The following is a 55,776-nucleotide window of genomic DNA, read 5'->3' on the forward strand; positions in this document are numbered from 1 at the left end:
ACGTCGTCGCCGCGACAGCAGCGACATCGGGGTGTAGCGCAGCTTGGCAGCGCGCTTCGTTCGGGACGAAGAGGTCGTGGGTTCAAATCCCGCCACCCCGACAGCTGAAACACCAGGTCAGGGGCCTGATCCGCAGTGCGGGTCAGGCCCCTGAGTGGTTCCGGGGGCCATTCTGGGAGCCGTTTGGGAGCCAAGCTCGACATCCGGCTCCCGGGGGAGGTGCACCGAGGGAGCCGTCGCGGCAAGCGGGCAGCCAGACGCAACGGCGGCGAAGCAATCGACGCTGGCCTTGGTTTTGCGCTCCCTGGTTGTCAGTGCTCGTCCTTAGGCTGGTCGTGCTGTACCGCGCGTCCCTTAGGAGAGCTCGTGGACCACCTGTACAAAGACCTCGGCAACCTCAAGAAGGGCTCCAGGGTCATCGTCGCCGTGCGCGACAAGGCCAACGTGCAGGTGATGACCCGCAGCGCGTACAGCAGTTACAAGGCGGGAAAGAGGTACCGGGCCATCGGTGGCAGCGTCACTCGCTCTCGCTCTCCGCTCCAGGTCACCATCCCCAATAGCGGACACTGGATCGTCACCGTCGACCTCGGCGGTCTCCCTGGCCGCATCAGCGCTTCCGTCCAGGTAGAGCCGCCCCCACGCGGGTTCCTCCCGCCGGCCCGGGGGCCGCAGCGCAATCCGGCACGGTCCGTCGCAATCCACGAGCCGGAGGAACCCCCGGGGGACGTGCTGGGTGGCCAGACCTGGGACGTGTTCATCTCACACGCTTCGGAAGACAAAGCAGCCGTTGCCCGCCCCCTCCGGGACGCGCTGACCAAGTTGGGTGTGGCGGTCTGGCTAGACGAAGCCCAGATGCGGATCGGGGACAGCCTCCGCCGCAAGATCGACGAAGGGATCAGGGCAAGCCGATTTGGCGTCGTCGTGCTCTCGACGTCTTTCATCACTAAGGGATGGCCCAACCACGAGCTTGACGGACTCGTCACTCGTAACGTGCATGGGGAGCAGTCACTCCTGCCGATCTGGCACGACCTGACCGCTGATGACGTTCGGCGCTACAGCCCCTCCCTCGCGGGCAAAGTGGCGATGAGCACCAGCGAATACTCCATTGAGGAGATCGCGCAGCAGATCGCTGACGTGGTTCAAGAAGAGGGCCCCGTTTAAGTTCGGGGGCACTGTCGCCAGCAGCTACCCACGCACCCTTCTAGAGTGGCATGACCATGTTCACCGGCGCAGAGCTCAGCCCCGGAGAGCAGGAGGTGGCCGTCGGGTCAAGACACTAAGGCCGCCAGACAAGACGAAGCGTCAGCGCAGGGGGGCCTGTGGACAGTCGGAGTGGGCGTGGAAGCAACGGCGCGGTGCGCATGGGTTTACGCACTGTGTTAGCCGGCGTTACAGGCAGCGTGATCGGTATCGCCGCATACGCGATCAGCCAGACAGGCGGACAGCGGCTGTCGATCATCGTGGGCTGCCTCGCCGGCGTCGCCGCAGTCCTCGGTTTGGAGCTGTACCGCAGGTCAGCACAGCTGACGGAGGTCCGCCTCGTCCTCTTCGGCAACGAAATGTCGTTCACCACCAAGGCGGACATGCGTCAGGCCGCCCAACGGATGTTCTTCCAAGCCGCCACCCGGGTGGCCACTCGCCCACTGGAAGACGGCAGTGGGAACTTGCGCGAGGCCCTCACCTCGCTCAAGGCGCTGTTCGATCTTTATCGCGAGCCGCTGGAGGCTTACACGACTCCTCCTCCCCCTGCCAAGGGGGACTCTGTGTACGAACTAGCTCTGGATGTTCTCAACTTCGAGCTCGCTCCGTTCCTAGCCAAGTGGCACCCCAGCCTGAAAGACTTCGAAGACCGCCACCCCGATCAGGATGAATCCGAGTGGCCACAGCACGCCGCATTCCGCGCGGAGCTCAGCCAACTGCAGGAACGGCTGAGGCCGTACGTAATCGGGCTGGGGGAAATCGCCGGTATCCGCGATCCGGAGCGGCATCTACGCCCGTCGGGCCGCTCCGTGCAGTCCCGTCCTACGGTGCCTCAGCAGGGCGATTCAAGGCCTGGGGCGCGGGGATAACGCCGGCCCCCGGCGCGGCCGTAGAGCGGACGCGGTGTCTTCGTCGTGCAGGCACCTCGTGGGTCAGCCCCAGGCGAGAAAGCAATCTGCTCACCCACATGGCTGATCGCACCGAGTCGACGCCCTCTCGCAGACATCGGGGATGCGCTTGAGCAGCGCCCGATGCGGTGGGTAGGCGATGGGGGTGCCTTGGCCCAGGAGTTCCTTGCGTGTGGCATTCCGCAACCGGCCGAGAAAGGTGGACGGCGGCCACGCCTGATTCACCAGCACCTCCGACGGTCTCACTTCCGCGGCGCGTCGCGCCGTTCGAGCCTGACCATGCTGCCGTCGAGCCGTGCTGCCGCAAACGGACGGGAAGAGATGTGTCCTGATTTCTCGCCTGCGAGCCGGAATTGACCGAACGGACGTTCCCCGGAGCGCCGGGATTCGGAATACCGGCGAGTAAGACGCCGTCTCTGAGGGTTCAGGCGAGAGCTTGAGTGGCCTGGGGAAAGCCCAACTGGTCGAGCAGCATACTGAAGAGGTCTTCTGCGAAGGTCTCGTGTGAGCGAAGCAGCTCTTCAATCCTGGCCGTCTCCGGCGTGACGGGGACACCAGCAGCTGCGGCCCAGGCAACTGCGCCCTCGGCGTCGGTGGGTATCTCGGCGTCGAGTTCGGCGTGCTTATGTCTGACGGCTTCGTCGAACTCTGGCGTGTCCAGCCACAGGAGTTGATCCTCGAGGTCTTCGGGCTCCTCGGCCAGAAGCCTGGCGGCCATGTCCAGGTTGAGCCACGCCTGCCAGCGCTGTCCGGTGGTGTCCAGCCCGGTCACGAGAGCGAGGGAACTGTCGGAGACGTCGGCGACGCAGGCCGGCGCACTGCTCCAGTCCACCAGGGCGGGCAGGTCCGCGGCGTCCCATGTCCCGGAATCGACCTGAAGCGTCTGCCAGCCGCCCGACCGTGACTCCCATGTGTGCACGGTTGCCGTCAGTTCTTCGTCGAGGCTGTCGAAGACGGGAGCTTCCAGCAGGGGGCGGTTGCTGCGAGCGAAGACCAGGTGACCCGAGAATCCCATGGCAGTTCCTCCTTCGAGATGGTGAGCGCACCTTACGGGCTGCCGGTGACAACGCGAGCCTGGTCAGCAGCTGCGCGGGAGGCCAGGCTCATCTGCTGAGACAGCGATATCCGATGAGGGCTGCGGCGATGGCAACGAACGCGAGGAAGTGCTCGGCTTTGCGTTCGTAGCGGCGGTGCAGCCTTCGGCATCCGGCCAGCCAGGAGACCGTTCTCTCGACCACCCAGCGGTATCGGCCGAGCCGCGCGGACGATTCGATGCCCTTGCGTGCGATCCGGTGGCGGATGCGACGCTCGCGAAGCCACTTCCGCAGGTGGTCGTAGTCGTAACCCTTGTCGGCGTCGGCGTGGAGCTTGGTCGGACGCCGGCGGCGCGGGCCCGCGGCGGGAGCGGATGGGCGGGATCCCGCGCACGAGCGGCTTGAGGCCGAGGCTGTCGTGCATGTCGGCGCCGGAGATACCCAGCGACAGTGGCACGCCGTTCCGGTCGGTGATGAGGTGGATTTTCGATCCCGGCTTGCCGCGGTCGGTCGGATTCGGTCCGGTCAGTGGCCCCTCTCTTGCCGCCCGGACGCTGACAGAGTCGATCACGCACCGCGACCAGTCCAGCTCGCCCCGGGCACCGAGTTCGTCGAGGATGACGCGGTGCAGCCTGGCCCAGACCCGGTCCCGGCTCCACTGGGCGGAGCGCCGGTAGACGGTGGGCCAAGCCGGCCCGAACACCGGCGGCAGCTGCCGCCAGGTGCAGCCCGAGGTGGCAACGAAGATGATCGCCGCCAGGCACTGAGGACGGGTGGTGCACCTTTTCCGGAGCCGGTGCCGGGCTAAGTCAGCGCACCGGTCAGCGTTCCCGCCAGCGTCAGGATCAGGAACAGCGTGCCCCAGGCCATGGCGTGGCGTATGTGGCGGTGTTTGGCGGTCGTCGTGCGGGTCACGAGCGGGCGCGGGGTGCCGGGGGGCGGGAGTGGCTGGTGGCGCGTGGCCAGGCTCAGCAGGACCAGGGCAGGGGCGCAGGCCGCGCAGCCTGTCCAGAGGAGGAGTTGGGGGACCGCGGCGTACTGGGTGGGGGTGAGGACGCCCGCGGTGATCGCGGTGAGGAGGGCGGTCAGGGCCGCGCCCAGGGTGGCCAGGGTCAGGCCGGCCCGGCGGTCGGCCCGCGCCAGTTCCTCGCGGACCGCCTCGGGCGGGAACGGGCGGTCGAGTTCCGCCGTGTGCTCGCCGTGGAGTGTGGTCATGCCTACTCCTCGCTGATCAGCGGTGTCCTTCGGGTACCCCGAACCGGCCCGGCCACACAGCGGTTCAGGTGTTCCACGTCTCGTCGTACGGGTCGTGGGGCGGTGGGACGGGGCGGGAGGTGATGACCTCGATGTAGGGGACGGGGCCGTTGTTGACCGGGTCCCGGGTGCGGCGGGGGGTGTAGCGGCCGGTGATCTCCAGCCAGGTGTCGGGGCTCAGGACCGGGGGGACGGCGCCGGTGAGGGCGATCTTGACCGGCTGGGCGTCCGCGGCACAGCAGTTGAGGCCCATGCGGACCAGGTAGGGGGTGCCGTCGCGGTCCAAGGTGACGAAACCCGTGATCCTCAGGTCGCGGTCGCGCAGGGAGCGGCCCTTGTCGTAGATCGCGCGGCCCGCGTAGTCGGCGACGGCCAGGCGGAGGGGACCGTCGCCCGCGGGCAGGGCCGGGAAGCCGAAGGGTTTCGTCAGGGCCGTGCCCGTGTGGGACGCGCTGTAGGAGCCGAGGGCCGGCGGGGCGACCAGGATCAGGGCGAGGACGGGCAGGGTGAGCAGCCAGGAGACGCGGGGCTCGTGGTGGCGGCCGCGGGCGGGGGCGCGCCGGTCGTAGTAGAGGGTCGCCGCCGCCGTCGCGAGCAGGACCGCGCCCGCCAGCAGCACCAGGGGGCGCAGACCCTCCTTGACGTAGCGGAGGTACAGGTCGGTGGTGCCGGCGTGCAGCAGGGTGGCGCCGAGCAGGAACAGCAGGGCCGACTGGGCGAGGCGGTTCACAGCAGGACCGTTCCGGTGAGGGCCGAGACGATCACGGCCAGGGCGAGGGTCGCGGGGGCGAAGCGCAGGGCGAAGGCGCGGCCGAAGGTGCCCGCCTGCATCGCGAACAGCTTGAGGTCGACCATCGGGCCGACCACCAGGAACGTCAGACGGGCCGTCAGGGAGAACTGGGTGAGGGACGCCGCCACGAACGCGTCCGCCTCCGAGCAGATCGACAGCAGCACGGCAAGGACGGCGAGGGCCAGGACGGAGAGGACGGGGTGGCCGGCGGCGAGGGCCAGCCAGTGCGCCGGTACGACCGCCTTGAGGGTCGCCGCCGCCATCGCGCCGATGACGAGGAAACCGCCCGCGTGCGTCACGTCGTGGCGGACCGAGCCCCAGAAGGCCGCGCCGCGTCCCTGACCGTCGTACGCGGTCCGGGCCGGGGTGCGCAGCCAGTCGGTGCGGCCGACGCGGTGCCAGAGCCAGCCCATCGCGCAGGCCACCAGCAGGCTCGCGACGAACCGGGCCAGGACCATCTCGGGGTTCCCCGGGAACGCCACGGCCGTCGCCGTCAGCACGATCGGGTTGATGGCCGGTGCCGAGAGGAGGAACGCCAGGGCCGCCGCCGGGGTGACGCCCCTGCGCACCAGCGCCCCGGCCACCGGCACCGACGCGCACTCGCAGCCGGGCAGCACCGCGCCCGCCGCGCCCGCGACCGGCACCGCCAGGGCCGGGCGCCGCGGCAGGGCCCGGGCGAAGAACGACGGCGGCACGAACACCGCGATGGCCGCCGAGAGCAGGACGCCCAGCACCAGGAACGGCAGCGCCTGGACCATCACCGCGACGAACACGGTCATCCAGCTCTGCATCACCGGTGCGGACAGGGCGCCGCGGATCGGGTCCTGGAACATCACCGCCGTGAGCAGCAGGAGGGTCAGCGCGAGGGGGGAGTTGAGGTGGCCCGCCTCCTTCTCGTCCCCGGCCGGGTCCGTGTGCTCGGGGTCGGCCGGGGTGGTCGGGGTGGTCGGGGTGGTCGGGGTGGTCTTCGTGGTGGCCACGGGCCCGGTACCTCCGGTGGTGCGCGAGGGCATGTCCCTCCCCTCCCCTGATGTACGGGTGAAGCGGCCCCGCCGTTCACGCCGCACCGTCCTCTTCTGGAACCAGCCGCCCCGGTGGGGCAGTCTTCTCCCCGTGGGGAGCGTTCCGAACCAAGGGCAGCCGGGTCATCCGGCCACGCACATGATCGTGTGCGGCGACGACGGACTCGCGCACCGGCTGGCCGCCGAACTGCGCGGTGTCTACGGCGAACAGGTCACGCTCGTCGTGCCGCCCTCGGGGCGCCGGGTGCGGCAGCCGGTGGTCGGGCGGGCCCGGGCCGCGTCGGCCGCGCTGCTCGACCGATTCGTGAACGCGGCCGCCCACCGCACCGGCACGGGCGGCCCCGAACCGGCTTCGGCCGAACAGGTCGTGGAGGCCGCCGAGGTCACCGAGACCGTGCTCGGCGAGGCGGGCGCGGACCGGGCGGCCGCGCTGGCGCTGGTGTACGACGACGACGAGACCAACATCCGCGGCGCGCTCACCGCCCGCCGGATCAACCCCCGCCTGCGGCTCGTCCTGCGCCTGTACAACCGCCGGTTGGGGCAGCACATCGAGGAACTGCTGGACCAGACGGCCGCCGTGGCCTCCGGTACGGGCCCGGGGCCCGCGGGGTTCGACGCGTCGACGACCGTGCTGTCCGACGCGGACACGGCAGCGCCCGCCCTGGCGGCCACCGCCCTGGTCGGCACCAGCAAGGTCGTCCAGACGGAAGGCCTGGTGCTGCGGGCCGTGGAACGGCAGCCGCCGCGGCCGGGCGAGGTGGCCGACCCGGGGCTGTGCACGCTGGCGTTGCTGTCCGCGACGAGCAGCGACCCGGCCGGGGCCGACGGCTCCGAGGGCAGCGGGGAGCAGGGGCCGCGGCTGCTGCCGGACGAGGCGGCGGTGGCGTCGGCGACCGGGCGCGGGACCGTGGTCCTGGAGCAGGTGTCGTACTCCGGGCCGTCGCTGCCGTCGGGACGGGGTGGGGTGCCGCCGTTCGCCTCGCTGTTCTCGCGCCGGCTGCGGTGGTCGCTGGCCGGGCTGGTGGGGTGCGTGCTGGCGCTCGCCGTCGCGCTGATGGTCGTGACCGGGGAGCACCCCCTGTACGCGACGTACGTGACGCTGCTCGATCTGTTCGGCATCAACGACCCCGCGTTCCACGCCACGACCGGACGGCAGGTCCTCCAACTGCTGTCCGGGCTGGTCGGGTTGCTGCTGCTGCCGGTGCTGCTGGCCGCGGTGCTGGAGGCGCTGGGCACCTTCCGCAGTGCGTCGGCGCTGCGCAAGCCACCCCGGGGGCTGGGCGGGCATGTGGTGCTGCTGGGGCTCGGGAAGATCGGCACGCGGGTGCTGACGCGGCTGCGGGAGCTGCACATTCCGGTGGTGTGCGTGGAGTCCGACCCGGAGGCACGGGGGCTCGCCACGGCGCGGCGGCTGCGGGTGCCGGTGGTGCTCGGGGACGTCACGCAGGAGGGTGTGCTGGAGGCGGCGAAGATCCACCGGGCGTCCGCGCTGCTGGCGCTCACCAGCGTGGACACGACGAATCTGGAGGCGTCGCTGTACGCCCGGTCCGTGCGGCCGGATCTGCGGGTGGTGCTGCGGCTGTACGACGACGACTTCGCGACGGCCGTGTACCGCACGCTGCGGGCCGCGCATCCGTCGGCGCTGACCCGGAGCCGGAGTGTGTCGCATCTGGCCGCGCCCGCGTTCGCCGGGGCGATGATGGGGCGTCAGATCCTCGGGGCGATCCCGGTGGAGCGGCGGGTGCTGTTGTTCGCGGAGCTGGAGGTGGGCGGGCATCCGCAGCTGGAGGGGCGGACGGTCGGGGAGGCGTTCCGGGCCGGGGCGTGGCGGGTGCTGGCGCTCAACACGGCGCCGTCCGGGGGGCGGCGGGACGGTGAGGCGCCGGCTGAGGAGCGGGCCGGGGCGTCGGGGCTGGTGTGGGATCTGCCTCCCACGTACGTGCTGGGGGCCGGGGACCGGGTGGTGCTGGCGGCGACGCGGCGGGGGTTGGCGGAGTTGCTGGGGCGGAGGCGGCGGGAGCGGACCGGGGCGTGACGCCGGGCGGTGCGACGCCGGGCGGTGCGACGCCGAGCGGTGTCTCTCACGGCTCGGCGTCACGAGGTGCCCGGGATTCGTGCCGGGCCGGGGCGTCGCGCGACCCGGCGCTGCGGGGTGCCGCCCGCGCCCACCCGTGCCGCCCCAGCGGCACGACTGCCCGCGGGTGACGCGGGTGGCGCACACACGACTGCCCGCGGGTGACACGCGTGGCGCACACACGACTGCCCGCGGGTGACACGCGTGGCGCACACACGACTGCCTAGCGGGTGGCGCGGGTGGCGCACCCACGACTGCCCGCGGGTGACGCGCGTGGCGCACCCACGACTGCCCGCGGGTGACGCGCGTGGCGCACCCACGACTGCCCGCGGGTGACGCGCGTGGTGAAGCGGACCCAGGGGCGCGGGGAACTGCGCGGCCGGCCACACAGCACCCGCAGCCGGCACACCACCCCGCCCCCCCCGGGAGCTCCTGGGTGCCCGGAACCCCTCCCGGCTACTGGGCGCCCGAAACCCCCTTGAGGTGCCGCTCCGCGAACTCCAGTTCCAGCCGTACCTGCTTGATCCGCTCGTCCACGACCAGCGACCCGTGCCCCGCGTCGTACCGGTACACCTCGTGGACCGCGCCCCTCGCCTCCAGGCGCTTGACGTAGTTCTCGATCTGGCGGATCGGGCAGCGCGGATCGTTGACGCCGGCCGAGATGTACACCGGTGCCGTGACCCGGTCGACGTACGTCAGCGGGGACGACGCCTCGAAACGCTCCGGCACCTCCTCCGGCGTGCCGCCGAGGAGCGTGCGGTCCATCGCCTTCAGTGCCTCCATCTCGTCGTGGTACGCCGTGACGTAGTCCGCGACCGGCACCGCCGCGATGCCCACGGCCCACGCGTCGGGCTGGACGCCGAGGCCGAGCAGGGTGAGGTAGCCGCCCCAGGAGCCGCCGGTCAGGACGAGCCGCTCGGGGTCGGCCAGGCCCGAGGAGACGGCCCACTCGCGGACCGCGGCGATGTCCTCCAGCTCGATGAGGCCCACCCGGTGCTTCAGCGCGTCCGTCCAGGCGCGGCCGTAGCCCGTGGAGCCGCGGTAGTTGACACGGATCACCGCATAGCCGTGATCGACCCAGGCCGCCGGCCCCGCCGCGAAGGAGTCGCTGTCGTGCCAGGTCGGGCCGCCGTGGATGTCGAAGACCGTGGGGAGCGGACCACTCGCGCCCTGCGGCTTCTGGACGAGGGCGTGGATGCGGCCGCCCGGCCCCTCCACCCACACGTCCTCCACCGGCACCGAGCCGGGCGACTTCAGGCCCGGCGGGTCGAGGACGACACCGCCCGCCGTGGAGCGCACCGCCGACGGCTCGGCCGCCGAGGACCACAGGTACTCCACGCTGCCGTCGGGCCGGGCCGTGGCGCCGGAGACCGTGCCCTGCGGGGTGGGGATCTCCGCCAGGGCGCGGCTCGCCAGGTCGTAGCGGAACAGCTCGCTGCGGGCTTCGAAGCTGTGCACGATGAGCAGGCCCGTGCCGTCCGGGTACCACTCGGCGCTGACGTCGCCGGGCAGCTCCAGCGCCAGGTCCGTCTGTTCGCCGGAGGCCACGTCCCAGACGAGGGGCTCCCAGCGGCCGCGGCGCTGGTGCCCGATGAGCAGGCGCGTGTCGCCGTCGACGGGAGCGAAGCCGAGGACCTCCAGGCCCAGCTCGCGGGTTCCGCCCTCGGTGTCGTCCAGATCGGCCACCGCCGTGCCGTCCGGGCGCAGGACGCGCAGCGCCGAGTGCATGGCGTCGCCGTGCTCGGTGTGCTCGATGGCGATGAGCGAACCGTCGTGGGAGAGGTCGCCGACGCCGGCCGACTCGCGGTGGCGGTAGATCTCCACCGGGGCCTCGCCGGTGCGCACGAGGTGGATCGTCGTGCCGTCCTCGTCCGTGGAGCGGCCCACGACCGCCGTGCGGCCGTCGCGGCCGAGGGCGAGACCCGCGGGGTAGGAGGCCTCCAGGCCCTCGGCGGCCGGCTCGTCCGCGCCGCCCGCGAAGGGCTGGCGGCGCCACACGCCGAACTCGTCGCCGTCCTTGTCGTCGAACCACCAGATCCAGGCGCCGTCCGGTGACAGCACCCCGTCCGTCGTGCCGTTGGGCCGGTCCGTCACCTGGCGCTGCTCGCCCGTGGACCGGTCCCAGGCGTACAACTCGTACGTCCCCGTCGCGTTCGACACGAACAGGGAGCGGTCCGGCGCGTCCTCCGCCCAGTCGGGCAGGGACACCCGGGGCGCCCGAAAGCGCTTCTCCCAGTCGGGCATCCGCTCCTGCTGTGCCGCCCCCGCCGCGTGCTCCTGCTGGTCCCGCTCATTCCGTGCGCCGGACCCGTTGCTCTCAGTCATGGCCCCATACTGCCCGCCTTCCGCGGCTTTTCGCTGGCCAGGTCCCCAGCCTGTGGACAACCTCCACCGGTCCCCCCGCCGGCCGTTGCCCACCCCCGCGGGCCGGGGCGGGCCGGCAGCCCCGTACCGTGGGGGTGTGTACCGGTTTCTGCTGACGCCCCGATGGTGGGGGATCAACGTCTTCGTGCTGCTGTCGATCCCCTTCTGCATCTTCATGGGGTCCTGGCAGCTGGGCCGGTTCGAGGACCGCGTGCAGGACCATCGCACGGCGACCGAGCAGGTCTCCGACGCCGCGCGCGAGGCGCCGCGGCCGCTGGCGGAGATGCTGCCGGTGACCAAGGCGACGTCCGGCAAGCAGGTCACCGCGACCGGGCGCTACGGAAAGCAGTTGCTGGTGCCGGGCCGGGAGCTGGACGGCCGGCAGGGCTTCTACGTGCTCACGCTGCTGCGCACCGACTCGGGCGAGGCGCTGCCGGTGGTGCGCGGGTGGCTGCCCGGGGCCGCCGACGCGTCCGAGGCGCCCGCCGCGCCGCGGGGCGAGGTCACGGTGACCGGGGCGCTGCAGGCGTCGGAGACGCCGGGCGACAACGGGGTCAGTGCGCAGGGCGGGTTGCCGTCCGGGCAGACCGGGGCGATCAGCGCGGCGTCGCTGGTGAACCTGGTGCCGTACGACGTGTACGACGCGTGGGTCACGCTGGCCCGGGCCGACTCGGGGATGAAGGCCGTGCCGGCCGCGGCGCCGCCGGACACGGGGCTGGACCTGAAGGCGTTCCAGAACCTCGGTTACACCGCCGAGTGGTTCGCCTTCGTCGGGTTCGTGATCTTCATGTGGTTCCGGTTGCTGCGGCGCGAGGTGGAGTTCGCGCGGGACGCGGCCCTGGGCCTGGTGCCGGACGAGGAGCCGGTCACCGCGGAGGCCGCCGCGAAGTAGCGGCGGTCCGGACCGAGGCCGGGGAGAACCGGCCCGGCACAGTGTCGCTCAGGCGAGGGGGAACCGAACCGCCGTGCCCCGGAACCCGGAGCGAACCCGACCGGCGGCGTCGCCGAGGCCGGGACGAACCGCCCCGCAGGATCGCCGCGGCCGGGCGGGTCCGCAGTTCGCCGGAGCGAGGGCGCCGTCGCCGGGCTCTTGGAGCAGGGCGACACCCCTCGCGGCAGCCGCCCGCAGCACCCGCCCGCGGCGTCGGACGTAGCGGCTACGCCCCCGCCAGGATCCCCGTCCAGTACACCGTCCCCGCGCACGCGTTCGGGACGACGACCGAGGACCCGCCGGAGCCCGTGGCGGGCGTGTACGTCACGGCGACGCTGCCGTCGACCGTGCCGTCCTCCCGGGCCAGTTGCGGGGCCGTGCCCGTGTCGCCGCCGGTGGACGTGCCGGCCGTGGTCGCCGGGTCCTCCGAGGGCGTCGGGTCGGGGCTGGGGTCGGGGCCGCCGACGCTGCCACCGGCCGGCGGGCAGGTCTCCGAGGGCACCCAGGCGAACCTCACGTCGTAGCCGAGGCCCGGCTGGAGGACCACCTCGGCGGCCTCCAGGGACGGGTCGGGCAGCAGCCCCGCCGCCGCGTCCCCGGCCGCGTGCCGGGCCGAGCCCACCTTGCTGATGTCGGCCGCGCCCTGCGCCAGCGCGCTCACGGAGCCCGGGCCGGTGACCGTGCAGGCGGCGCCGGAGACGTTCGTGACACGGAAGGAGCCCGAGACGGCGCCGGTCGAGTCGGGGGCGTTGCTGCTCCCGGACGCCGGGCCGAGCTGGGCCGCGGTGCAGGCGGGGATGCCGGCGGCGGTGGTGGAGGAGGGGCCGGTGCCCTGGGACGAGCCGCTGCCCGTGCCGGAGCCGCCCTTGCCCTTCTCCTTCTCCTTCTTGTCGTCCTTCTCCTTGCCCTCGGTCTTGCCCGAGGAGCCGCCCGCGGTGCTCTGACCGCCGTCGGGGCCCTTGCCCTCGCTCGCGCCGCCCTGGGTCTCGGAGGCGTGGCCGATGGCGGACGGGTTGGCGTCGGAGCCGGTGGCGTTGGAGACGTGGACGAGGGCGGGGATGGCCGTGCCGATGAAGAGCGCGGCGGCGGCCATGCCCACGACGGCCTGCCGCTTGCGGGTGCGCCGCTGGGGCACCGCCTTGCGCAGGTACTCCAGCGTGCCGTCGCGCGGCTCCACCTCCTGCACCGCCTGGTGCAGCATCGTGCGCAGGTCCAGCTCGTCCGAGTCGAGCCCCTGGGGGCCCTGGTCGTCGGGGCCGTGGTTCACAGTTCCGTTCCCAGCGTGCGATTGCTTCGGATCTTGCCCGTGCAGCCTGGTCGGCTCGTGCCACTCGAAGGGCTCGTGCCGGTCGCGCCCGTCACGGGGCGCGCCGTCCGGTGCGCTCATACCGGGGCCTCCATGGCCAGCCTGAGCGCCGCGATCCCGCGCGAGCCGTACGCCTTGACCGAGCCGAGGGATATGCCGAGCGTCTCGGCGACCTGCGCCTCGGTCATGTCCGCGAAGTAGCGCAGCACCAGCACCTCGCGCTGGCGGCGCTGCAGGCCCTTCATCGCCTTGATGAGGGAGTCGCGCTCCAGCTGGTCGTAGGCCCCTTCCTCGGCGCTGGCCATGTCGGGCATGGGCTTCGACAGCAGCTTCAGGCCGAGGATGCGGCGGCGCAGCGCCGAGCGCGAGAGGTTGACGACCGTCTGGCGCAGGTACGCCAGGGTCTTCTCGGGGTCGCGGACCCGCTTGCGGGCGGAGTGGACACGGATGAAGGCCTCCTGGACCACGTCCTCGCAGGAGGCCGTGTCGTCGAGGAGGAGGGCGGCGAGACCCAGCAGCGAGCGGTAGTGCGCCCGGTAGGTCTCGGTGAGGTGGTCGACGGTCGTGCCGGCCGCGACACCGTCCTCGGCGCCGTCACGCTGGTTCGGGATGCGGGCCGGCCGCGCTGCGGGCACGGGCGCGATCACCGGCATGCCACCGGGCGTACCGGCCATGCGGGGTCGGAGAGCCGCCGGACGGGGCGGTCGAAGGACCGTGCCGCGTGCCGCGCTGAAGTCGAGTACCTCTGCCACGCCTGTTGGACACGCTGACCCCCGTGAGGGTTGTACGTGCCGGGCATCACTTTCACGCCGACCGTCGCCGTCGGCGGTCTACCCGCGTCAGGCAGCACAACCGATGGTGCATTAAATGCCCTCATGCGTCCCGCTCTTCCCCTATGTCCAGATGTGAACGGACGTCCCCACGTCCGGTTCCAGGCGTCCCCACGCCTGATGAAGCGCTCCCACGGCCGAAGAGGCGACCGCAAAGACGCTCCCCGCCCTTCGCGCGGTTGCGGAGAGCGGGGAGATAAATCCTCTGCTGCCGACGGCCTCGGGACAAGTGGTCCGGATCATCGACCAGCTCACATGTCGTTCACAGATCCTACAAACCGCCTCTGACATCGGCCCGGGGTTTTGCCGCGGGGCCGAGCGCCGCGGTCCGGCCCGGCCGTCAGCGCAGTTCGGCCGCCACCAGCTCGGCGATCTGGGCGGTGTTGAGCGCGGAGCCCTTGCGCAGGTTGTCCCCGCACACGAAGAGTTCGAGCGCGGTCGGGTCGTCCAGGGCCCGCCGCACCCGCCCGACCCAGGTCGGATCGGTGCCGACGACGTCGGCGGGGGTCGGGAACTCCCCGGCGGCCGGGTTGTCGAACAGCACGACACCGGGGGCCGTGGCGAGGATCTCACGGGCCTTGTCGACGGTGACCTCGCCCTCGAAGCGGGCGTGCACGGTCAGGGAGTGCGTGGTGATCACCGGGACGCGCACGCACGTGACGGCGACGGGCAGCTCGGGCAGTCCGAGGATCTTGCGGGACTCGCCCCGCACCTTCAGCTCCTCCGAGGACCAGCCGTCGTCCCGGGGCTCGCCTGCCCACGGCACGACGTTCAGCGCGACCGGCTCCGGGAACGGCCCGGTGCGGTCGCCGACGGCCCGCCGTACGTCACCCGGGCTGGTGCCCAGCTCGGTCCCGGCGACCAGGGACAGCTGCTGCCGCAGGGTCGCCACGCCGTCGCGCCCGGCGCCGCTGACGGCCTGGTACGTGGAGGCGACCAGCTCGCGCAGCCCGAACTCGGCGTGCAGCGCGCCCAGGGCCACGATCATGGAGAGCGTCGTGCAGCTGGGGTTGGCGATGATGCCGCGCGGGCGCATCCGCACGGCGTGCGGATTGACCTCGGGCACGACGAGCGGCACGTCCGGATCCATCCGGAACGTGCCCGAGTTGTCGACGACCACCGCGCCCTTGGCGGCGGCCAGGGGCGCCCACCGCCCGGCGACCTCGTCGGGGACGTCGAACAGGGCGACGTCGACTCCGTCGAAGACCTCCTCGGTGAGCGCCACGACCTCGGTCTCCTCACCGCGCACGGCCAGCTTGCGGCCGGCCGAGCGCGGGGAGGCGACGAGTCGGATCTCGCCCCAGACGTCCGCCCGCTGGGAGAGGATCTGGAGGAGGACCGTGCCGACGGCTCCGGTCGCTCCCACCACGGCGAGCGTGGGCCGGCCCGAGCGGTCGGTCCGGCCGCCCCGTCGAAGGTCGGCCATCAGCGGCCGGTGCCTCCGTAGACGACGGCCTCGTCGCTGTCGGAGTCGAGCCCGAAGGCGGAGTGCACGGCGCGGACGGCCTCGGGCACGTCGTCGGCGCGCGTGACGACCGAGATGCGGATCTCGGAGGTCGAGATCAGCTCGATGTTCACGCCCGCGTCGGACAGGGCCGTGAAGAAGTCGGCCGTGACGCCCGGGTTGGTCTTCATGCCGGCGCCGACGAGGGAGATCTTGCCGATCTGGTCGTCGTAGCGCAGGGAGTCGAAGCCGATGCCCGCCTTGTTCTTCTCCAGCGCGTCGATGGCCTTGCGGCCCTCGGTCTTCGGCAGCGTGAAGGAGATGTCCGTCAGGCCCGTGGAGGCGGCGGACACGTTCTGCACGACCATGTCGATGTTGATCTCGGCGTCGGCGATCGTGCGGAAGATCGAGGCCGCCTCGCCCGGCTTGTCCGGCACGCCGACGACCGTGACCTTGGCCTCGGAGGTGTCGTGCGCGACACCGGAGATGAGAGCCTGCTCCACCTGCTTGTCCCCTTGATCGATCGGCTCGCTGCTGACCCACGTGCCCTGCAGTCCGCTGAAGCTGGACCGGACGTGGATCGGGATGTTGTACCGGCGGGCGTACTCCACGCAGCGGTGAAGCAGCACCTTGGACCCGGACGCCGCCAGTTCGAGCATGTCCTCGAAGGAGATCCAGTCGATCTTCCGGGCCTTCTTCACCACACGCGGGTCGGCGGTGAACACGCCGTCCACGTCGGTGTAGATCTCGCACACGTCGGCGTCGAGCGCGGCGGCGAGGGCCACCGCCGTGGTGTCGGAGCCGCCGCGGCCGAGCGTGGTGATGTCCTTGGTGTCCTGGCTGACGCCCTGGAAACCGGCGACGATCGCGATGTTGCCCTCGTCCACCGACGTCTTGATGCGCCCCGGCGTGACGTCGATGATCCGGGCTTTGTTGTGGACCGAGTCGGTGATGACACCTGCCTGGCTTCCGGTGAACGACTGGGCCTCGTGACCCAGCTTTTTGATCGCCATGGCCAGCAGGGCCATGGAGATCCGCTCTCCGGCGGTCAGCAGCATGTCGAGCTCGCGCCCGGCAGGCATCGGGGAAACCTGCTCGGCGAGATCGATCAGCTCGTCCGTCGTGTCGCCCATCGCGGAAACGACGGCAACCACCTGGTTGCCGCTCTGCTTCGCTTCCACGATCCGCTTGGCGACGCGCTTGATGCCCTCGGCATCGGCTACGGAGGAGCCTCCGTACTTCTGCACGACAAGGCCCACGTGCGCTCCTCGCTCAATCCGTCTCTATCCGCTCATACGCATTCGTACCGCGGTCGGCTCAGTCTAACGAGCGCCCGAAAAACCCCTCCGCGATATCGCATGGTGAGATCCGGCGCCCGTCCAGAGGGGCTCATGCCCATCTGGGCACGGGCCACGCGAGAAAGTGCCCGGCGTCACAGGCACCCCGCGGCGCGGGGCGCCGGCTCACTCAGGGTGAGGTCCCGTTGGCGCCGGTGCCGGGACCGTCGCCGGTGGAGGCGGAGCCGATGTCACCGCCCGCGGCGATCGCACGCTCACCGGAGGCGGTCACGGTCCGCGGGGCCGCCGGGCCGGGCGAGGGCGGGACCGCCGGGCCGGGCGAGGGCGGGGACGGCGGGGTCGCCGGGGGCGCGGGAGGCGGGGTGGCCGGGCCGTCGCCCGTCGAGACCGTGCCGATGCTCCCGCCGGCGGCGACCGACCGGGTGCCGCCCGCGGTGACCGAGGTACCGCCGGGCGCGCCCTGGAGCAACCCGTACAGCACCAGCGCCAGCCCGATCAGGGCGGCGGCACCGCCGGCCACACTCGCCCAGGGGTCGGCCGCCTCGACGTCCAGCACCGCGCCCACGAGCAACCCGAGGGCCCCGGCCGCGCACAGCCCGATCCCCGTCCACGTCAACGCCTTCGCCCGCCCCGTCGTCATGCGGACATCATCGCGCCCCGGCGGCCTGGGCGCGGGAAAACCGGACGCGTCCGCCACGTGCGCCCGTTACCTTCGGCGCCATGGAGATACTGCGCTACGTGGCGTTCAGCACGGACCCCGAGGGCGGCAACCCCGCGGGGGTGGTGCTCGACGCGGACGGTGCCGACGACGCGGCGATGCTGGCGGCGGCGGCCGAAGTGGGCTACTCGGAGACGGCGTTCGTCACGCGGGCCTGCGACGGCTCCCTGGCGGTCAGGTACTTCAGCCCGCTGGCGGAGGTGCCGTTCTGCGGCCACGCGACGGTCGCGACGGCCGTGGCCCACGCGGAGCGGCACGGCCCCGGGCGCCTGCTGCTGCGCACGGCGGCGGGCCTGGTCCCCGTCACGACCGAACGGGCGGCCGACGGCACGCTCGTGGCGACCCTGGTGAGCGTCGCGCCGCGCACGGCGCCGATCGGCGAGGCGGAGCTGGCCGAACTGCTGGCGATCCTGGGCTGGTCCACGGCGGACCTGGACCCGGGCCTGCCGCCGCGCGCGGCCTTCGGCGGGGCCTGGCACCCGATCCTCGCCACCACGAGCCCGGACCGGCTGGCCGCCCTGGACTACGACATGCCCGCACTGGCCGCCCTGATGGCCCGCGCCGGCTGGACCACCGTCGACCTGGTCCGGCGGGAGTCCCCCACCGTCTTCCACGCCCGCAACCCGTTCCCGCCCGGCGGTGTGGTCGAGGACCCGGCGACGGGAGCGGCGGCCGCCGCGCTCGGCGGCTACCTCAGGGAGCTCGGACTCGTCACGCCTCCGGCGACCCTGACGATCCATCAGGGGGTCGACATGGGACGGCCGAGCGTCATCACGGTGTCCGTGCCGGAGGGCACGGACACCGGAATCGCCGTCACCGGTACGGCCGTTCCGATCCGACCGGCTACTTCGCCGGGCGCAGCCCCAGCGGTCCGGCGATCTCCTCGGCCATGACCCGGCCCGCCTCGATCTCCAGCGTGTCGTCGCCCATGCCCTGATCCGTGTCCAGCCCGTCGAGTTCGGCGAGGGGCTGGTTCAGGCGGACGTGGGCGAGGACCGACTGCAGGGCCCGCAGGGTGGCCGAGGCGGTGGAGCCCCAGTTGGAGAAGTACGAGAACTGCCACCACCACAGGGCCTCGGTGGTACGGCCCGCGCGGTAGTGGGCCATGCCGTGGCGCAGGTCCGTGATGACGTCCGTGAGGTCGTCGGAGATCCGGGCCGGCACCGGGGCCTTGCGGGGCTCGTAGGGGTCGAAGACCTCGGAGTAGACGTCGATCGGGTCCAGCAGCCGGGCGAGGTTCTCGCGGAGTTCGTCGACGTCCGCGTCCGGGCCCGTGTCGGGCTCGTAGCGCTCGTCCGGCACGATGTCCTCGTGCGCGCCGAGCCGGCCGCCGGCCAGGAGCAGCTGTGAGACCTCCAGGAGCAGGAAGGGCACGGCGGATTCCGGCTCGTCGCCCTTGGCTACCTCTGTGACGGCGACCAGGAAGCTCTCGACCTGGTCCGCGATCTGGACCGCGAAGTCGTCCGGGTTCCGACCGGTCGCGTGCAGCGTGGCGTCAGACATCTAGGAGTCGTCTCCCCTCGAAGGCGCGGCCGAGCGTGACCTCGTCCGCGTATTCCAGGTCGCCGCCCACCGGGAGGCCGCTGGCCAGGCGGGTGACCTTCAGGCCCATGGGTTTGATCATGCGCGCGAGGTACGTCGCCGTCGCCTCGCCCTCCAGGTTCGGGTCCGTGGCGAGGATGAGCTCCGTGACGGTGCCGTCGGCGAGACGGGCCAGCAGCTCCCTGATGCGCAGGTCGTCGGGGCCCACGCCGTCGATCGGGCTGATCGCGCCGCCCAGGACGTGGTACCGCCCCCGGAACTCACGCGTGCGTTCGATCGCCACGACGTCCTTGGGCTCCTCGACCACGCAGATGACGGCCGGGTCGCGGCGGGTGTCGCGGCAGATGTTGCACAGCTCCTCCTGCGCGACGTTGCCGCAGGTCGCGCAGAAGCGGACCTTCGCCTTGACCTCCATCAGGGCCTGCGCGAGACGCCGTACGTCCGTCGGCTCGGCCTGGAGGATGTGGAAGGCGATCCGCTGGGCGCTCTTGGGACCGACGCCGGGCAGCCGCCCCAGCTCGTCGATCAGGTCCTGGACCACGCCTTCGTACAACGGACTGCCCTTCCTGGGTCTGCGAGGCCGGTACGCGGCCTCCCGTACGTACCGTAGTTGTCAGCCGCCTGTCCGAGGAAGGCGGTACGCGGGGTCAGAACGGCAGGCCGGGGATGCCGCCGCCGCCCAGGCCCTGCGCGAGCGGGCCCAGCTTCTGCTGCTGGAGCGCCTGCGCGTTCTCGTTGGCCGCCTGCACGGCCGCCACCACGAGGTCGGCGAGGGTCTCGGTGTCCTCCGGGTCCACCGCCTTCGGGTCGATCTTCAGGGCGCGCAGCTCGCCGGCGCCGGTGACGGTGGCCTTCACCAGGCCGCCGCCCGCCTGCCCGTCGACCTCCGTCTGCGCCAGTTCCTCCTGCGCCCGCGCCAGGTCCTGTTGCATCTTCTGGGCCTGCTGAAGCAACTGCTGCATGTTGGGCTGGCCACCACCGGGGATCACGATCAGCTCCTTGCTCGGTACGGGTTTTCCCGCTCGGCACGAGCCTACGTGGTCGGGCCTGCCGTCGCCCCGGCACTCTTTCGAGTGAGTCCCCCTCGCGCCCCATAACCGATCAAGGAATACTTCCGGGCGGAAAAGCGGCGAAAGCCACGCCTTCGCCACCCATAGGGGGGTAGGAAGGGTCCGGCGCGTTCCGGATGCGGACCTCACGTGTCGTGCGTGTCGGGTGTGTCACGTGGGTCGGTCGTCGTGTCGGTGGGTCGCGCAGCGTGATCGGTGAGCGCACCGTGCGTGGTCGTTCGTGGTCAGTAGGGAGTGCCGGGTGGGTCAGCCGGAGATGCAGCCCGAGGGGCCGCCTCAGGACGGGCGGGGCGAGCAGGCGGCCCGGCCGCGGCCGGGCGATCTGACCGGGCGGCCCCTTCCGCTCGGGGACTGGGGGGAGCCGGCGGCCCGGCTGGACGAGCTGTACCGGTGGGTGGAGCGCGGGGCGCTGCACACGGCGGCCTGGTACCTGGCGGACCGGGTGTGGAAGCGGCGGTGCGCGCGGGGGCTGCGCTGCGGGGCCGCGACGGGGGCGGTGACCGGGGTCGCGCTGCCCCTGCTGGACCTGACCGGGGTGGCGGGCGGGATCGCGCCCTGGGGGTGTCTGGCGCTGCTGCTGGCGGTGGCGTGTGTGGCGGTCGACCGGTGTTTCGGGCTGACGTCCGGATGGATGCGGGACGTGGCGACCGCGCAGGCCGTGCAGCGGCGGTTGCAGGCGCTGCAGTTCGACTGGGCGGCCGAGAGCGTGCGGGAGGTGCTGGGGCCGACGGAGGGCACGGCCGGGGAGGCGGCCGAGCGGTGCCTGGGGGTGCTGCGGAGGTTCTCCGAGGACGTCACCGAGCTGGTGCGCGTGGAGACGGCCGACTGGATGGGGGAGTTCCGCGGCGGGTGCGCGCCGGTGGGCGTGCAGGCGGTGGTGTTCCCGGGCTCGGGCCGGCCGGCGGACGCGGGCGGCGTGAACGGCAGGTTCACCGTGCCGCCGCACGGCGGGGCCCGGCCGAACATGCCCCGGCAGCGGCCGCCGGAGCCCCGGTGAGGGCCCGGGCGGCCGGGCCGACCTGGTGACCCCGGCAGGTGGCGTGCCCCGGCGTCACGCCGGGTCGGGGAACGCGACCGGGCTGCGCAGGCCCGATCCGCCGACCGCCCGCACCCCGAAGAAGACGTTGTCCTTCGACAGGTCCACCTCGTGGGCCGTCACGTCGCCCACCGGGATGACATGGGTCCACTCCGGCGCCGTCGGCTCCCGCCAGACCACCTCGTAGCCCGCGAGGTCGGGTTCCGGACCCCGGGTCCACACCAGTTCCGTCGCGTTCGTGAGGGTGGACGTGAGGATCTTCGCGCCGCGCGGTGTGCCCGGCGCCTGGGCGAGGGTCCACAGCGTCGCCGCGTTGACCCGGGCCACCCGGGCCGTGAAGTCCGGGTCGCAGAACTCCGGCAGGTCGCCGTACTGCTTGCCCGTCCCGTCCACGCGCACGTCCTGGTGCTGGTGGGCGAAGTCCTCGGCGGGCTCGGTGAAGCGGGCCGCCGGGTAGCCGCGTTCGAGGAACGGGATGTGGTCGCCGCCCCTGCGGTAGCGGTCGCGGCGGTGGATCACGCGCACGCGCATGCCGGTCGCGTCGTTGTCGGCCACGTCGCGGACGAACCGGGCCAGTTGACGGGTCGCGGAGTCGTTCTCGCCGCCCACCGAGCGGCGCACCGCGGCCTGTTCGGGGGTCTCCGAGGACGGCACGCCCTCGGCGAAGAGACGGATCGTGTACGGGTCCCGTGTGCCGTCGTCCGCCGTGGAACTGCCGACGATGTCGTTGGTGAACATGCCCTGGACGTCCGTCCCGGCCTCCTTCAGCCGCTGCGCCAGGTGGCCCGAGCCGTACAGGCCCTGCTCCTCCCCCGCCACCGCCGCGAACACGATCGTCGAGGCCGGGCGGCGCCGGGCCAGCACCCGGGCCAGTTCCAGGACGACGGCCACGCCCGAGGCGTCGTCGTCCGCGCCGGGCGCGTCGGACGTGGCGTCCATGACGTCGGTGACGCGGGAGTCGTAGTGGCCGGCGACGACGTAGACCCGGTCGGGCGTGACCGAGCCGCGCAGTGTGGCGACGACGTTGGTGATGCGGGTGGCGGTGGGGATGCGCGGGGCCGGTTCCTGGACGTACGACTGGAGTTCGACGGTCATCCGGCCGCCCGACGCGGCGGCGTACGAGCGGAGCTCGGACAGCAGCCAGTCGCGGGCCGCGCCGATGCCGCGCACCGGGTCGTCCTGCGAGGACAGGGTGTGCCGGGTGCCGAAGGAGACCAGCTTGTGGATGGTCGCCTCGATGCGGCGCGGGTCGATCTCCCGTAACAGGGCGCGCAGTGCGCGGCCCGGGCGCTGGGCCGTCGCCGGAGGGCGGCCGGTGCCGGGGTGCGGTGCGGCCTCGGCCGGGCCGGTCACCGCCGCTCCCGCCGCCGCGGTGGCCGCCGTGGCGGTCAGGACCGTTCTTCTGCTGGGGCGCATGTGTCCTCCCGGGGCTGGGGTGCCGGCCCTCAAGCATGCGCCGCCGTACGGGAGTTCGTCACTGCCTCGTGTACGTCAGCCGTTCCCCGCTGCTGGTGTTGGTGCGCTGGAGCGTGCCGTCCGGGAGGACGGTGATCTCGGTGGCCGCGCCCGGGGTGCAGGCGGTGCGCGGCTGCCCGACGGTCACGGTGGACGGGCCGATCCTCAGCGGGCCGTCGGCACCGGGGGTGGTGGTCAGTTCGCCCTCGAAGACGCAGTGGTAGGTGCCGCCGTCCTTGGTCGGGCCGTCCGCCACGAGGGACAGGACCGTGTCGCCCGGCTCGCCCTGCTGGAGGGTGAGCCGGCGGCTGTGCTGTCCGTCGGCGTTGTCGATGGTGGTGGTCCAGGTGCCGAGGTACGCGGTCGGGACCGCGCCGTCCGTCGGGGAGGGGGAGGGCGCGGGTGACGGGTCCTGGGTGGTCGTCGGGGAGGCGTCGGTGCTCACGGTGGGTGTGGGAGCGGGCGTGGCGTCGCCGTCGGTCCGGCCGCCGCCGCCCTGCATCAGCGCGTACACGGTCCCGCCCGCCGCCAGCGCGACGACCAGGGCGATCACGACGAGCAGCGCGGTGGACCGGCCGTCCCGCCGGGGCGGCTCCTGCCCGGGGCCGTAGGGCGGGGTCGGGCCGTAGGGCGGGGTGGGGCCGAGGCCGCCGTAGCCGGGGTACGGCGCCCCGCCCGAGGGGCCGGGCTGCGGGTGCTGCTGCGGGTAGCCGTAGGCCGGGTACGGGGGCGGGGGCATCGAGGCCTGCGGGGGGACGCCCGGACCTGGGGACGCGACCGGCGGCGGCGCAGGGACGGCCGGGCCCTGGCCCGCGACCATGGTGGGCAGGTGATCGAGGGGTGTCCCCGACCCCGGCGGAGACGGCGGAGGCGGACCGGGAGTGACACCGGAGCCCGACGGCACGGGCCCGGGCCCGTCGGCGACGGGAGCGTGCTCGGGCGTGGAACCAGGCCCGGAACCGGAGCCTCCGGCGGGGACGGGTCCCGGGTTTCCGGCCGGGACCCGTCCCGGCCCTCCGGCGGAGACGGGACCGGAGCCGCCGGCCGAGACAGAGCCAGGGCCTCCGGCGGAGACGGGCCCCGGGCCGGACGGCCCGGCGGGAGCGACAGGCCCGCCGGGATCGCCCTGGCCCACGGGAGAGACAGGCCCGCCGGGACCGCCATGGCCCGCAGGAGCGACAGGTCCGCCGTGACCGGCAGGAGCAGAGCCGTTGGCAGCACCGGTGCCGGCGGGAGCGACAGGTCCGCCATGGCCGGGAGGAACAGAGCCGTTGGCAGCACCGGTGCCGGCGGGAGCGACAGGTCCACCGTGACCGGGAGGAGCAGAGCCGTTGGCAGCACCGGTGCCGGCGGGAGCGACAGGTCCACCGTGGCCGACGGGAGCAGAGGCACCGACAGCGCCGGAGCCGGGTCCGCCCGCGGAGTCCGGGTCAGGGCGGGTGGCCGCATCCGGTGCGGAGCCCTGGGCAGAGACCGGCGGCGGGACGGGTCCGGTCCCGGGCCGGGCTCCCGCACCGGCGCCCGGGGTGAGGTCGCCCTCCGGGTTCTCCGCGTCGAGCAAGCGGACCGCGTGGCGGCCCAGTTGGGCCACCAGGGCGCTCGGGAGCCACGGGTCGAGGGCGCGGCCGTCGGAGACGGTGTCGTCCGCGCCCGTGCGCTGCAGGACGCGGTCGAGGCTCGGCCGGGTGGCCGGGTCCTTGCGCAGGCAGTCGCGGACCAGGTCGGCGATGCCCTCGGGCACGCCCGCCAGGTCCGGTTCCTCCTGGGCGATGCGGAACATCAGGGCGTGCACACCGCTGTTGGCGGTGCCGAACGGCAGCTTGCCGGTGGCGGCGTAGGCGAGGACCGAGCCGAGGCAGAAGACGTCGCACGCCGGGGTGATGCGGTCGCCCCGCACTTGCTCGGGCGCCATGAAGCCCGGCGATCCGACAAGCGCACCGGTACGCGTGAGCCCGCCGTCGGTCACGGTCTCCAGGGCGCGTGCGATGCCGAAGTCGATGACGCGCGGCCCGTCGATGGTGACCAGCACGTTGGACGGCTTGAGGTCGCGGTGGACGATGCCGGCGGCGTGGATGTCCTTGAGCGCGTGCGCGAGCCCGGCCGCGAGGATGCGGACCGTCCGCTCCGGCAGTGCCCCGTGGTCGTGCCCGACGACCTGCTGCAGACTCGGCCCGGCGACGTACCCGGTGGCGACCCACGGCACGGCGGCCTCGGTGTCGGCGTCCAGCACCGGCGCGGTCCAGTACCCGCCGACCCGCCGCGCGGCCCGCACCTCCTGCCGGAACCGCTCGCGGAACTCCTCCTGCGCGGCGAGTTCCTCGCGGACCAGCTTCACGGCGACGGTACGGCCCCGCTCCGAACGGGCCAGGTACACGTGCCCCATGCCGCCCGCCCCGAGCCGCGCCAGCAGCCGATAGGCACCGATGCCCTGCGGATCCCCCGGCCCCAACGTCTCCATCGCTCCGCCGCCTTCCCCCCACACGCGAGCAACGAACCGAGAATAGTGCGGGGCGGGGGCCGGGTGACCTGGGAGACGTCTACGGTTCCGTAACAGGCGGGCCCGTCGCGTCGAGCACCTTCGACAGCCGCTCCAGCAGCCGCACCGCCTCCGCCAGCTCCGCCTCCCCGAACTCCTCCGCCAGCCGGTCGGCGAAGGCCGCGTGCCCCGGGTCGATCCGGGCGATCGCCGCGCGCCCCTCCCCGGTCGGCGCGAGGAGCTTGGCCCGGCGGTGCGCCGGGTTCGGCCGGTACTCCGCGAGACCCCGCTCCACCAGCAGATCGGCGATGCGCTGCACGCTCTGCCGCGTGATCCCCATGGCGCGGGCGATGCCCGAGACGGGCAGCGGCTCCCCGAGGACCGCGCCGAGCACCTGCCACCAGGCGGCGGTGAGCCCGGCCGGCCGGGCCAGCTCCTCCGCGACGGCGAGGAACTGGCCGTTCAGCCGGAACACCCCGAGGGCGCTGCGGCTGAGCAGTTCCTGACGCTCCCGGCTCACAGCGCCCCGGCCTTCTCCAGCACCGCGTAGGCCGACGCGTCGGAGTCGTGGAACAGCCGGTACCAGGCGTCCAGCACCTCGCCCTCGTACACGCCGAGCAGCCGGAGGATCTCCCGGGCGAAGGCGACGGGCTCGGTGGGACCGGCGGTCACCAGACCCGCGTCGGTGACGGAGTCGGTCTCGACGTAGTGCTCGCCGCCCGCGTAGCCGGTCGCGGCCAGGTAGAAGGAGACCGCGCTGGTGTGGGCCCGGTCGTCGAGCAGGCCTTCCCGGGCCAGTCCGGCGGTGGCCCCGCAGATCGCGGCGACCGGGACGCCCGCCGCCAGGAACGCGCGGGCCGTGCGGGCGAAGGGCGCGAGGTCGTCCGAAGTGTCCCAGAGGTCGGCGCCCGGGAGGATCAGCAGGGAGCTGTCCTCGGGCCGGACGTCGTCCAGGGCCAGGTCGGGCCGGACGCGCAGGCCGCCGATGCTGGTGACGGGGGCGGTGGACGGGCCGGCCGTGCGGATCTCGTGGCCGGACCGGGCGAGGTGGGCCGTGGCGTGGCCGGTCTCCCAGTCGGCGAAGGTGTCGTAGACGGCGAGATGGACGGGCTTGCGGCCTGCGGTGGCGTTCATGGTTCCTCCTCGGACCCCGTGCCTTATGACAGCATCCTGACATTGCGACAGCACACTGTCAATTGGTGGGCGCCCGCATGGACAACCTGTCGCGGATTGCGTCCGACGCCAGACAGGCCGCCGATACCACCGCCCGCTCCCTCCCGCCTACGCTCGCCCGCATGACCCCTCAGCCGAACCCCGAAGCCGGCGCCGCCGTGAAGGCCGCCGACCGTGCCCACGTGTTCCACTCCTGGTCCGCCCAGGAGCTCATCGACCCGCTCGCCGTCGCCGGCGCCGAGGGGTCGTACTTCTGGGACTACGACGGCCGGCGCTACCTCGACTTCTCCAGCGGGCTCGTCTACACCAACGTCGGCTACCAGCACCCCAAGGTGGTCGCCGCGATCCAGGAGCAGGCCGGACGGCTGGCCACGTTCGCGCCCGCGTTCGCCGTCGAGGCGCGCTCCGAGGCGGCCCGGCTGATCGCCGAGCGGACCCCGGGCGACCTGGACAAGATCTTCTTCACCAACGGCGGCGCCGACGCCGTCGAGCACGCGCTCCGGATGGCCCGGCTGCACACGGGCCGCCCGAAGGTGCTCTCCGCGTACCGCTCGTACCACGGCGGCACCCAGCAGGCCGTGAACGTCACCGGCGACCCGCGCCGCTGGGCCTCCGACAGCGGCACGGCCGGGGTCGTGCACTTCTGGGCCCCCTACCTCTACCGCTCCCGCTTCTACGCACAGACCGAGGAGCAGGAGTGCGCCCGGGCGCTGGAGCACCTGGAGACGACGATCGCCTTCGAGGGCCCGTCGACCATCGCGGCGATCATCCTGGAGACCGTCCCGGGCACCGCCGGGATCATGGTCCCGCCGCCCGGCTACCTGGCCGGGGTGCGCGAGCTCTGCGACAAGCACGGGATCGTCTTCGTCCTGGACGAGGTCATGGCCGGTTTCGGGCGGACGGGCGAGTGGTTCGCCGCCGACCTGTTCGGCGTCACCCCCGACCTGCTGACCTTCGCCAAGGGCGTGAACAGCGGCTATGTGCCGCTGGGCGGCGTGGCGATCTCCGGCGCGATCGCGGAGACCTTCGGCAAGCGGCCCTACCCGGGCGGTCTGACGTACTCGGGTCACCCGCTGGCCTGCGCCGCCGCCGTGGCGACCATCGGCGTCATGGCGGAGGAGGGCGTGGTCGAGAACGCGGCCCGGCTCGGCGCGTCCGTCGTCGAACCGGAGCTGCGGGCCCTCGCCGAGCGGCACCCGAGCGTCGGCGAGGTGCGCGGCGTGGGCATGTTCTGGGCGCTGGAACTGGTGCGCGACCGGGAGACGCGCGAGCCGCTGGTGCCGTACAACGCGGCCGGGGAGGCGAACGCGCCGATGGCCGCCTTCGCCGCCGCCGCGAAGGGGGGCGGGCTCTGGCCGTTCGTGAACATGAACCGGACGCACGTGGTGCCGCCCCTGACGGTCAGCGAGGCGGAGCTGAAGGAGGGCCTGGCGGTCCTGGACTCGGCTCTGTCCGTGGCCGACGAGTACACGGCGTAAGCAGCTGTAAACCCGTCAGTAACCGACATTCTCGCCTCCCGTTCGAACGCGTAAGGTGGCGTGCTCGTAGACATGTACGCGCACGCCACCCGAACGCGACGAGGGAGACGCCCTGACCATGCCCGGCCGCACCGGCACCGGCGCCGTGATGCGCAGCACCCTGCGCCAGCAGATCGCCGACGCCCTTCGCGACGAGGTGCTCGCCGGGCGGCTCCAGCCGGGCCAGGAGTTCACGGTCAAGGAGATCGCCGAGCAGTACGGCGTCTCCGCGACGCCGGTCCGGGAGGCGCTGGTCGACCTCTCCGCGCAGGGGCTGCTGGAGGCGGACCAGCACCGCGGCTTCCGGGTCCACGAGTACTCGGTCGAGGACTTCCGCGGCATGATCGAGGCCCGCGACCTGGTCATCGAGGGCATGTTCCACGCCCTGCTCACCGGGCAGCGCGCCTCCATACGGACCGACGACCCCCGAGTGGTGGCCACCCTCGCCGGGGTGCGGCGGCGCGGCGAGGAGGCCCAGCGGGCCGCAGCGGCCGGCGACCTGACCGTGCTCATCGGCTACGACCTGCGCTTCTGGCGCGAGCTCGCCGCGGTCTTCGGCAACCCCTACCTGGGCGACTTCCTGCACCGGCTGCGCGTGCGGACCTGGGTCTGCGCGGTGCAGCACCTGCGGCGGCTCACGGACCTGCGCGGCGAGCTGTGGGCGGGCCACACCGAGCTGGTCGACGCCCTGAGTGCCCGCGACACCGACACCGCCCGGGCGATCATCTCCGGCTACAACACCCACTCGCTCGCCCTGATCGAGCGTCTTGCCTCCGGATGACCTGCGTCGCAGCTGTTCGTATGGGTATGGGACATGCACGGCAGGCGCCGCGACCGTGCCGCACCGCTACTCTTCCCTGACCACCGTGCTGACCGACCACCGTGCTACCCGACCACCGCGCTGAGCGAGGAGCCTTCTTTGGCCTGTGATCTGTGGCTGGTACCGCTCGTCGACGTGTTGTGCCACACGCCCGACAACCCCTTCGCCGAGGAACTCGCGCAATACAACAAGGTGCTCGCCGAGGCCGGGCTGCCGCCGGTGCCGGTGTACCAGTACATGCCGGGCCTGACGGGCGACGTCGCCCCGGTCGCGGGCTTCGACTACGACGCGCTGCACTTCCTGCGCCGCGCCTATCTGCTCCAGGTCTGCGGCCTGCCGGTGACGCCGGTGGACGAACTGGGCGGGGACTACGAGCAGTTGCTGGAGATGTTCGAGTCGACGGCCCAGCAGTCGCACCTGGTCTGGCACTACGACCACGCGGGCGCGTACGTGCCCGTCGACTTCCCCAGCCCGCTCGCCGACGACGAGCTCCTCGCGGGCGGCGGCCCGCTGGGCTCCTCGCACGCGCTGCTGCGCGAGCTGGAGGTGGTCGCGCCCGCGATCGGCATCGACCCGGCCAACCCGCCGGCGGCCCCCCAGCCGCCGCTCGCCCCCACGGAGCTGGAGGAGCCCGCCGTTCCGGCCCCGTACGACCCCAGCCCCTTCGCCCGCGAACGGCACGTCTGGCTCGGCCTGCACGCGGCCGTGACCCGCAGCCTGGCCCAGGGCTCGATGATCGTCTTCAGCTGAGCCGGCGAGCCGGCGCGTCAGCGGCCCAGCTGGGACAGGCCCTTCTGCACGTCCTCGACGTTCATCACCGGCGTGTAGGTGATCTCCGCGCCCAGGTGGAGGAAGAAGGGTTCGCTGAGTACCGGCATCTGCGAGCTGTCCTGCATGTCGAAGACCAGGTAGGCGGTGCGCTTGCCCTGGTCGGAGGTGAAGTAGGCCGCTTCCGGCTTGATCTGCTCCAGCGACTCCTGGAGCAGCTTGCCCATGGTGCCGTTGCGGATGGCCTCGTTGGCCTTCTCCGTGTCCATGCGGGCCTTGAGCAGTACGCGCATCGCACTCACCTTCTTCTCGTCGACGCACGTGAGGGGTGTGGATTTCAGCCTATGCCCGTTTCCGGCAACTCTCCTCGCGGACGAGCGCCGGCCGCCCCCGTGGGATCGGGGGCGGCCGGCGGACGCGTGCGCATCGGGGTGGAGCGTGGACTAGATGAAGGAGTTGATCTCGATCGTCTCGTCCCGGCCCGGGCCCACGCCGATCGCGGAGATCGGGGCGCCGGACATCTCCTCCAGCGCCTTGACGTACGCCTGGGCGTTCTTCGGCAGGTCGGCGAAGGTCTTCGCCTTGGAGATGTCCTCGTTCCAGCCCGGGAGCATCTCGTAGACCGGCTTGGCGTGGTGGAAGTCGGTCTGCGAGTAGGGCAGTTCCTCGACGCGCTTGCCGTCGATCTCGTACGCGACGCAGACCGGGATCTGCTCCCAGCCGGTGAGGACGTCGAGCTTGGTGAGGAAGAAGTCGGTCAGGCCGTTCACGCGGGTCGCGTAGCGGGCGATGACCGCGTCGAACCAGCCGCAGCGGCGGTCCCGGCCGGTGGTCACACCGCGCTCGCCGCCGATGCGCCGCAGCGCCTCGCCGTCCTCGTCGAACAGCTCGGTCGGGAAGGGACCGGCGCCGACGCGGGTGGTGTACGCCTTGAGGATGCCGATGACCCGGCTGATCTTCGTCGGGCCCACGCCCGCGCCCGTGCAGGCGCCGCCCGCGGTCGGGTTCGACGAGGTGACGAAGGGGTACGTCCCGTGGTCGATGTCGAGCAGCGTGCCCTGGCCGCCCTCGAACAGGACGACCTTGTCCTCCTCCAGCGCCTGGTTGAGGACCAGGACGGTGTCGGCGACGTACGGGGCGAGCTTGTCCGCGTAGGCCAGCAGCTCCTCGACCACCTGGCCCACGGCGATCGCGCGCCGGTTGTACAGCTTGGTGAGGATCTGGTTCTTGACGTCGAGGGCCGCCTCGACCTTCTGGGTGAGGATGGACTCGTCGTAGAGGTCCTGCACGCGGATGCCGACGCGGTTGATCTTGTCGGCGTAGGTCGGGCCGATGCCGCGCCCGGTGGTGCCGATCTTCCGCTTGCCGAGGAAGCGCTCGGTCACCTTGTCCACCGTCACGTTGTACGGGGTGATGATGTGCGCGTTTCCGCTGATGAGGAGCTTGGACGTGTCGACGCCACGCTCGTTCAGCCCGCTCAGCTCGGAGAGCAGGACCGACGGGTCGACGACGACGCCGTTACCGATGACCGGCGTGCAGCCGGGGGACAGGATTCCGGAAGGGAGCAGGTGCAGGGCGTACTTCTGGTCGCCCACGACCACCGTGTGGCCTGCGTTGTTACCGCCCTGGTAACGCACCACGTAGTCGACGGATCCGCCTAGCAGGTCCGTCGCCTTTCCCTTGCCTTCGTCACCCCACTGAGCACCGAGCAGCACAAGTGCGGGCACGCGCGTACACCCCTTCCGGGCGGGGCATGTCCATGGTCGAGGGCGAACGCGGAGCTTGAGCAGCCGCGTGCACCGCGACCGCCGTTGGCCGCCAACCGTCGGACCGGATGCCCCGGAATAGACGAAGCCCCTGGCGCAATAGCGCAAGGGGCTCTTGCACAAAGATGCTACCCGAGGAAGCGAGGCATGGCCGAGGTGGCGACTTCCGCGACGTCCGAGCAGCTGCTGGTGGTGGTCGACCCGGTCGCCCGTCGGTCCGACGGCGAGTCCGTACGGATCGCGAAAGACGTGCTCGGAGCGGGTGCCGGAATGAAGCTGTGCCTGCCGGACGGCCCGGAGGAGTTCGCGCGGGCGCTGGGCCGCCGGGGCTCGCGGCGCCCGGTGGTGGTGGGCGACGACCGGGCCCTGATCCGTGCCGTGTCGCTGCTGCACCGGCACCGGGAGCTGGCCGGATGCGCGCTGTCGGTGGTGCCCGTCGGGAGCGCCGTCTCCCTCGCCCGGTCGCTGGGGGTGCCGGCGGGGACGGTGGCGGCGGCCCGGGCCGTGCTCGACGGGGTGGAGCGGCGGATGGACCTGCTGGTCGACGACAGCGACGGGGTGGTGCTCGGCGCGTTGCGGATACCGCCGGTGACGGGCGCGCCGGGCGAGCCGGACTCCGAGACCGCCGATCCGGGCCGCCCCTGGCTGCGCACCTGCCAGTCCCTCGTCCGCACCCTGGTGCCGGCCGCCCGCCCGTCCCGGCTCGCCGCCGCGCCCGAGCCCGGGCCGTCGCGACTGCGCGTGGAGGTGGACGGGGAGACCCTGGTCGACCTGAACCAGCCGGTGGAGGCGGTGTCGGTGTCACCGGGCGCCGACGGGACGGCGTCGGTGGAGGTCAGGCCGGTGTCGGTGGGAGCGGAGGCCTCGCCCCTGCTGGCGGAGGGCCGGACGGTGACGGTCTCGGGCGCGCACTTCCGCTACCGCGCGGACGCGGTGGTGTCGGGCCCGGTGCGGACCCGCACGTGGGTGGTGAGAGAAGGGGCGTGGGGGCTGACCTTGCCGACGGGAGCCTAGGGGGCTCGGGTTCAATTCCGGTCCGGGCCGAACCTCTTCTCCCGGTGGGCGCGCCAGCGTTCCATCATCGCCACGACCTCGACCTCGACGAACTCGAAGAACGCCAGCGTCTCGGCCATCCGGCGGCCGGCCGGCGTGTCGGGGCCGAGGCTGGTGACGCCCTCGCGCAGGGCGCTCTCCCAGCGCTTGATGACGGCTTCCCGGTTGGTCAGGGCCTCGTACCACTGGTCGCCGTGCACCCGGTAGCGCTCCCGGCGCGAGCCGGGCTCCCGCTCGCGCGACACCATGTGCGTCTGGGCCAGGTAGCGCACCGCCCCGGACACCGCCGCAGGGCTGATCCGGAGCTGTTCACTCAGCTCGGCCGAGGTCAGCACGCCCTTGTCGGAGGAGAGCAGCGCGGCGAAGACGCGGGCGGGCATGCGCGCCATCCCGGCCTCGACGAGCTGCGCCGCGAAGGACTCGACGAACCTCGACACCGCCTCCTCGTCCCGGCCGCCACCGGCTGATTCCGTCATGCGGCCCACCCTATCCGCGATTCATACGCTTTCTTAACTTCACAAGTTTCTGAAATAAGCGTAACTTCCCCGGCATGACGAAGGCCATCACCGTCTCCGGACTGCACAAGTCCTTCGGACGGACGCACGCGCTCGACGGGCTGGACCTGGAGGTCTCCTCCGGCGAGGTCCACGGCTTCCTCGGTCCCAACGGCGCCGGCAAGTCCACCGCCATCCGCGTCCTGCTCGGCCTGCTGCGCGCCGACTCCGGCACGGCACGGATACTGGGCCGCGACCCGTGGTCGGACGCGGTGGAGGTGCACCGCCGCATCGCCTACGTCCCCGGCGACGTGACCCTGTGGCGCAACCTCTCCGGCGGCGAGGTCATCGACCTCTACGGCCGCCTGCGCGGGGGCCTCGACCCCCGGCGCCGCGCGGAGCTGACCGAGCGCTTCGAGCTCGATCCCACCAAGAAGGGCCGCACCTACTCCAAGGGCAACCGCCAGAAGGTCGCCCTGGTCGCCGCGTTCGCCTCGGACGTCGACCTGCTGATCCTGGACGAGCCGACCTCGGGCCTGGACCCGCTGATGGAGGAGGTCTTCCAGCGGTGCGTCGCCGAGGAGCGGGACCGGGGCCGCACCGTGCTGCTCTCCTCCCACATCCTCAGCGAGGTGGAGGAGCTGTGCGACCGGGTGAGCATCATCCGCAAGGGCCGCACGGTCGAGAGCGGGTCCCTCGCGGACCTGCGCCATCTGACCCGCACCAGCGTCGTCGCCGAACTCGCGGGCCCGCCGAACGGGCTGGCGGACCTGCCCGGCGTGCACGACCTCGACGTGCGGGGGCGCCGCGTCCGGCTCCAGGTCGACACCGACCGGCTGGACGGCGTCCTGCGCTCGCTGACCGCGTCGGGCGTGCGGTCGCTGACGTCGACGCCGCCCACGCTGGAGGAGCTGTTCCTGCGCCACTACCAGGACGAGGCGGCCGCCCGATGACGACCCTCGCGGTCCGCTCCGGCGGCACCCGGCAGCTGGCCGGGACGGGCACCCTGCTGCGGTTCGCGCTGCGCCGCGACCGGCTGACGATCCCCGTGTGGACCGGGGTGAACGCCCTCATGGTCCTGTCCATGCCGGGCACCCTGGAGGGCCTGTACGGCACCCCGGCCGAGCGGGCGGGCCTGATCCGCCAGATGGAGACCAACTCCTCGCTGCGCGCCATGGTCGGCCCGGTCTTCGGCGACTCCCTGGGCGCCCTGACGGCCTGGCGGGCCGGCGTGTACGCCGGTGTCCTCGCCGCCGTGCTGGGCCTGCTCGTCGTCGTGCGGCACACCCGGGACGAGGAGGAGAGCGGCCGTCAGGAGCTGATCGCCTCCGGGACGGTGGGCCGCCGGGCCTCCCTGACGGCCGCGCTGCTGACGGCGGCGGTCGCCAACGGGGCCCTGGCCCTGCTGCTGACGGCCGGCCTGGCCGGTCAGGGAGTGACCGGGGCGTTCGCGCTCGGGACCGGCATCGCGGGTGTCGGCATGGTCTTCGCCACGACGGCGGCGATCGTCGCGCAGCTGACCGAGAGCGCGCGGCTGGCCCGCGGGCTGACGGCGGCGGTGCTGGGCGCCGCGTTCGTGCTGCGCGCGGCGGGCGACTCGGCGACCGACGACGGCTCCTCGGTGCTCACCTGGCTGTCACCGCTGGGCTGGCTGGAGAACCTGCGCCCCTACGCCGGCGAACGCTGGTGGGTGCTGGCGCTGCCGGCCGCGGCCGTGCTGCTCCAGGGGACGGCGGCGTACGTCCTGGCCGGCCGCCGCGACATCGGCATGAGCTTCCTGCCGACCCGGCCCGGTCCGGCGGCCGGCCGCCTGGGCAGCGCGGGCGCACTGGCCTGGCGGCTGCAGCGGGGCGGCGTGCTCGGCTGGGGCATCGGCTTCTTCCTGGCCGGCGTGGTCTACGGCGGCATGACCGAGGGCGCGGCGGACCTGGTCGGCGACAACGACAACGCCCGGCGCGTCATCGAGCGGATGGGCGGCCGGTCCGGCCTGACCGACGCGTTCCTGGCGTCGATGGCCGGCCTGCTCGGGCTGGTCGCGGCCCTGTACATCGTCGCCTCGGTGCTCCGTCTGCACGGCGAGGAGACCTCGGGCCGGGCGGAACCGGTCCTGGCGAACGCGGTGGGCCGCCTGCGCTGGGCCGCCGGCCACCTGGTCATCGCCTTCGGCGGAGCCGCGCTGCTCATGCTCCTGGCCGGCCTCGGCCTCGCCGTCGGCCACGGCAGGCAGACCGGGCCGGTCCTGGCCGCCTGCCTGGTGCAGCTCCCGGCGGTGTGGGTGATCGGCGGGGTGACGGTCCTGCTGCACGGCGTGCTGCCCCGGGCGGCGACGGCGGCCTGGGGCGTCGCCGGGGCGGTACTGCTGCTCGGCTGGGTCGGCCCCGCGCTGGACGTGCCGCAGGCGGTGCTGGACGTCTCGCCGTTCGGTCACCTGCCGAAGCTGCCGGGCGGGACGATGGCCTGGGGACCGGTGGGCGTGCTGACGGCACTGGCGGCGGCCCTGGTGGCCGCGGGACTGGCCGGGCTGCGCAGGAGGGACCTGTCGACGTGACGGGCAGGCCGGCCACGCGGCCCGCTCGGCTCGCCGAATCGGCTGGGCCGGCTCGGCTCGCCGAAATCGGCTGGCCGGGCGTGGCTGGGTCCGCTCAGCCCGCTCGGCCCGTCCCTCGGCCCACTCGGCCCGCTGGGGCTGCGGGCCTGCCATGCCCCGCGGTCCGCGGGGTCCGCGGGGTCCGCCGGATCCGCCGGGTCCGCGGGGTCCGCCGGGGCCGCCGGGGCCGTTCTCAGGATGCTGGGCCCGTTCGGCCCGTTCGGCCCGTTCGGCCGCTCGGCATGCTCGGCATGCTCGGCCCACTCAGCAAACTCGGCCCGCCCTCGTGACAGCCTGACCGCGGTCAGCCCACCTCGACGCTCAGCCCCTCCAACCCCCTGATCACGAAGTTCGGTTTGCGGTCCGGCTCGGTGGCGAGCCGGAGGGTCGGTGCCTTCTCCAGCAGCGCCTCCATCGACGCCGCCAGCTCGATCCGGGCCAGGGGCGCGCCGATGCAGTAGTGGATGCCGGCGCTGAAGGAGATGTGCGGGTTGTCGGCCCGGGCGAGGTCGAGGCGGCCCGGGTCGGCGAAGACCTCCGGGTCGTGGTTGGCCGAACCGAAGAGCAGGGCGATCTCCGCTCCGCGCGGGATCGTCGTGCCGCCGATCTCGATCTCCTCCAGCACCCAGCGCTCGAAGAGCTGCAGCGGGGTGTCGTAGCGCATCAGCTCCTCGATCGCGGAGGGGACGAGCGAGTGGTCGGCGCGCAGTCGCTCCAGCTGGGCGGGGTTGCGGAAGAGGGCGTACCAGCCGTTGACCGTGGCGTTCACCGTCGCCTCGTGGCCGGCGTTGAGCAGCAGGACGCAGGTGGAGATCATCTCCTGCTCGGTGAGCCGGTCGCCCTCGTCGTGGGCCGCGATCAGGCCCGAGACGAGGTCCTCGCCCGGCTCCTTGCGGCGGGCCGCGATCAGCTCGCGCAGATAGTCGGAGAACTCCACCGACGCCCGGACCGCCCGCGCCGCCGTCTCCTGCGACGGGTTCAGCTCGTACATCCCGCAGATTTCCGCCGACCAGGGGCGCAGCGGCGCCCGGTCGGACTCGGGGATGCCGAGCATCTCCGCGATCACCGCCACCGGCAGGGGCTCGGCGACGTCCTTCAGCAGGTCCCCGCCGCCCCGCTCGACCAGGGCCGCGGCGAGCTCGTCGGCCAGGCCCCGCACATACGGCTTCAGCCGCTCCACCGTGCGCGGCGTGAACGCCTTCGACACCAGGCGGCGGATGCGCGTGTGGTCCGGCGGCTCCAGATCGAGCATCCCGTGGTCGTTGAGCGTGTGGAACGGCTCGTGCTCCGGCGGGGGCGGGGTGCGGCCGAACTCCTCGTGCGTGAAGCGGTGCTGGTACGTCCGGCCGAGGCGCCGGTCGCGCAGCAGCGCCGAGACGTCCGCGTGGTGCGGGACCAGCCACTGGCCGGTGGGCTCGAACCAGTGCACGCGGCCCTGGGCACGCAGCTCGGCGTAGGCGGGGTACGGGTCGGCGAGGAAGGCCGGGTCCCACGGGTCGAAGCCGAGATCGGAAGCAGCTGCCATGAACGGACGCTAGCCCGGCCCACCCCACTCTGACCAGGGGCGCCACCCCGCGTCACCCCGGCGTCACCAGCCGTGCCTCGTAGGCGAACACCGCGGCCTGCGTGCGGTCCCGCAGGCCCAGCTTCACCAGGATCCGGCTGACGTGCGTCTTGATCGTCGACTCGGCCACCACCAGCCGCCCGGCGATCTCCGAGTTCGACAGGCCCTGCGCGATCAGCACGAGCACCTCGGTCTCCCGCTCGGTGAGGTCGCCGTAGGCCGCCTGCGCGGAGGGCAGCAGGCGCGGTCTCTCGGAGAGCTTGGAGAACTCGGTGATCAGACGCCGGGTCACCGAGGGGGCCAGCAGCGCCTCCCCCGAGGCCACGACCCGCACCCCGTCCGCGAGCTGCCGGGCCGAGGCGTCCTTGAGGAGGAAGCCGGAGGCGCCCGCGCGCAGCGCCTGGTAGACGTACTCGTCGAGATCGAAGGTGGTCAGCACCAGCACCTTCGCCGCGCCGTCGGCGGCGACGATCTCCCGGGTCGCCTCGATGCCGTTCAGCTCGGGCATGCGGATGTCCATGAGCACGACGTCCGGGGCGAGCTCGCGGACCTTGGCGACGGCTTCCCGGCCGTTCACCGCCTCGCCGACGACCTCGATGTCCGGCATCGCGTTCAGCAGGACCGAGAAGCCCTCGCGCACCATCATCTGGTCGTCCGCGATCAGGACGCGGATGGTCATGCCGCACCCTCGTCCGGCAGGGCGACCGGCAGGAACACCGTCACCTCGTAGCCTCCGTCGTCCGTGCCGCCCGCCGTCATCTCGCCGCTCAGCATCGCCACCCGCTCCCGCATGCCGGTGATGCCGTGCCCGGCACCGGGCGAGGGCTTGATCAGGCTCGGGTTCGGCGGCGGGCCGTTGACGACGCGCAGCCCCAGGCCGCCGAGCACGTACCCGATCTCCACGCGGGCGGACGCGCCCGGGGCGTGCCGCAGGCTGTTGCTCAGCGCTTCCTGCACGATCCGGTACGCCGACAGCTCCACGCCCTGCGGCAGCTCGCGCACCGCCCCGGTCACGACCTTCTCCACGCTCAGCCCGGCGTCACGCACATTGGCCAGCAGCCCGTCCAGGTCGGCGAGGGTGGGCTGCGGGGCGTCCGGCGCCTCGTAGTCCTCGGCGCGGACGACACCGAGGACGCGGCGCAGCTCGGTCAGCGCCGCGACCGCGTTCTCCCGGATCGTGGCGAACGCCTTCTCCAGCTCCGGCGGCGGGTTCTCCACCCGGTAGGGGGCGGCCTCCGCCTGGATCGCGACGACCGACATGTGATGGGCCACCACGTCGTGCAGCTCGCGGGCGATCGTGGTGCGCTCCTCCAGCAGCGTGCGCCGGGACCGCTCGTGCGCGGTGACCGTCTGCTGGGCGGTGACCTCCTGCTCGGCGTCGCGCCGGACGTGCCAGACGGTGACGGCGAGGAGGACGAAGGCGGAGACGACCAGCATGGGGCCCGTGTTCGTGCCGTACCGGCCGCCCGCGCTGAACAGCGTCTCCGTGAGGACGCCGTAGAGGGCGGTCAGCGCCCACATCCAGGCGGCCGTGCGCGGCCTGGTGCGGATGGCCACGATCGTCAGCACCGTGAGGTGGCAGGCGAAGCTGCCCGGCAGCCACGGCCAGTCCCCCCAGGCGTCGCCGAACGGTATCGCGAGCGGGGTGGCCGCAAGGGACAGCCAGAACGCCCCGATCGGCCGGACCATGGTCAGCAGGATCGGGATCACGGCGAGCAGCCCGAGCGCCAGGGCCACGCCCTGGTCGACCGTGGCGATGGCCAGGGTGAGCAGGGCGATCACGCAGATCACCGCATGCGGGGTCCAGGCCGCGTACTCGCGCAGGCGCCCGGGCAGCCGCCTGGTCAGCGGGCCGTCGACGCGCATGCGCGGCAGCAGGCGGTAGGCGAACGCGTCGTGTATCAGGTCCTGCCGCAGTCCGCGCAGGGCGTCCGCGGCCAGCCGGAACTCCGGGCTGCGCGGCTTGGCCCCGTCCCCCGGCGGCGTGGTCTGCAGGTGAGTCGTCTCGGTCACGTACAGAACGGTAGGCGCCGGCCGGGGTCGTGGTCGTCCCCAGTGAGAGGGGTTCCCCGGCGTCCCTCTCAGGTACTACGGGGCCCGGGCACGTCAGCGCCCGTCCGTCCCCGTCAGTACCCCGACGGCCGCACCAGGCCCGACTCGTAGGCGAACACCGCCGCCTGTGTCCGGTCCCTGAGGCCCAGCTTCACCAGGATCCGGCCCACGTGCGTCTTCACCGTCTGCTCCGCCACGAACAGGTGCCGGGCGATCTCCGCGTTGGACAGGCCCTGCGCGATCAGGGCGAGCACCTCCGTCTCCCGTTCGGTGAGGTCGCCGACGCGCTCCTTCAGCGGGGCGCGGGGCCTGCCGTCGAGCCGGGAGAACTCGGCGATCAGCTTGCGCGTGATCACCGGGGCGAGCAGGGCCTCCCCGGCCGCCACCACCCGGACCGCCTCGGCGAGCTGCTCCGAGGAGGCGTCCTTGAGCAGGAACCCGGAGGCCCCGGCGCGCAGCGCGTCGTACACGTACTCGTCGAGGTCGAAGGTGGTCAGCACCAGCACCCGGATGTCCGGGTGCGCGGCGGTGATGCGCTCGGTGGCCTCGATGCCGCCGACGCCGGGCATGCGGATGTCCATGAGGACGACGTCCGGAGCGGTCTCGGCGGCCTTGGCGACGGCCTCCTCGCCGTCCCGGGCCTCGCCGACGACCTCTATGTCGGGCTGGGTGCCGAGCAGCACGGTGAAACCCTGCCGGACCATGCCCTGGTCGTCGACGATGAGGACCCGGATGGGGTCGCCGGTGCCGCTCGTCATGGGGTCCTTCCCTCGCGGTCGGTGATGCGGTCGGTGACGCGGCCGGTGCCGCGGTCCGCGCTGCGGTCGGTGCCCGGGGCGTCGGCGGGCGGGGTGTCCGGGAGGAAGGCGGTGACCTTGAAGCCGTCCCAGTGCCACGGATGGGCCGTCATGGTGCCGCCCAGCATCGCCACGCGCTCGCGCATGCCGAGCAGCCCGTGCCCCGCACCGGTCGACGGCGGCGGGGGCGCGACGGGCCGGCCGTTGACCACCTCCACTTCCAGGCCGTCCGCCTCGTAGGTGAGCCGGACGGTGATGCGCGCGCCGGGCGCGTGCCGCAGGGCGTTGCTGAGCGCCTCCTGCACGATCCGGTACGCCGACAACTCCACCCCGGGCGGCAGGGGACGGCGCTCGCCGTTGATCTCCGTGAGGACCTCGCGGCCGGCGGCCCGGGTGTTCTCCACCAGCGCGTCGAGCCGGTCGAGCGTGGGCTGCGGGGTGTGCGCGCCGGCCGTGTCGCCGGGGGCGGCGGACTCCCCCGGGCCGGGGTGCTCCGAGCGGAGCACGCCCAGCACGCGGCGCAGCTCGGTCAGCGCCTCCAGCGCGTTCTGCCGGATGCCGGCGAGGTTCTCCTTGAGCTCGTCGGGCGGGTCCTGCACGAGGTGCGGGGCGACCTGCGCCTGGATGGAGATGACCGACATGTGGTGGGCGACCACGTCGTGCAGCTCCCGGGCGATGCGGCTGCGCTCCTCCAGCAGCGTGCGGCGGGTGCGCTCCTCGGCGGTGAGCGTGGTCTGCTCGACGAGCTGCGCGCGGGCCTCGCGGCGGCCGCGCAGGGCGGTGCCGACTATCACCACGACGGTGAACAGGGAGAGGGCGAGCACACCGGTGGTGTCGTACGGTGCGGCGCGCCGCAGGCTCTCCGACACGTAGGTGAGCAGCGCGGTCAGGGCCAGGGCCGCCGTCGCGGCGCGGGTGGGGACCCGCAGCGCGAGCAGCAGCAGCACGAACATCTCGGCGATCAGACCGGCCGCGGTCCACGGCCAGGTGTACGTCTCCGGGTCGTCGAACCCGAGCCGGCCGCGCACCGCCACGGCGCCCACCAGGAAGGCGCCCAGGGACAGCCACCACGCCGGCACCGGCCGCCACAGGCCCAGGACCATGGCGCCGCCCTGGGTGCCCGCGATCAGCAGGGCCGAACCCGCGGCGAGTTGGCCGTTGTCGGTCATGTCGCCGGCGCCGCCGACGGTCACCCCGAACGCCGCCAGGCACACGATCCCGTGCGGCAGCCAGCGCAGCCAGGTGGAGGGCGGCAGCGGATCCACCCGGGCGGTCCACAGGTCTCCGCGCAGCACGCGCAGCCATCCCGTGACGCGCGCTCGCAGCACGCGGCCCACCCCCGTGTCCCTCACCCGGCCCAGCCTAGACATGACGCGCCGCCGTCGTCGTCCCCCGGTCGGACGGGCGGTGCTCGCGCACCACCCGCGACCGGCGGTCCCGGCCCCCGCCCCGCTCGAAGGAACGGAAGGCGGCCCAGCAGACCGCCAGGGCCACGGCGAACACGGGCAGCCACAGCAGCCGGGCCCCGACCCAGCCCAGACCGTCGGGCGGGGTGTGCAGCCCGGGGAGCCGGCCCGCGAGGAGGCCGGTGGCGGTCGTGGCCATCAGGGCCGTCTGGTGCCAGAGGAAGACCGTCATCGCCGAGAGATTGACGAGGGCCACCGCCGCCCAGGCCACGGGCCGGCGCATCGCCCGCCGCAGCCGCTCGCGCAGCAGCAGGGCGAGCCCGCACTGGGCCAGGCCGAACGTGACGACGGCCAGCGTCGGCGGGTCCAGGTTGGACACGCCCTCGCCCGGCACGCCCACCATCGACGCGGGGTAGCCCGCCCAGGCCACGAGCGCCGCGGTCGCCGCCGCCCCCGCCGTGAGCAGGATCCAGCCTGCGCGCGGGCGTTCCAGTTCGCCCCGTGTCCAGGCGGCGCCCAGCGTGTACGGCACGAGCCAGCCCGCGATCACGTTCACCCAGCCCAGCCAGGCGGGACCGCCGAGGCCGAAGCGGAGCAGGTCCACGTGGAGGACGACGGCCAGCGGCCACAACGGGCTGAGCCGGGCCAGCAGCGGGGTCGCCGCCGTGAGGACGGCGAACACCACCAGGAACCACAGCGGGGACAGGGCCAGCTTCACCAGCGTGCGGACCGTGCCGAACTCCACGCCCGACAGCAGCAGCGCCGTCGCGGCGACCGTCCACAGGCCGAGGACGGCCAGGACCGGCCGGCCCAGCCGCGTCAGCCGGCCCGTCAGCCAACCGCGGTACGGCACACCCCGGGCGCGGGCCGAGGCGTATCCGCGGGTGGCGACGTGTCCGCCGACCAGGAAGAACACGGCGAGCGTCTGGAACATCCAGGAGATGGGCGCGAACCAGGGCATGTGCCGCAAAGGGCTGGCCGTGCGCAGGGTGCCGCTGTCGGCGACCAGGGCCGTCACCAGCCAGTGCCCGAGCACGACGCCGAGGACGGCGGCGGCCCGCAGGGCGTCCACGGCCCGGTCGCGGCCGGGCGGGGTGGCCGCGCCGACCCGCTGCGCACCGCGTCGCAGCCGGCCCCGGACGTCTCGTACGCGGAGGTCAGTCATGGGTCACCGCCTTCGTCTCGCCCAGGACGATCCGGGCCAGGTTGGTCAGGGAGGTCGAGCCGGGCCGGAAGTAGTCGCTGTGGCCGCCGTCGCCGGCCGCGAAGACGCGGGCGCCGAAGGCCGGGGAGACGGGGTCGGTGCCGAAGCCGACGGTGGTGCCGAACAGGTCCGCGCTGAGGTGCGGGACGTTCTCCACCCAGTCGTCGCCGCCCCGGGCCGCCCAGACGCGGGCCCGCGTGCGCAGGGCAGCCGCGGAGCCGGCGCCGGTGCCGGGGCTGCCGACGAACGCGATGTCGTCGACGGCGAGCCCGGAGGCGGCCCGTGCGCAGACGACCGAGCCGTAGGAGTGGCACAGCAGCGCCACGCGCGTCCCTGCGCCGGCGACGGCCCGCAGCCGGGCCACGAGGGCGCGCAGGTGCGGGGCGGCCTCGTCCGCCCGGCCGGTGGTGGTGACCGTCGTGCTGACCGTGCCGGGCGTCTCGTAGCCCAGCCAGGCGACGACCGCGGTGCGCGGGCCCGCCGGGGCCTGCCGTGCGAGCCGTGCGTGCAGGGCGGCGGCCGCCGCGTGGAACCGGCCGTAGGTGTCGATGCCGGTGTCGGAGCCGGGGACCAGGACGGCGACGCGGTCGGCCCGGGCGAGGTCGCCCAGGACCTCCGTCACGCGGCCGGAGCCGCGGCCGTCGAACGCGAGCAACTGCCGGTCGGGGGCGGCCAGTTCGCGGTCCGCTGCGGCCCGGTCCCGGTCGTGGTGGGCGGCGGCCATGCGGGCCGCCTCGGCGGCGTTGGCCCGGTTGGCGGCGTAGGCCTCGTCGAGGGTCGAGGCGTCCAGCGGGGCGAGGACGGCGGGGGCCGGTGCGGGGATCTCCGGCCGCACGGCGGCGGACAGCGGCAGCACCACCGCGGCCGCGACGAGGGCGGCGAGCACGGCCCGACGCCACCGACCGGCACGGGAAGACCGCCCGCCCCTGCCACGAGGCCCCTTCGCCGCGCGCCCTACGGCATCACCGCGACGGGCCTGCGCCGCGCACCCCGCGGCGTGGTCCTGAGCCTCGGTTGCGCCACGACAGCCCGCCCTCGCCGCACACCCCACGGCGTGGTCCCGGCGGGCCTCCCCCGCGCGTCCCCCGGCGGCGCCACGACAGGCCTTCGCCACACATCCCACGGCAGGTCCACGGCAGTTCGCCGCGCACCCCACGGCGGCGCCACGACAGCCCCTCGCCGCGTGCCCCTCGGGATCGTCGCGGTCGGTCCTCGCCGCGTGCCCCTCGGGATCGTCGCGGTCGGTCCTCGCCGCGTGCCCCTCGGGATCGGCATGCCGGGCCCTCGCTGCGGATCCCACGGTTCTCCCCCTCCACCGCACCCGGCCATCGGGTCTGCGTGGAAGGGAAGTTACGGAGCGCGAGCCGTCGTCCGCGTCCCGCCGGGGAACTCACCTGCGGGGTAGCTCTCAAGTACTAGGGGTATGACCGGGGGCCGCCGTGGCAGGCCCGCTACCAGGCCAGTTGTGCGATCTCCTCGGCCACCACCGCGCACGCGTCCGCCGCCGGGTCGATGAGCGGGAAGTGCCCCACGTCCTCCAGCAGCGTCACACCCACCATCTCCCCGGCCTTCGCCGCCGCGTCCGCGTACGACTCGGCGACCATCTGCGGCACGTCGCGGTCGGCGCGGCCCTGCACGAGGGTCGTGGCGATGCCGGTCGGCAGCAGCAGCGCCGGGTCCGTCAGCGCCTGCCGCTCGGCGAAGTGCTCGTCGCCGCCCAGCAGTTGACGTACCGCACCGTCGCAGACGTCCAGCTTGTCGGCGACCGCGAAGTCCGCGATCGGGGCCAGGGCGACCACGCCGCGCAGGGTCGCCGAGCCACCGCCGCGCCAGGGCGAGCCGGCCGGCAGGACGTGCCGGGCGGCGCCCCACAGCGCGAGGTGCCCGCCCGCCGAGTGGCCGGTGAGGACCGTACGGCGCGGATCGGCCTGCGGCAGGAACTCGCCCACGAGCGCCGGGAGGGCGTCCAGCGCTGCGGCGACGTCGTCGAACGTGTCGGGCCAGCGGCCCGCGACGGAGGTGTCGTCGCCGCCGCGCCGGTACTCGACGTTGGCCACGGCGAACCCGCGCCGGGCCAGGAACCCGGCGAAGGGGCTGATGTGGCGGCGGTCGTACGGGCCTCGCCAGGCACCGCCGTGCAACACGGCCACCACCGGGGCGGGGCCGCCCGGGCCGCCCTGCGCGCGGGGCACGTAGAAGTCGATCACCTGGTCGGGGTGGTCACCGTAGGCCGCGGTGGCGTCGGGGTCGACGGGCGCGTGGGAGAAGGCCGACTTCTCCTCGGCAGCGGCCCGTGCAGCTGCGGCGTCGTCCGTCATGCTCCAACCTCTCAGCGATGTAACGTACGCGGCGGACCAGGGGAGTTCAGCCGTTGGCCGGGACGGTACCAGGCCCGTGACATGCGGGGACACGGGGATGTCACGCTGGGTGAGGTGCGGCCGGTGCCGTCGTCACGGCACCGGCGGGCCGGGAGCGCCCGGCGCGCCCGGCCCGGCCGCGACCCGGCCGAGGCACCTCCGCTCAGCCCGTGTTCCGGTTCAGCCCAGCGTCCCGGCTCAGCCCAGCATCCCGGCTCAGTCCAGCGTCCCGGCCAGCACCCGCGCGGCCCGCTCCACGTCGGCGAAGCCCACGTACAGCGGCGTGAACCCGAAACGCAGTACGTCCGGCGCCCGGAAGTCGCCGACGACACCCTGCGCGATCAGCCGTTTCATCACGTCACCGGCGTCGTCGCAGCGCAGGGCGATCTGGCTGCCCCGCTCCGCGTGCGCCACCGGCGTCAGGCACTCGACCCGGCCCTCGGGCACGTATGCCGCCACGCACTCCAGGAAGAAGTCCGTCAGGGCGAGGGACTTGGCCCGCACGGCCTCCACCGGGACGCCGTCCCACACCTCGAGGGCCGCCTCCAGGGCGAGCATGGAGAGGATGTCCGGCGTGCCGACCCGGCCGCGCAGGGCGCCGGCGGCGGGTGCGTAGCCGGTGCGCATCCCGAAGGGCTCGGCGTGGGAGTTCCAGCCCGGCAGCGGGGAGTCGAAACGGTCCTGCAGCTCCCGCCGCACGTACAGGTACGCCGGCGAACCCGGCCCGCCGTTCAGGTACTTGTAGGTGCAGCCGACCGCCAGGTCCACGCCGTGCTCGTCCAGCCCCACCGGCAGCGCGCCCGCGCTGTGGCACAGGTCCCAGACGACGTACGCGCCCGCCTCGTGCACCGTGTCCGTCAGGCCCGGCAGGTCGTGCAGCCGGCCGGTGCGGTAGTCCACGTGGTTGAGCAGGACGGCGGCGGTACGGCCGCCCAGCGCGTCCGGCACGTCGGCCGGGGCCACGGGCCGCAGCGCGCAGCCGGTCATCCGCGCGGCGGACTCGGCGATGTACCCGTCGGTCGGGAAGGTCGTGGCGTCGACGACGATCTCGTCACGCCCCTCCCCGGCCATCCGCACCGCGCCCACGAGGGCCTTGAAGACGTTGACGCTCGTGGAGTCCCCGACCACGATCTGCCCGGCCGCGGCCCCGACCAGCGGGGCGATCCGGTCGCCGATCCGCTCGGGCGCCGTCCACCAGCCGCTCTCCTCCCACGACCGGATGCGCAGCTCGCCCCACTGGCGGCGGACGACGTCCGCCACCCGCCCGGGGACGACGGCCGGCAGCGCGCCGAGGGAGTTGCCGTCGAGGTAGACGACGTCGTCGGTGACGAACTCCGCCCGCTTGCCGGCCAGTTCGTCGGCGGCGTCCAGCTTCTCCGCGCGCACGTTCAGCTCAGACATACGACCGCGCCGTCCACAGCTCGGGGAAGACGTTCTTCTGCGCGCGCTTCTCCAGCCAGGCCACCCCGGCGGAGCCACCCGTGCCGGTCTTGGCGCCCATCGCGCGGCGGGTGGCGACCAGGTGGTCGTTGCGCCAGCGCCACACCAGCTCGGCGACATCGCTCAGCGCCTCGCCGAGGCGGGCGACCTCGTCCTGCTCGTCGCCCGAGTACACGGCCGTCCAGGCGGCCTCCACCTCGGGCGAGGGCTCGTAGCGCCGGGCGACGTCGCGCCGCAGCACCGACTCGGGGATGTCGTACCCGCGCCGCGCGAGCAGCCGCACGACCTCGTCGTACAGGCTCGGCTCGTGCAGCGCCTTCTCCAGTTCGGCGTGCACGCGCGGGGAGCCGCGGTGCGGGACGAGCATGGACGCCGACTTGTCGCCGAGCAGGAACTCCATCCGCCGGTACATCGCCGACTGGAAGCCGGAGCCCTCGCCGAGGGCGCCGCGGTACGAGTTGAACTGGGCCGGCGTGAGCTGGCCGAGCGGCTTCCAGGAGGCGTTGAGCGCCTCCAGTTCCCGTACGGACCTCTTCAGCGCGGCGACGGCGGTGGGGACGTCGTCGCCCCGCAGCGCGTGCGCCGCCGTCTCCCACTCGTGGACGATGACGGTGAACCACAGCTCCATCACCTGGGTCGTCACCAGGAAGACCATCTCTCCGGGGTCGTCGGAGAGGGTGTGCTGGAGGTGCGTGAGCACGTCCGCCTTGACGTAGTCCTCGTACGGCGTCGTGCCGTGGAAGTCGAGATGCGGGGTCTCGGGCTCGTGAGCCTCGTGGGACATCGCTGTCTCCTGCAGATAACTCCGGGTAGCGGTCCGCCCCTGCCGATGCCGGCACGGGGGCCCCGGTCCCCATCCGCATCCTGCGGTCTCGCTTCCCCGACCGCAAGGCCCGCCCGCCGGACGGGACGGGCCTCACGTGCGCGGACGGTCAGCCGAGGACCTGTGCGGCCGTCGGCGAGGAGTCCTTCAGGAACTGCGAGCAGCGCTCGTACTCCTCCTGCTCGCCGATCGCCCGGGCGGCACGGGCGAGGGCGTGCAGGGCGCGCAGGAAGCCGCGGTTCGGCTCGTGCTCCCACGGCACCGGGCCGTGGCCCTTCCAGCCGTTGCGGCGCAGCGCGTCCAGGCCGCGGTGGTAGCCCGTACGGGCGTACGCGTAGGACTCCACGGCCGCGCCGCGCTCGAACGCCTCGTCGGCGAGCTGCGCCCAGGCGAGCGAGGAGGTGGGGTGCGCGGCGGCGACGTCGGCGGGCGCCGCGCCCGACGCGAGCATTTCCCGGGGCCCGGGGTCGTCGGGGAGGTGGGTCGGGGGCGGGCCCCCGAGGAGGTTCTCGTGAATGGACATGAGGACAAGTCTGCGCCATCCGCATCCGCGGCGGGCAGCCGTCCCCGGTTGCGCGCAGCCGGTCGACGAGGACCTCTTCGAGATCCACCGCTGCACCGACGCAGCCACCGCCGGCGCCCCGGGCCTCGGCACCCCGCACGCCCCCCGGCCTGCGCGACGCTCGGGCCCGACACCGTCCCGCATCCCCGCCCGCGCAACGCCCAGTCCCGACACCCGCCCGGCATCCCCGGTCGCACGACGCCCCAGGCCCGGCCTCCCGCCCCGCATTCCCGGTCGCACGACGCCCCGGCCCGCCACGCCGCACGGACTTCCCGCGACTCCGGCCTCACCGCCCCGCACAGCCACCCCGCGACCCCGGCCTCGCCGCCCCGCACAACCACCCCGCGACCCCGGCCTCACCACCCCGCACAATCACCCCGCTCGCGGCACGGGGCTCCGCGTTCTGCCCGGCGCGCTCAGGACAACCGCTTGCGCACCGGCTCCCCCTCCAGCGGCGGTGCCGTGACACCGCCGTGCCGCAGACACTCCGGCCGCTTGCACCCCGGCGGAGGCCGGCGCACCACCGCGGCCGCCACCACCGCGCCCACGACCAGCGCCCCGGCACACCACACCATGGCCCGGCCGAACGCCGTGTCGAAGGCCGCCGGCTCCCGGTACGCCTCCTCCCCCATCCCCGCCAGCAGCGGCAGCGCCGCCACCGCCACCAGCCCCGCCGCCCGGGCCGCCGCGTTGTTGATCCCGCTGGCCAGTCCCGCCCGGGCCACGTCCACCGACCCCAGCACGGTCGCCGTCAGCGGCGCCACCAGCGTGACCATGCCCAGCCCGAGCACCAGCAGCGCCGGCAGCACGTCGGCCGGGTAGGACGCGCCCGGCCCGACCCGCAGCATCAGCAGCATCCCGGCCGCGCACAGCAGCGGTCCCACCGTCAGCGGCAGGCGCGGCCCGACCCGGTCGGCCAGTTCCCCGGAGCGCGCGGACAGCAGCAGCATCAGTACGGTCGTGGGCAGCAGCGCCGTACCGGCCGCGAGGGCCGAGTAGCCCACGACCACCTGGAGCTGGAGCGCGGCGAGGAAGAAGAAACCGCCGAGGGCGGCGTACACGCACAGCGTGACGAGGTTGACGGCCGTGAACTGCCGGGAGGCGAAGAGCTCCAGCGGCATCATCGGCTCGGCCCGCCGCCGCTCCACGACCACGAAGGCGACGGCCGCGGCCACCCCGGCCGCCGCCGAGATGACCGCCACGGCGCCGTCCTCCCCGGCCGCGATCAGCCCGTACGTCACCAGGGCCAGCGCCACCGCGCCCAGCACCGCCCCGAGCACGTCGAACCGCCCGTGCGCCCGCCCGTCGCCGGACTCGGGCACGTGCCGCAGCGCGACCGGCACGCACAGCGCCGCGAGCGGCACGTTCAGCAGGAACACCCACCGCCATCCCGGCCCGTCCACCAGCCAGCCCCCGACGAACGGGCCGACCGCCGCCCCGATCCCGCCGAAGCCGGACCAGAGGCCCACGGCCCGCCCCCGGTCGTCGGGATGGAAGGACGCCTGGATCAGCGCCAGCGACCCGGGCGTCAGCAGCGCACCGCCCACCCCTTGCAGGGCGCGCGCGGCGATGAGCACCTCCGCGTTCGGCGCGATCCCGCACAGCAGGGACGCCACCGCGAACCACACCACTCCGACGACGAAGACCTTCCGCCGCCCGAACCGGTCCCCGAGCGCACCACCCAGCAGGATCAGCCCGGCCAGCGTGACCATGTACGCGTTGACCGTCCACTGCAGGGCGGCCAGGTCCGCGTCGAGGTCACGGCCGATGCGCGGCAGGGCGACGTTGACGACGGTCGAGTCCAGCAGCGCCATGGAGGAGCCGAGGACGGTGGTGAGCAGGATCCACTTGCCCTGCGGTGAGGCCAGCCGGACGTCGGGCATGCAGGGAGCATACGGAAGAGCCCGGCACCTGAGCAGGTGCCGGGCTCCACGCGAGCGAACCGGGGCGAACCCGACCCGGACCAGGACTTACTTGATCTTCGTGCCGGTCGAGCGCAGGTGGCCGCAGGCCTCGACGACGCGCGCGGCCATGGAGGCCTCGGCGAGCTTGCCCCAGGTGCGCGGGTCGTAGGTCTTCTTGTTGCCGACCTCGCCGTCGACCTTCAGGACGCCGTCGTAGTTGCGGAACATGTGGTCCGCGACCGGGCGCGTGAACGCGTACTGGGTGTCCGTGTCGATGTTCATCTTCACGACGCCGTTCTCCAGCGCGGTGCGGATCTCCTCCTCCGTGGAGCCGGAGCCGCCGTGGAAGACGAAGTCGAACGGGGAGCCCTTGCCGAACTTGGCGGCGACGCCCTCGTTCAGCTCCTTCAGCAGCTCGGGGCGGAGGACGACGTTGCCCGGCTTGTACACGCCGTGCACGTTGCCGAAGGACGCGGCGAGCAGGTAGCGGCCCTTCTCGCCCAGGCCGAGGGCCTCGGCGGTGCGGATCGCGTCGTCGACCGTGGTGTAGAGGGAGTCGTTGATCTCGTGGGAGACGCCGTCCTCCTCGCCACCGGTCGGGGTGATCTCCACCTCGAGGATGATCTTCGCGGCGCGGGCCTGCTCCAGCAGCTCCTGCGCGATCGAGAGGTTGTCGGCGAGGGTCTCGGCGGAGCCGTCCCACATGTGCGACTGGAACAGCGGGGAGAGACCGGCGTCGACGCGCTTCTTGGACAGGGCCAGCAGCGGGCGTACGTACCCGTCGAGCTTGTCCTTCGGGCAGTGGTCCGTGTGCAGCGCGATGTTCACCGGGTACTTCTCGGCGACGATGTGCGCGAACTCGGCCAGGGCGACCGCGCCGGTCACCATGTCCTTGCTGTACTGACCGCCCAGGAACTCGGCGCCACCCGTGGAGATCTGGACGATGCCGTCGCTCTCCGCCTCAGCGAAACCGCGCAGGGCCGCGTGCAGGGTCTGGGTGGAGGTCACGTTGATGGCCGGGTAGGCGAACTTTCCTGCCTTCGCCCGGTCCAGCATCTCGTTGTAGACCTCGGGAGTTGCGATGGGCATGCGTCCGCTCCTTGTATCTGCGGGTTGACGTACTGCTGTGTCTAACGGCCCTGACCTAGACCTTGGGGTGCGACGTCATCGTCGGCCCCATCTTTCCAGACTTGGCCGGAAGGTCCAGGCCACGTCCACGCCCTGGTCGGCCCTCGGTCAGTCGAGGCCCAGCTCGTCCTTGGAGAAGGCGAACAGGTACGGCACCCCGGCCCCCTCCTGGATCTTCTCGGCGGCGCCGGTCGCCCGGTCGACGATGGTCGCCACGGCGACGACCTCGGCCCCGGCCTCGCGCACGGCCTCGACGGCGGTGAGCGGGGAACCGCCGGTGGTGGAGGTGTCCTCGACGACCAGCACCCGGCGGCCGGCGATGTCCGGGCCCTCGACGCGCCGCTGCAGCCCGTGCGCCTTGGCGGCCTTGCGCACGACGAAGGCGTCCAGGCGCTTCCCGCGGACGGCGGCCGCGTGCAGCATCGCGGCGGCGACCGGGTCGGCGCCCATGGTCAGGCCGCCGACGGCGTCGAACTCCAGGTCCGCGGTCAGGTCCAGCAGCACCTGGCCGACCAGCGGAGCGGCCTCCCCGTCGAGGGTGATGCGCCTGAGGTCGACGTAGTAGTCGGCCTCCAGACCCGACGACAGAGTCACCTTGCCGTGCACCACGGCCTTGTCCTTGATCTGCTGCAGCAGCGCGCCGCGCGTGTCCGTCATGGCGCCCAGCTTAGAGGCGGCGCCAGCTCCAGGTGGTGGTGGCCTCCAGCGGCTCCAGGGGCGTGACCAGGCGCGGCATGGTGTTCAGGCCGTTGGGCGGGCCGGTCTGCGGCTCCACGCACACGGCCTCGCGCTGCTCGTCGTAGACGACCACCCACTCCTCGCGGCTGGTCACCTTCAGCTCCAGCTGCCCCGGCCAGGTGAGGGTCACGTCGACGCCGCCGGGCATGCCGAAGCAGTCGTCCCAGGGACCGGGCTCGGGGTCGAGGCGGTTGCCGGTGGGCAGATGGTCGTCGCCGCGCTCCTCCTGCCAGGCGGGGTCGAAGTCGAGGTGCACGTCCTCGCCGCCGAGGTTCCGGTTGAACCAGGGATGCCAGCCGATCTGCGCCGGGAAGGACGACTCGTACGTCTCCACGGACATGGTCAGCGTCAGGGCGTCCTCGGTCAGCGCGACGATCTGCGTGACGCGGCCCGGGTGCGGCCAGGGGGCGACCAGCTCGTAGGTGAGGACGGCCTCGTCCGTGCTCGTGCGGGCGGTGCGCCAGGCGTGCTCGCGGACGGTGCCGTGGATGGCGTGGGGCGGGGCGTTCAGCGGCATCTGCCGTACGACGGCGCCGTCCAGGAACCGGCCGTCCCGGATCCGTCCGCACCAGGGCACCATCGGGAAGCAGCCGAACCGCTCGCCCTGCCGGAGCAGTTCCACGCCGCCGATCCGCAGCCCTCCGACCCGGCCGCCGTTGCCCGGCTGCACGGTCACCTCCGCGTCACCCGCGGTCAGCGTGATGTCTTCGTCACTCACGGGACGACCCTACTGGGGTGATCAAGAGGGCCTTCCGTGTCCGAGCTGTCGGGTGGCCGAGAGGGCTCCGTGTCGGACCGCGCGCCGGGGCCGTGGCAGGGCCGTGGCGAGGCTGCTCAACGGCGCCGGCGCAGGGCCCGGACCGCGACGATCGCCGAGGCCACGGCGAGGGCGGCGGCGGGGACCGCCCAGCGCAGCGGGCCCGGGGGCGCGACGGTCTGGGGCGCGGGCACGGGGGCGTAGCGGCCGCGGGGCGGGGCGTGGTCGACCTCCTCGGCGCTGCGGCCGATCATGGTCCGCCGCGCGTGGGCCGCCTCGGCGACGTCCTCGTCGGCCTCGTCGTCGTCCTCGTCGGCCGCGTCGTCCTCGTCGCCGGCGTCGCGCTCGTTCACGGGGTCGAGCGGGGAGGGCGGAACGCCGGTCCCGAAGCCGGGGCGGGGCCCTTCCGTCAGGCCGGACTCGGGGCCGGGTGCCCGTCCGGCGCCCTTCTCCTCACCGCTGCCGGCCGCGCCGCCGCCCGTCGGGGGCGGCGGCTCGTCGGCGCCGGGGGTCGTCTCGTGGTCCGCCGTGGCCCGGGGCTCGGCGTCCTGCGGGGCCGGCGGTGTGGTCGTCCCGGGGGCCGGTGGCCCGGTCGTCTCCGGGGCCGCCTGACCGAGGTGTTCCGCGAAACGGTTCAGCAGCCGGGTGACCGCGCCCTCCACCGCGTCCGCGGGCAGGTCCCTGATGCGGCCGTCCGCCGTGGCCGTGGCGTCGAACAGGACGGTGCAGCCGTCCTCGGCCTCGCGCAGCGCGATCCGCAGCGCGAGCGTGACCGAGCCGCTGCCGCGCGACTCCTGCGCCGATCCCTCGACGCCGTACGTGTCGGTGCCCCGCCGGGATACCCGTACGGCACCGCGGTAGGTGACGGAGTGGCTGCCGACCCGGATCTTCAGCCGCCCGGCGACGGGCTCGGCACCGGCGTCCTGCTGGAGCCCGGGCACCGCCCGGGCGACCCGCGCGGGGTCGTCCAGCACCTCCCTGAGCCGCTCGGCCGGAACCGGAACGAACACCTCGTGCTCCATGTCGACGGACTCTACCCAGCCATGGCCGCATCGCACCCGCCCCTGGTGAATTCACCCCCGATCCGCCCCCGCCAGGCGTACCCTCCGACCCGCCGGAACCCGCCGGTCCGCCGGAACCCGCCCCTGTCCGGGTGGAGCCCGTCCCCTCCCCCGGAAGCGCCGCGGTCCACCGGAGCCCGCCCCGGACCCCGAAGGCGCCGCCGCGGTCCACCGGAGCCCCCCCCCGGTCCCCCGAAGGCGCCGCGGTCCACCGATCCATCCCAGACCCCAGAAGCGCCGCGGTCCACCGACCCACCCCGGACCCCCAGAAAACGCCGCGGTCCCCCGAAGGCGCCGGAGCCCGCCCCGGTCCCTCCTCCCCCGAAAGCGACTCGGCCTTCCGGAAGCGCCGCGGTCCCCCAGAGTCCGACTCGCGCCCCCCAAACCCCCTCGGTCCGCTGGAAGCGCCGCGTCCCAACGGGCGCGGGCGGTCAGTACCGCGGATGCACCAGCGTCGAGGCCGGCAGCCCGGGGATCCGCGTGGCGCGCGCCGCCCGTTCGCCCGCCGCGAGGGACGCGTCCGTGAGGACGAGGGGACGCGGCCCGTCCGCGTCGAGCCGCGGCCGGGGCCGCTTGTCGGCGGCGGCCAGGACGAAACCCCAGTCCCGGGGCGCCCGGGAGCGTTCGGCGGGCGTACGGTCGGGCCCGACCGCGAATCCGGCGTGCCGCCCGCCGGCCCGGTAGGGGGCGGTGCCGAGACCGGCCGCGCGCAGGGTCGACTCCACCGTCCAGTACACGCGCGGGCTGGACTCCACGGGCCCGGCGTGCACCACGACCCGGCCGCCCGGGGCCAGCACGCGCCGCGCCAGGCCGTAGAACTCCTGCGAGTACAGCTTCGCGCTGGCCGTGATGCCCGGGTCGGGCAGATCCGAGACGACCACGTCGTACACCGCCGGGGGCGCGCCCCGCAGCCAGCCGAAGGCGTCGCCGATCGTCACGTGCACGCGCGGGTCGCCGAACGCGTGCCGGTTCAGCGCGGACAGGCCCGGGTCGGTGCGGGCCAGCCGGACGACCTCCGCGTCGAGTTCGACGACGTCGACCCGGTCCACCCCGGGATGGCGCAGCACCTCGCGGGCCGCGAGTCCGTCCCCGCCGCCGAGGATCAGCACGCGCGCGTGCGGCCCGGCCATGGCGGGGTGGACCAGGGCCTCGTGATAGCGCCGTTCGTCCCGCCCGCTGACCCGCAGGCGCCCGTCCAGGAAGACGTCCAGGGGCCGGCCCCGCGTCCCGCCCTTGAGGACGACCTCCTGCACGTCGCTCTGCAGCGCCACCCGGACGTCCCCGCCGTACACGGCGTGCCGCGCGGCCCGTTCGAAGTCGTCGACGAGGACGGCGGCCGAGGCGAGGACCGCCAGCACGCACACGTTGCCGAGCAGCAGCAGCCACCGCGCCCTGCGGGACAGATCGCGGCGGAACAGCCCGAGCACCAGCGCGCCGCCGACGACCGCGTTGACCGCGCCGGTGAGCAGCGCGCCCGTCAACTGCCCGAAGAACGGCAGCAGCAGGAACGGGAAGGCGAGTCCGCCCACCAGCGCGCCCACGTAGTCCGCGGCGAACAGGTCGGCCACCGCGCCGCCGGCGTCCTGGCGGCGGACGCGCTGGATCAGCTCCATCAGCAGCGGGACCTCGGCCCCGATGAGCAGCCCGGTGGCGAGGGAGAAGGCGACCAGCACGCAGCGCGGTCCGTCGGCCCACACGCCGCCCCAGTCGCCCGTCCAGGCGAAGACGGCGTACAGGGCCATCGCGCTGCACCCGCCGACCAGGGCGAGGGTGGCCTCGACGGCGCCGAAGCCGGCCGCGGCGCGGGGGCGCAGCCGCTTCGCGGCGAGGGAGCCGAGGCCCATCGCGAAGACCATGACGGACAGCACGACGGATGCCTGGGTGACCGAGTCGCCCATCAAGTACGCGGCGAGTGCGACGAGTTCCAGTTCGTACACGAGTCCGCAGGCCGCGCAGACGAACACGCCCGCGAGGACCAGGAACCGTCCGGTGCCGGGCCGGACGGGCAGCGGCGCCGGCCCGGTGGGGCCGCCCCGGGCGCTCCGGTGCGGCGGGGAACCGGGCTTGGCGGGCGCGTGCGGCTCGATCACGCTGCGACGTTACGTCACGCCTCGACTGCGGTTCGTCACCCACACGTGTGGTGCTGGTTTACACGTGGCCGATGCCGGTACGAGATCGGATTGAGCACCGCAACCGCTCACTTGGGGCCGGTTCGGTCGTGGCCGGTCCGGCCGGGCCCGGTTCACCTGAGGTCCGGATCAGTTGACGGAGGCCGTCGCCGGGACGCGCACGCCCACCTTCGTCCGGGTCGCCACCAACTGCCCGTCCTGCGGGTACGCGTGCCAGGTGCGCCAGTGCACCTGCCCCTCGTGGTGCTGGGCGAGCAGGGCCGTGAAGGCGTGCGGGCTGCCGGGGAAGACGCCGGCGAGACCGTGCGGATGGTCGGAGACCAGGGCCAGCAACTCCTGGGCGCGGCCCGCGAAGGAGCCCGGCGAGAGGACTTCGACCCGGGCCGCGAACTCGTACTCCCAGTCGTCCACCCGCTTGGCGACGCCGAGCGGGAGCGGCGTGCTGCTGCCCGGGATGCACGCCACCGTCTCGGAGCAGATGCCTCCCGCCTCCTCCAGCAGCACCTGGTGGGACGCGCCGAGGAGGCGCAACTGCAGTTTCACGCCCGTCAGTTCGAGGTCGAGGGTGGCCAGTGCGGGAAGCGGCTCGCGCCCCAGGGCCCAGGCGAGATCGGCTGCGCGCGTATCGGTGTAGGAGGTGTTCAGGGTCGTGAGCATGGATCGGCTCCGCAAGCACACAAGGAGAGGGAGGTGGGTCCGCCGCACCCCGGTCGCACCGGGAGATTCGGCCCGGATCAGCCCGGTCGGCCGGTTTCGGGGAGGTGTCCGCCAGACGTCCGAGAGGCTGCGTTGGTGATGGAGAGGGAATCATGAACTGTGGCGCCGCCACAGCGTTTTTACCCAAGTTCGTAGGGTTTCCATCCCTCAGAGGGCTCCACAGCTCAACTGTTCAACTACGGCGTGCGCCGGTGCCGGGGAGGCGTG

50 protein-coding genes, 1 tRNA gene and 1 pseudogene are annotated in these 55,776 nt (G+C 73.4%); 13 read left to right on the plus strand and 39 right to left on the minus strand.

The features are described 5' to 3' along the window. Window positions 1-27 precede the first annotated feature (27 nt). The 3 genes from ACIGAQ_RS20965 (at window position 28) to ACIGAQ_RS20975 (ending at window position 2,069) form a co-directional block, all read left to right on the plus strand. Window positions 28-101 (plus strand) — tRNA-Pro (locus ACIGAQ_RS20965). Between the two features lie 265 nt (window positions 102-366). Then, on the plus strand, window positions 367-1,161 hold the full coding sequence (locus tag ACIGAQ_RS20970) for a DUF1883 domain-containing protein (protein WP_399784882.1): 795 nt from the start codon (window positions 367-369) through the stop codon (window positions 1,159-1,161). Window positions 1,162-1,400: 239 nt separating this feature from the next. Further along, entirely contained in the window at window positions 1,401-2,069 is a 669-nt protein-coding gene (locus tag ACIGAQ_RS20975) for a hypothetical protein (protein WP_399784885.1), read from the plus strand. Between the two features lie 463 nt (window positions 2,070-2,532). Here the strand turns inward: ACIGAQ_RS20975 and ACIGAQ_RS20980 are convergent, their stop codons facing one another. The 5 genes and pseudogenes from ACIGAQ_RS20980 to ACIGAQ_RS21000 all read right to left on the minus strand — a co-directional run bounded on the left by ACIGAQ_RS20980 (window position 2,533) and on the right by ACIGAQ_RS21000 (window position 6,199). Beyond that, window positions 2,533-3,123: a hypothetical protein gene (locus ACIGAQ_RS20980; RefSeq protein ID WP_399784888.1), complete on the minus strand. Its 591-nt coding sequence runs from the start codon at window positions 3,121-3,123 to the stop codon at window positions 2,533-2,535. Window positions 3,124-3,211: 88 nt separating this feature from the next. After that, a pseudogene (locus ACIGAQ_RS20985) lies at window positions 3,212-3,908 on the minus strand (IS5 family transposase); the annotation flags it as partial. A 38-nt stretch (window positions 3,909-3,946) separates the two neighbouring features. Next, the gene (locus ACIGAQ_RS20990) at window positions 3,947-4,357 is read right to left on the minus strand and encodes a hypothetical protein (protein ID WP_399784890.1); all 411 of its coding nucleotides are present in this window, start codon (window positions 4,355-4,357) and stop codon (window positions 3,947-3,949) included. Window positions 4,358-4,421: 64 nt separating this feature from the next. Continuing rightward, a complete protein-coding gene (locus tag ACIGAQ_RS20995; RefSeq protein ID WP_399784893.1) occupies window positions 4,422-5,126 on the minus strand; it encodes a TIGR03943 family putative permease subunit in 705 nt (234 codons plus the stop codon). Beyond that, entirely contained in the window at window positions 5,123-6,199 is a 1,077-nt protein-coding gene (locus ACIGAQ_RS21000; RefSeq protein ID WP_399784896.1) for a permease, read from the minus strand. The genes ACIGAQ_RS20995 and ACIGAQ_RS21000 overlap by 4 nt, the downstream gene beginning before the upstream one ends. Window positions 6,200-6,347: 148 nt before the next feature. Here ACIGAQ_RS21000 and ACIGAQ_RS21005 point away from each other — a divergent pair, with 148 nt between their 5' ends. After that, the gene (locus tag ACIGAQ_RS21005) at window positions 6,348-8,243 is read left to right on the plus strand and encodes a potassium channel family protein (protein ID WP_399785879.1); all 1,896 of its coding nucleotides are present in this window, start codon (window positions 6,348-6,350) and stop codon (window positions 8,241-8,243) included. 495 nt (window positions 8,244-8,738) lie between these two features. Here ACIGAQ_RS21005 and ACIGAQ_RS21010 read toward each other — a convergent pair whose 3' ends face one another. Next, on the minus strand, window positions 8,739-10,607 hold the full coding sequence (locus ACIGAQ_RS21010; protein ID WP_362276451.1) for a prolyl oligopeptidase family serine peptidase: 1,869 nt from the start codon (window positions 10,605-10,607) through the stop codon (window positions 8,739-8,741). Between the two features lie 136 nt (window positions 10,608-10,743). Here ACIGAQ_RS21010 and ACIGAQ_RS21015 point away from each other — a divergent pair, with 136 nt between their 5' ends. Further along, window positions 10,744-11,538 carry an SURF1 family protein gene (locus tag ACIGAQ_RS21015; RefSeq protein WP_362276449.1) on the plus strand — a complete coding sequence of 265 codons (795 nt, stop codon included), beginning with the start codon at window positions 10,744-10,746 and terminating at the stop codon, window positions 11,536-11,538. A gap of 265 nt (window positions 11,539-11,803) precedes the next feature. On the opposite strand, the gene ACIGAQ_RS21020 is transcribed toward ACIGAQ_RS21015, so the two are convergent. The 5 genes from ACIGAQ_RS21020 to ACIGAQ_RS21040 all read right to left on the minus strand — a co-directional run bounded on the left by ACIGAQ_RS21020 (window position 11,804) and on the right by ACIGAQ_RS21040 (window position 17,095). After that, window positions 11,804-12,844, minus strand: coding sequence for a hypothetical protein (locus tag ACIGAQ_RS21020; protein WP_399784899.1), 1,041 nt, complete (start codon window positions 12,842-12,844; stop codon window positions 11,804-11,806). A gap of 116 nt (window positions 12,845-12,960) precedes the next feature. Beyond that, entirely contained in the window at window positions 12,961-13,536 is a 576-nt protein-coding gene (locus tag ACIGAQ_RS21025) for a SigE family RNA polymerase sigma factor (protein WP_274822111.1), read from the minus strand. Window positions 13,537-14,053: 517 nt separating this feature from the next. Beyond that, window positions 14,054-15,139, minus strand: coding sequence for an aspartate-semialdehyde dehydrogenase (locus ACIGAQ_RS21030; protein WP_311678003.1), 1,086 nt, complete (start codon window positions 15,137-15,139; stop codon window positions 14,054-14,056). Beyond that, the gene (locus tag ACIGAQ_RS21035; protein ID WP_311678005.1) at window positions 15,139-16,416 is read right to left on the minus strand and encodes an aspartate kinase; all 1,278 of its coding nucleotides are present in this window, start codon (window positions 16,414-16,416) and stop codon (window positions 15,139-15,141) included. Before ACIGAQ_RS21035 ends, ACIGAQ_RS21030 begins: the two co-directional genes overlap by 1 nt. A gap of 208 nt (window positions 16,417-16,624) precedes the next feature. Continuing rightward, the gene (locus tag ACIGAQ_RS21040; protein ID WP_399784904.1) at window positions 16,625-17,095 is read right to left on the minus strand and encodes a hypothetical protein; all 471 of its coding nucleotides are present in this window, start codon (window positions 17,093-17,095) and stop codon (window positions 16,625-16,627) included. Between the two features lie 80 nt (window positions 17,096-17,175). Here ACIGAQ_RS21040 and ACIGAQ_RS21045 point away from each other — a divergent pair, with 80 nt between their 5' ends. Continuing rightward, window positions 17,176-18,066, plus strand: a complete 891-nt coding sequence (locus ACIGAQ_RS21045; RefSeq protein WP_399784907.1) for a PhzF family phenazine biosynthesis isomerase — start codon at window positions 17,176-17,178, stop codon at window positions 18,064-18,066. Here the strand turns inward: ACIGAQ_RS21045 and ACIGAQ_RS21050 are convergent. The 3 genes from ACIGAQ_RS21050 to ACIGAQ_RS21060 all read right to left on the minus strand — a co-directional run bounded on the left by ACIGAQ_RS21050 (window position 18,017) and on the right by ACIGAQ_RS21060 (window position 19,704). Beyond that, window positions 18,017-18,676, minus strand: a complete 660-nt coding sequence (locus ACIGAQ_RS21050) for a DUF5063 domain-containing protein (RefSeq protein ID WP_311678010.1) — start codon at window positions 18,674-18,676, stop codon at window positions 18,017-18,019. The two genes, ACIGAQ_RS21045 and ACIGAQ_RS21050, sit on opposite strands and share 50 nt — an antisense overlap. Beyond that, on the minus strand, window positions 18,669-19,268 hold the full coding sequence (recR, locus tag ACIGAQ_RS21055) for a recombination mediator RecR (protein WP_003991835.1): 600 nt from the start codon (window positions 19,266-19,268) through the stop codon (window positions 18,669-18,671). Before recR ends, ACIGAQ_RS21050 begins: the two co-directional genes overlap by 8 nt. A 94-nt stretch (window positions 19,269-19,362) precedes the next feature. Next, window positions 19,363-19,704: a YbaB/EbfC family nucleoid-associated protein gene (locus tag ACIGAQ_RS21060; RefSeq protein WP_309095136.1), complete on the minus strand. Its 342-nt coding sequence runs from the start codon at window positions 19,702-19,704 to the stop codon at window positions 19,363-19,365. Window positions 19,705-20,026: 322 nt separating this feature from the next. Here ACIGAQ_RS21060 and ACIGAQ_RS21065 point away from each other — a divergent pair, with 322 nt between their 5' ends. After that, window positions 20,027-20,782, plus strand: a complete 756-nt coding sequence (locus ACIGAQ_RS21065; protein ID WP_311678014.1) for an SLATT domain-containing protein — start codon at window positions 20,027-20,029, stop codon at window positions 20,780-20,782. A gap of 54 nt (window positions 20,783-20,836) precedes the next feature. On the opposite strand, the gene ACIGAQ_RS21070 is transcribed toward ACIGAQ_RS21065, so the two are convergent. The 4 genes from ACIGAQ_RS21070 to ACIGAQ_RS21085 form a co-directional block, all read right to left on the minus strand. Beyond that, window positions 20,837-22,237 (minus strand): M20/M25/M40 family metallo-hydrolase, encoded by a 1,401-nt coding sequence (locus ACIGAQ_RS21070; RefSeq protein ID WP_399784912.1) that lies wholly within the window; start codon window positions 22,235-22,237, stop codon window positions 20,837-20,839. Window positions 22,238-22,295: 58 nt separating this feature from the next. Continuing rightward, entirely contained in the window at window positions 22,296-24,734 is a 2,439-nt protein-coding gene (locus ACIGAQ_RS21075; RefSeq protein ID WP_399784915.1) for a protein kinase, read from the minus strand. 79 nt (window positions 24,735-24,813) lie between these two features. Further along, entirely contained in the window at window positions 24,814-25,272 is a 459-nt protein-coding gene (locus tag ACIGAQ_RS21080; protein ID WP_399784918.1) for a MarR family winged helix-turn-helix transcriptional regulator, read from the minus strand. Next, the gene (locus ACIGAQ_RS21085; RefSeq protein WP_399784920.1) at window positions 25,269-25,886 is read right to left on the minus strand and encodes a type 1 glutamine amidotransferase family protein; all 618 of its coding nucleotides are present in this window, start codon (window positions 25,884-25,886) and stop codon (window positions 25,269-25,271) included. The genes ACIGAQ_RS21080 and ACIGAQ_RS21085 overlap by 4 nt, the downstream gene beginning before the upstream one ends. 161 nt (window positions 25,887-26,047) lie before the next feature. Between ACIGAQ_RS21085 and ACIGAQ_RS21090 the strand changes: the two genes are divergently transcribed. From ACIGAQ_RS21090 to ACIGAQ_RS21100, 3 genes are all read left to right on the plus strand, one after another. Further along, entirely contained in the window at window positions 26,048-27,403 is a 1,356-nt protein-coding gene (locus ACIGAQ_RS21090) for an aspartate aminotransferase family protein (RefSeq protein ID WP_311678023.1), read from the plus strand. A 118-nt stretch (window positions 27,404-27,521) separates the two neighbouring features. After that, the gene (locus tag ACIGAQ_RS21095) at window positions 27,522-28,223 is read left to right on the plus strand and encodes a GntR family transcriptional regulator (protein WP_362276421.1); all 702 of its coding nucleotides are present in this window, start codon (window positions 27,522-27,524) and stop codon (window positions 28,221-28,223) included. Window positions 28,224-28,361: 138 nt separating this feature from the next. Further along, window positions 28,362-29,012, plus strand: coding sequence for a hypothetical protein (locus ACIGAQ_RS21100; protein ID WP_311678026.1), 651 nt, complete (start codon window positions 28,362-28,364; stop codon window positions 29,010-29,012). Window positions 29,013-29,029: 17 nt separating this feature from the next. Here the strand turns inward: ACIGAQ_RS21100 and ACIGAQ_RS21105 are convergent, their stop codons facing one another. Both ACIGAQ_RS21105 and ACIGAQ_RS21110 read right to left on the minus strand, forming a co-directional pair. After that, a complete protein-coding gene (locus ACIGAQ_RS21105) occupies window positions 29,030-29,323 on the minus strand; it encodes a DUF3303 family protein (RefSeq protein WP_311678028.1) in 294 nt (97 codons plus the stop codon). A gap of 150 nt (window positions 29,324-29,473) precedes the next feature. Continuing rightward, entirely contained in the window at window positions 29,474-30,757 is a 1,284-nt protein-coding gene (locus ACIGAQ_RS21110) for an adenylosuccinate synthase (protein ID WP_362276418.1), read from the minus strand. A 186-nt stretch (window positions 30,758-30,943) separates the two neighbouring features. Here ACIGAQ_RS21110 and ACIGAQ_RS21115 point away from each other — a divergent pair, with 186 nt between their 5' ends. Continuing rightward, complete coding sequence (locus tag ACIGAQ_RS21115; RefSeq protein ID WP_399784926.1) at window positions 30,944-31,810, plus strand: diacylglycerol kinase family protein; 867 nt, start codon at window positions 30,944-30,946, stop codon at window positions 31,808-31,810. Window positions 31,811-31,821: 11 nt separating this feature from the next. Here the strand turns inward: ACIGAQ_RS21115 and ACIGAQ_RS21120 are convergent, their stop codons facing one another. Continuing rightward, the gene (locus tag ACIGAQ_RS21120) at window positions 31,822-32,325 is read right to left on the minus strand and encodes a MarR family transcriptional regulator (protein ID WP_311678032.1); all 504 of its coding nucleotides are present in this window, start codon (window positions 32,323-32,325) and stop codon (window positions 31,822-31,824) included. Between the two features lie 74 nt (window positions 32,326-32,399). Between ACIGAQ_RS21120 and ACIGAQ_RS21125 the strand changes: the two genes are divergently transcribed. Next, the gene (locus ACIGAQ_RS21125) at window positions 32,400-33,296 is read left to right on the plus strand and encodes an ABC transporter ATP-binding protein (RefSeq protein WP_311678034.1); all 897 of its coding nucleotides are present in this window, start codon (window positions 32,400-32,402) and stop codon (window positions 33,294-33,296) included. Next, a complete protein-coding gene (locus ACIGAQ_RS21130) occupies window positions 33,293-34,891 on the plus strand; it encodes an ABC transporter permease (protein ID WP_399784930.1) in 1,599 nt (532 codons plus the stop codon). The genes ACIGAQ_RS21125 and ACIGAQ_RS21130 overlap by 4 nt, the downstream gene beginning before the upstream one ends. A gap of 343 nt (window positions 34,892-35,234) precedes the next feature. Here the strand turns inward: ACIGAQ_RS21130 and ACIGAQ_RS21135 are convergent, their stop codons facing one another. The 18 genes from ACIGAQ_RS21135 to ACIGAQ_RS21220 all read right to left on the minus strand — a co-directional run bounded on the left by ACIGAQ_RS21135 (window position 35,235) and on the right by ACIGAQ_RS21220 (window position 55,509). Further along, the gene (locus tag ACIGAQ_RS21135; protein WP_399784932.1) at window positions 35,235-36,455 is read right to left on the minus strand and encodes a cytochrome P450; all 1,221 of its coding nucleotides are present in this window, start codon (window positions 36,453-36,455) and stop codon (window positions 35,235-35,237) included. 52 nt (window positions 36,456-36,507) lie between these two features. After that, window positions 36,508-37,173: a response regulator transcription factor gene (locus ACIGAQ_RS21140; RefSeq protein ID WP_311678040.1), complete on the minus strand. Its 666-nt coding sequence runs from the start codon at window positions 37,171-37,173 to the stop codon at window positions 36,508-36,510. Next, the gene (locus ACIGAQ_RS21145) at window positions 37,170-38,507 is read right to left on the minus strand and encodes a histidine kinase (protein ID WP_311678042.1); all 1,338 of its coding nucleotides are present in this window, start codon (window positions 38,505-38,507) and stop codon (window positions 37,170-37,172) included. Before ACIGAQ_RS21145 ends, ACIGAQ_RS21140 begins: the two co-directional genes overlap by 4 nt. 113 nt (window positions 38,508-38,620) lie before the next feature. After that, window positions 38,621-39,304, minus strand: coding sequence for a response regulator transcription factor (locus ACIGAQ_RS21150; protein ID WP_362276406.1), 684 nt, complete (start codon window positions 39,302-39,304; stop codon window positions 38,621-38,623). Continuing rightward, window positions 39,301-40,713, minus strand: coding sequence for a sensor histidine kinase (locus tag ACIGAQ_RS21155; RefSeq protein WP_399784937.1), 1,413 nt, complete (start codon window positions 40,711-40,713; stop codon window positions 39,301-39,303). The genes ACIGAQ_RS21150 and ACIGAQ_RS21155 overlap by 4 nt, the downstream gene beginning before the upstream one ends. Next, window positions 40,706-41,914: an acyltransferase gene (locus ACIGAQ_RS21160; RefSeq protein WP_311678045.1), complete on the minus strand. Its 1,209-nt coding sequence runs from the start codon at window positions 41,912-41,914 to the stop codon at window positions 40,706-40,708. The genes ACIGAQ_RS21155 and ACIGAQ_RS21160 overlap by 8 nt, the downstream gene beginning before the upstream one ends. After that, window positions 41,907-42,839, minus strand: coding sequence for an alpha/beta hydrolase (locus tag ACIGAQ_RS21165; RefSeq protein ID WP_399784942.1), 933 nt, complete (start codon window positions 42,837-42,839; stop codon window positions 41,907-41,909). Before ACIGAQ_RS21165 ends, ACIGAQ_RS21160 begins: the two co-directional genes overlap by 8 nt. A gap of 565 nt (window positions 42,840-43,404) precedes the next feature. Continuing rightward, entirely contained in the window at window positions 43,405-44,271 is an 867-nt protein-coding gene (locus ACIGAQ_RS21170) for an alpha/beta hydrolase (protein ID WP_399784944.1), read from the minus strand. 255 nt (window positions 44,272-44,526) lie between these two features. Next, window positions 44,527-45,711: a kynureninase gene (gene kynU / locus ACIGAQ_RS21175; RefSeq protein ID WP_399784947.1), complete on the minus strand. Its 1,185-nt coding sequence runs from the start codon at window positions 45,709-45,711 to the stop codon at window positions 44,527-44,529. Beyond that, the gene (locus ACIGAQ_RS21180; protein ID WP_362276392.1) at window positions 45,704-46,534 is read right to left on the minus strand and encodes a tryptophan 2,3-dioxygenase family protein; all 831 of its coding nucleotides are present in this window, start codon (window positions 46,532-46,534) and stop codon (window positions 45,704-45,706) included. The genes kynU and ACIGAQ_RS21180 overlap by 8 nt, the downstream gene beginning before the upstream one ends. Before the next feature lie 148 nt (window positions 46,535-46,682). Beyond that, window positions 46,683-47,096 carry a DUF3151 domain-containing protein gene (locus tag ACIGAQ_RS21185; protein WP_311678053.1) on the minus strand — a complete coding sequence of 138 codons (414 nt, stop codon included), beginning with the start codon at window positions 47,094-47,096 and terminating at the stop codon, window positions 46,683-46,685. A gap of 455 nt (window positions 47,097-47,551) precedes the next feature. Then, window positions 47,552-49,018, minus strand: a complete 1,467-nt coding sequence (locus ACIGAQ_RS21190; RefSeq protein WP_399784951.1) for an MFS transporter — start codon at window positions 49,016-49,018, stop codon at window positions 47,552-47,554. Window positions 49,019-49,105: 87 nt separating this feature from the next. Further along, window positions 49,106-50,128: a class II fructose-bisphosphate aldolase gene (gene fbaA, locus ACIGAQ_RS21195; RefSeq protein ID WP_309096337.1), complete on the minus strand. Its 1,023-nt coding sequence runs from the start codon at window positions 50,126-50,128 to the stop codon at window positions 49,106-49,108. Between the two features lie 147 nt (window positions 50,129-50,275). After that, window positions 50,276-50,824: an orotate phosphoribosyltransferase gene (gene pyrE, locus ACIGAQ_RS21200; protein ID WP_399784954.1), complete on the minus strand. Its 549-nt coding sequence runs from the start codon at window positions 50,822-50,824 to the stop codon at window positions 50,276-50,278. A gap of 10 nt (window positions 50,825-50,834) precedes the next feature. After that, entirely contained in the window at window positions 50,835-51,623 is a 789-nt protein-coding gene (locus ACIGAQ_RS21205) for an aldose 1-epimerase (RefSeq protein WP_362276384.1), read from the minus strand. A gap of 116 nt (window positions 51,624-51,739) precedes the next feature. Beyond that, window positions 51,740-52,684 carry an SRPBCC domain-containing protein gene (locus ACIGAQ_RS21210; protein WP_399784957.1) on the minus strand — a complete coding sequence of 315 codons (945 nt, stop codon included), beginning with the start codon at window positions 52,682-52,684 and terminating at the stop codon, window positions 51,740-51,742. A 470-nt stretch (window positions 52,685-53,154) separates the two neighbouring features. Beyond that, window positions 53,155-54,813, minus strand: coding sequence for a polyamine aminopropyltransferase (locus ACIGAQ_RS21215; RefSeq protein ID WP_399784960.1), 1,659 nt, complete (start codon window positions 54,811-54,813; stop codon window positions 53,155-53,157). Between the two features lie 168 nt (window positions 54,814-54,981). After that, entirely contained in the window at window positions 54,982-55,509 is a 528-nt protein-coding gene (locus tag ACIGAQ_RS21220) for a DUF2617 family protein (protein WP_311678062.1), read from the minus strand. Window positions 55,510-55,776 lie beyond the last annotated feature (267 nt).

Origin of the sequence: Streptomyces sp. NPDC085932 (assembly GCF_044540525.1) — a bacterium.
GTDB classification, from domain to species: Bacteria; Actinomycetota; Actinomycetes; order Streptomycetales; family Streptomycetaceae; genus Streptomyces; species Streptomyces levis.

What these genes read in the sequence shown, in the direction of transcription:
- ACIGAQ_RS20980 (WP_399784888.1), bottom strand. Translation starts at nt 3,123, where the DNA reads ATGGGATTCTCGGGTCACCTGGTCTTCGCTCGCAGCAACCGCCCCCTG.
- ACIGAQ_RS20990 (WP_399784890.1), bottom strand. Translation starts at nt 4,357, where the DNA reads ATGACCACACTCCACGGCGAGCACACGGCGGAACTCGACCGCCCGTTC.
- ACIGAQ_RS21000 (WP_399784896.1), bottom strand. Translation starts at nt 6,199, where the DNA reads ATGCCCTCGCGCACCACCGGAGGTACCGGGCCCGTGGCCACCACGAAG.
- ACIGAQ_RS21005 (WP_399785879.1), top strand. Translation starts at nt 6,348, where the DNA reads ATGATCGTGTGCGGCGACGACGGACTCGCGCACCGGCTGGCCGCCGAA.
- ACIGAQ_RS21010 (WP_362276451.1), bottom strand. Translation starts at nt 10,607, where the DNA reads ATGACTGAGAGCAACGGGTCCGGCGCACGGAATGAGCGGGACCAGCAG.
- ACIGAQ_RS21025 (WP_274822111.1), bottom strand. Translation starts at nt 13,536, where the DNA reads ATGCCGGTGATCGCGCCCGTGCCCGCAGCGCGGCCGGCCCGCATCCCG.
- ACIGAQ_RS21030 (WP_311678003.1), bottom strand. Translation starts at nt 15,139, where the DNA reads ATGGCCGACCTTCGACGGGGCGGCCGGACCGACCGCTCGGGCCGGCCC.
- ACIGAQ_RS21040 (WP_399784904.1), bottom strand. Translation starts at nt 17,095, where the DNA reads ATGACGACGGGGCGGGCGAAGGCGTTGACGTGGACGGGGATCGGGCTG.
- ACIGAQ_RS21045 (WP_399784907.1), top strand. Translation starts at nt 17,176, where the DNA reads ATGGAGATACTGCGCTACGTGGCGTTCAGCACGGACCCCGAGGGCGGC.
- ACIGAQ_RS21050 (WP_311678010.1), bottom strand. Translation starts at nt 18,676, where the DNA reads ATGTCTGACGCCACGCTGCACGCGACCGGTCGGAACCCGGACGACTTC.
- ACIGAQ_RS21070 (WP_399784912.1), bottom strand. Translation starts at nt 22,237, where the DNA reads ATGCGCCCCAGCAGAAGAACGGTCCTGACCGCCACGGCGGCCACCGCG.
- ACIGAQ_RS21075 (WP_399784915.1), bottom strand. Translation starts at nt 24,734, where the DNA reads ATGGAGACGTTGGGGCCGGGGGATCCGCAGGGCATCGGTGCCTATCGG.
- ACIGAQ_RS21085 (WP_399784920.1), bottom strand. Translation starts at nt 25,886, where the DNA reads ATGAACGCCACCGCAGGCCGCAAGCCCGTCCATCTCGCCGTCTACGAC.
- ACIGAQ_RS21090 (WP_311678023.1), top strand. Translation starts at nt 26,048, where the DNA reads ATGACCCCTCAGCCGAACCCCGAAGCCGGCGCCGCCGTGAAGGCCGCC.
- ACIGAQ_RS21095 (WP_362276421.1), top strand. Translation starts at nt 27,522, where the DNA reads ATGCCCGGCCGCACCGGCACCGGCGCCGTGATGCGCAGCACCCTGCGC.
- ACIGAQ_RS21105 (WP_311678028.1), bottom strand. Translation starts at nt 29,323, where the DNA reads ATGCGCGTACTGCTCAAGGCCCGCATGGACACGGAGAAGGCCAACGAG.
- ACIGAQ_RS21115 (WP_399784926.1), top strand. Translation starts at nt 30,944, where the DNA reads ATGGCCGAGGTGGCGACTTCCGCGACGTCCGAGCAGCTGCTGGTGGTG.
- ACIGAQ_RS21120 (WP_311678032.1), bottom strand. Translation starts at nt 32,325, where the DNA reads ATGACGGAATCAGCCGGTGGCGGCCGGGACGAGGAGGCGGTGTCGAGG.
- ACIGAQ_RS21125 (WP_311678034.1), top strand. Translation starts at nt 32,400, where the DNA reads ATGACGAAGGCCATCACCGTCTCCGGACTGCACAAGTCCTTCGGACGG.
- ACIGAQ_RS21130 (WP_399784930.1), top strand. Translation starts at nt 33,293, where the DNA reads ATGACGACCCTCGCGGTCCGCTCCGGCGGCACCCGGCAGCTGGCCGGG.
- ACIGAQ_RS21135 (WP_399784932.1), bottom strand. Translation starts at nt 36,455, where the DNA reads ATGGCAGCTGCTTCCGATCTCGGCTTCGACCCGTGGGACCCGGCCTTC.
- ACIGAQ_RS21140 (WP_311678040.1), bottom strand. Translation starts at nt 37,173, where the DNA reads ATGACCATCCGCGTCCTGATCGCGGACGACCAGATGATGGTGCGCGAG.
- ACIGAQ_RS21150 (WP_362276406.1), bottom strand. Translation starts at nt 39,304, where the DNA reads ATGACGAGCGGCACCGGCGACCCCATCCGGGTCCTCATCGTCGACGAC.
- ACIGAQ_RS21155 (WP_399784937.1), bottom strand. Translation starts at nt 40,713, where the DNA reads ATGTCTAGGCTGGGCCGGGTGAGGGACACGGGGGTGGGCCGCGTGCTG.
- ACIGAQ_RS21160 (WP_311678045.1), bottom strand. Translation starts at nt 41,914, where the DNA reads ATGACTGACCTCCGCGTACGAGACGTCCGGGGCCGGCTGCGACGCGGT.
- ACIGAQ_RS21170 (WP_399784944.1), bottom strand. Translation starts at nt 44,271, where the DNA reads ATGACGGACGACGCCGCAGCTGCACGGGCCGCTGCCGAGGAGAAGTCG.
- kynU (WP_399784947.1), bottom strand. Translation starts at nt 45,711, where the DNA reads ATGTCTGAGCTGAACGTGCGCGCGGAGAAGCTGGACGCCGCCGACGAA.
- ACIGAQ_RS21180 (WP_362276392.1), bottom strand. Translation starts at nt 46,534, where the DNA reads ATGTCCCACGAGGCTCACGAGCCCGAGACCCCGCATCTCGACTTCCAC.
- ACIGAQ_RS21185 (WP_311678053.1), bottom strand. Translation starts at nt 47,096, where the DNA reads ATGTCCATTCACGAGAACCTCCTCGGGGGCCCGCCCCCGACCCACCTC.
- ACIGAQ_RS21190 (WP_399784951.1), bottom strand. Translation starts at nt 49,018, where the DNA reads ATGCCCGACGTCCGGCTGGCCTCACCGCAGGGCAAGTGGATCCTGCTC.
- fbaA (WP_309096337.1), bottom strand. Translation starts at nt 50,128, where the DNA reads ATGCCCATCGCAACTCCCGAGGTCTACAACGAGATGCTGGACCGGGCG.
- pyrE (WP_399784954.1), bottom strand. Translation starts at nt 50,824, where the DNA reads ATGACGGACACGCGCGGCGCGCTGCTGCAGCAGATCAAGGACAAGGCC.
- ACIGAQ_RS21210 (WP_399784957.1), bottom strand. Translation starts at nt 52,684, where the DNA reads ATGGAGCACGAGGTGTTCGTTCCGGTTCCGGCCGAGCGGCTCAGGGAG.
- ACIGAQ_RS21220 (WP_311678062.1), bottom strand. Translation starts at nt 55,509, where the DNA reads ATGCTCACGACCCTGAACACCTCCTACACCGATACGCGCGCAGCCGAT.